This window comes from Lactococcus lactis (assembly GCF_029023865.1).
In the GTDB taxonomy this organism is placed as follows: domain Bacteria; phylum Bacillota; class Bacilli; order Lactobacillales; family Streptococcaceae; genus Lactococcus; species Lactococcus lactis.
In genome coordinates this window covers 864887-922557 of the sequence record NZ_CP118969.1, presented here as the reverse complement: position 1 = coordinate 922557, position 57671 = coordinate 864887, and the positions used below count along the sequence as shown (strand labels likewise).

At 35.9% G+C, this 57671-nt stretch carries 54 protein-coding genes and 1 pseudogene (1 of these 55 cut by a window edge); 7 read left to right on the top strand and 48 right to left on the bottom strand.

The window, feature by feature from the left end; genetic code table 11:
- The 5 genes and pseudogenes from PYW37_RS04720 to xylA all read right to left on the bottom strand — a co-directional run.
- Positions 1–1597, bottom strand: partial view of a glycoside hydrolase family 43 protein gene (locus tag PYW37_RS04720; protein ID WP_025016701.1) — the 5' portion only. 83 nt of this gene lie to the left of the window's left edge; 1597 of the gene's 1680 nt are visible here — the first part of the coding sequence; the start codon lies at positions 1595–1597; the stop codon falls past the left edge of the window.
- 24 nt (positions 1598–1621) lie between these two features.
- A pseudogene (locus PYW37_RS04715) lies at positions 1622–3105 on the bottom strand (MFS transporter).
- Positions 3106–3166: 61 nt separating this feature from the next.
- Positions 3167–4171 (bottom strand): aldose epimerase family protein, encoded by a 1005-nt coding sequence (locus PYW37_RS04710; RefSeq protein WP_023188760.1) that lies wholly within the window; start codon positions 4169–4171, stop codon positions 3167–3169.
- Between the two features lie 2 nt (positions 4172–4173).
- Positions 4174–5679: a xylulokinase gene (xylB, locus tag PYW37_RS04705; RefSeq protein ID WP_025016700.1), complete on the bottom strand. Its 1506-nt coding sequence runs from the start codon at positions 5677–5679 to the stop codon at positions 4174–4176.
- Between the two features lie 66 nt (positions 5680–5745).
- Positions 5746–7065, bottom strand: a complete 1320-nt coding sequence (gene xylA / locus PYW37_RS04700) for a xylose isomerase (RefSeq protein ID WP_025016699.1) — start codon at positions 7063–7065, stop codon at positions 5746–5748.
- A 110-nt stretch (positions 7066–7175) separates the two neighbouring features.
- Here xylA and PYW37_RS04695 point away from each other — a divergent pair, with 110 nt between their 5' ends.
- A complete protein-coding gene (locus PYW37_RS04695) occupies positions 7176–8129 on the top strand; it encodes an AraC family transcriptional regulator (protein ID WP_023188757.1) in 954 nt (317 codons plus the stop codon).
- 144 nt (positions 8130–8273) lie between these two features.
- Here the strand turns inward: PYW37_RS04695 and purK are convergent, their stop codons facing one another.
- From purK to purD, 3 genes are read right to left on the bottom strand one after another with little or no spacing between them, the layout of a single operon-like run.
- On the bottom strand, positions 8274–9380 hold the full coding sequence (gene purK, locus PYW37_RS04690) for a 5-(carboxyamino)imidazole ribonucleotide synthase (protein WP_023188756.1): 1107 nt from the start codon (positions 9378–9380) through the stop codon (positions 8274–8276).
- A 50-nt stretch (positions 9381–9430) separates the two neighbouring features.
- A complete protein-coding gene (gene purE, locus PYW37_RS04685) occupies positions 9431–9916 on the bottom strand; it encodes a 5-(carboxyamino)imidazole ribonucleotide mutase (RefSeq protein WP_012898130.1) in 486 nt (161 codons plus the stop codon).
- A 32-nt stretch (positions 9917–9948) separates the two neighbouring features.
- A complete protein-coding gene (gene purD / locus PYW37_RS04680; protein WP_014570649.1) occupies positions 9949–11187 on the bottom strand; it encodes a phosphoribosylamine--glycine ligase in 1239 nt (412 codons plus the stop codon).
- Positions 11188–11542: 355 nt separating this feature from the next.
- On the opposite strand from purD, the gene PYW37_RS04675 reads away from it, so the two are divergent.
- Together PYW37_RS04675 and PYW37_RS04670 are read left to right on the top strand one after the other, a co-directional pair.
- Positions 11543–12169 carry a TetR/AcrR family transcriptional regulator gene (locus PYW37_RS04675; protein WP_017864721.1) on the top strand — a complete coding sequence of 209 codons (627 nt, stop codon included), beginning with the start codon at positions 11543–11545 and terminating at the stop codon, positions 12167–12169.
- Positions 12170–12272: 103 nt separating this feature from the next.
- The gene (locus tag PYW37_RS04670; protein ID WP_023188754.1) at positions 12273–13670 is read left to right on the top strand and encodes an MDR family MFS transporter; all 1398 of its coding nucleotides are present in this window, start codon (positions 12273–12275) and stop codon (positions 13668–13670) included.
- A gap of 35 nt (positions 13671–13705) precedes the next feature.
- Here the strand turns inward: PYW37_RS04670 and PYW37_RS04665 are convergent, their stop codons facing one another.
- The 4 genes from PYW37_RS04665 to PYW37_RS04650 all read right to left on the bottom strand — a co-directional run bounded on the left by PYW37_RS04665 (position 13706) and on the right by PYW37_RS04650 (position 18023).
- The gene (locus tag PYW37_RS04665; RefSeq protein ID WP_012898134.1) at positions 13706–14398 is read right to left on the bottom strand and encodes a YjjG family noncanonical pyrimidine nucleotidase; all 693 of its coding nucleotides are present in this window, start codon (positions 14396–14398) and stop codon (positions 13706–13708) included.
- A gap of 176 nt (positions 14399–14574) precedes the next feature.
- Positions 14575–16131 carry a bifunctional phosphoribosylaminoimidazolecarboxamide formyltransferase/IMP cyclohydrolase gene (gene purH / locus PYW37_RS04660; protein ID WP_023188753.1) on the bottom strand — a complete coding sequence of 519 codons (1557 nt, stop codon included), beginning with the start codon at positions 16129–16131 and terminating at the stop codon, positions 14575–14577.
- 175 nt (positions 16132–16306) lie between these two features.
- Positions 16307–16849, bottom strand: a complete 543-nt coding sequence (hpt, locus tag PYW37_RS04655; RefSeq protein WP_003130055.1) for a hypoxanthine phosphoribosyltransferase — start codon at positions 16847–16849, stop codon at positions 16307–16309.
- A 136-nt stretch (positions 16850–16985) separates the two neighbouring features.
- On the bottom strand, positions 16986–18023 hold the full coding sequence (locus PYW37_RS04650; RefSeq protein ID WP_023188751.1) for an NAD-dependent epimerase/dehydratase family protein: 1038 nt from the start codon (positions 18021–18023) through the stop codon (positions 16986–16988).
- Between the two features lie 130 nt (positions 18024–18153).
- Between PYW37_RS04650 and PYW37_RS04645 the strand changes: the two genes are divergently transcribed.
- A complete protein-coding gene (locus PYW37_RS04645) occupies positions 18154–18684 on the top strand; it encodes a TetR/AcrR family transcriptional regulator (protein WP_023188750.1) in 531 nt (176 codons plus the stop codon).
- Positions 18685–18734: 50 nt separating this feature from the next.
- On the opposite strand, the gene PYW37_RS04640 is transcribed toward PYW37_RS04645, so the two are convergent.
- The 5 genes from PYW37_RS04640 to PYW37_RS04620 form a co-directional block, all read right to left on the bottom strand.
- A complete protein-coding gene (locus PYW37_RS04640; protein WP_023164306.1) occupies positions 18735–20324 on the bottom strand; it encodes an ATP-binding cassette domain-containing protein in 1590 nt (529 codons plus the stop codon).
- A 166-nt stretch (positions 20325–20490) separates the two neighbouring features.
- On the bottom strand, positions 20491–21039 hold the full coding sequence (purN, locus tag PYW37_RS04635; RefSeq protein WP_023188749.1) for a phosphoribosylglycinamide formyltransferase: 549 nt from the start codon (positions 21037–21039) through the stop codon (positions 20491–20493).
- Between the two features lie 28 nt (positions 21040–21067).
- The gene (gene purM, locus PYW37_RS04630) at positions 21068–22090 is read right to left on the bottom strand and encodes a phosphoribosylformylglycinamidine cyclo-ligase (RefSeq protein WP_161934620.1); all 1023 of its coding nucleotides are present in this window, start codon (positions 22088–22090) and stop codon (positions 21068–21070) included.
- A 181-nt stretch (positions 22091–22271) separates the two neighbouring features.
- Complete coding sequence (gene clpB / locus PYW37_RS04625) at positions 22272–24875, bottom strand: ATP-dependent chaperone ClpB (RefSeq protein ID WP_023188747.1); 2604 nt, start codon at positions 24873–24875, stop codon at positions 22272–22274.
- A gap of 187 nt (positions 24876–25062) precedes the next feature.
- Positions 25063–25869 carry a hypothetical protein gene (locus PYW37_RS04620; protein ID WP_023188746.1) on the bottom strand — a complete coding sequence of 269 codons (807 nt, stop codon included), beginning with the start codon at positions 25867–25869 and terminating at the stop codon, positions 25063–25065.
- Between the two features lie 206 nt (positions 25870–26075).
- Between PYW37_RS04620 and PYW37_RS04615 the strand changes: the two genes are divergently transcribed.
- Together PYW37_RS04615 and PYW37_RS04610 are read left to right on the top strand one after the other, a co-directional pair.
- A complete protein-coding gene (locus PYW37_RS04615; RefSeq protein ID WP_232238901.1) occupies positions 26076–26642 on the top strand; it encodes a hypothetical protein in 567 nt (188 codons plus the stop codon).
- Between the two features lie 187 nt (positions 26643–26829).
- Positions 26830–27417, top strand: a complete 588-nt coding sequence (locus tag PYW37_RS04610; protein WP_231722502.1) for a hypothetical protein — start codon at positions 26830–26832, stop codon at positions 27415–27417.
- A 32-nt stretch (positions 27418–27449) separates the two neighbouring features.
- Here PYW37_RS04610 and PYW37_RS04605 read toward each other — a convergent pair whose 3' ends face one another.
- From PYW37_RS04605 to PYW37_RS04500, 22 genes are all read right to left on the bottom strand, one after another.
- Complete coding sequence (locus PYW37_RS04605; protein WP_003130037.1) at positions 27450–28073, bottom strand: Rossmann-fold NAD(P)-binding domain-containing protein; 624 nt, start codon at positions 28071–28073, stop codon at positions 27450–27452.
- 109 nt (positions 28074–28182) lie between these two features.
- Positions 28183–29682: an amidophosphoribosyltransferase gene (gene purF, locus PYW37_RS04600; protein WP_023188744.1), complete on the bottom strand. Its 1500-nt coding sequence runs from the start codon at positions 29680–29682 to the stop codon at positions 28183–28185.
- A gap of 114 nt (positions 29683–29796) precedes the next feature.
- Positions 29797–30642 (bottom strand): oxidoreductase, encoded by an 846-nt coding sequence (locus PYW37_RS04595; RefSeq protein WP_023188743.1) that lies wholly within the window; start codon positions 30640–30642, stop codon positions 29797–29799.
- A gap of 111 nt (positions 30643–30753) precedes the next feature.
- Positions 30754–32973, bottom strand: coding sequence for a phosphoribosylformylglycinamidine synthase subunit PurL (purL, locus tag PYW37_RS04590; protein WP_025016697.1), 2220 nt, complete (start codon positions 32971–32973; stop codon positions 30754–30756).
- A gap of 216 nt (positions 32974–33189) precedes the next feature.
- A complete protein-coding gene (gene purQ / locus PYW37_RS04585; RefSeq protein WP_023188741.1) occupies positions 33190–33861 on the bottom strand; it encodes a phosphoribosylformylglycinamidine synthase subunit PurQ in 672 nt (223 codons plus the stop codon).
- The gene (purS, locus tag PYW37_RS04580) at positions 33861–34124 is read right to left on the bottom strand and encodes a phosphoribosylformylglycinamidine synthase subunit PurS (RefSeq protein WP_025016696.1); all 264 of its coding nucleotides are present in this window, start codon (positions 34122–34124) and stop codon (positions 33861–33863) included. The genes purQ and purS overlap by 1 nt, the downstream gene beginning before the upstream one ends.
- A gap of 222 nt (positions 34125–34346) precedes the next feature.
- Positions 34347–35057: a phosphoribosylaminoimidazolesuccinocarboxamide synthase gene (gene purC / locus PYW37_RS04575; protein ID WP_010906022.1), complete on the bottom strand. Its 711-nt coding sequence runs from the start codon at positions 35055–35057 to the stop codon at positions 34347–34349.
- A 143-nt stretch (positions 35058–35200) separates the two neighbouring features.
- Complete coding sequence (locus PYW37_RS04570; RefSeq protein WP_010906023.1) at positions 35201–35602, bottom strand: cupin domain-containing protein; 402 nt, start codon at positions 35600–35602, stop codon at positions 35201–35203.
- A 15-nt stretch (positions 35603–35617) separates the two neighbouring features.
- Positions 35618–35911: an antibiotic biosynthesis monooxygenase family protein gene (locus PYW37_RS04565; protein ID WP_023188740.1), complete on the bottom strand. Its 294-nt coding sequence runs from the start codon at positions 35909–35911 to the stop codon at positions 35618–35620.
- Positions 35912–35923: 12 nt separating this feature from the next.
- The gene (locus tag PYW37_RS04560) at positions 35924–36238 is read right to left on the bottom strand and encodes a carboxymuconolactone decarboxylase family protein (RefSeq protein WP_021469567.1); all 315 of its coding nucleotides are present in this window, start codon (positions 36236–36238) and stop codon (positions 35924–35926) included.
- 26 nt (positions 36239–36264) lie between these two features.
- Complete coding sequence (locus PYW37_RS04555) at positions 36265–36633, bottom strand: DUF2255 family protein (RefSeq protein ID WP_023188739.1); 369 nt, start codon at positions 36631–36633, stop codon at positions 36265–36267.
- A gap of 14 nt (positions 36634–36647) precedes the next feature.
- Positions 36648–37400: an SDR family oxidoreductase gene (locus PYW37_RS04550; protein ID WP_023188738.1), complete on the bottom strand. Its 753-nt coding sequence runs from the start codon at positions 37398–37400 to the stop codon at positions 36648–36650.
- 222 nt (positions 37401–37622) lie between these two features.
- Positions 37623–38996 carry an MFS transporter gene (locus PYW37_RS04545; RefSeq protein ID WP_025016695.1) on the bottom strand — a complete coding sequence of 458 codons (1374 nt, stop codon included), beginning with the start codon at positions 38994–38996 and terminating at the stop codon, positions 37623–37625.
- Positions 38993–39439 (bottom strand): MarR family winged helix-turn-helix transcriptional regulator, encoded by a 447-nt coding sequence (locus PYW37_RS04540; RefSeq protein WP_003130017.1) that lies wholly within the window; start codon positions 39437–39439, stop codon positions 38993–38995. The genes PYW37_RS04545 and PYW37_RS04540 overlap by 4 nt, the downstream gene beginning before the upstream one ends.
- A 106-nt stretch (positions 39440–39545) precedes the next feature.
- Positions 39546–40385: a thymidylate synthase gene (locus PYW37_RS04535; protein WP_023188736.1), complete on the bottom strand. Its 840-nt coding sequence runs from the start codon at positions 40383–40385 to the stop codon at positions 39546–39548.
- Positions 40386–40480: 95 nt separating this feature from the next.
- Positions 40481–40933, bottom strand: coding sequence for a hypothetical protein (locus PYW37_RS04530; protein WP_003130012.1), 453 nt, complete (start codon positions 40931–40933; stop codon positions 40481–40483).
- Positions 40917–41543, bottom strand: a complete 627-nt coding sequence (locus tag PYW37_RS04525; RefSeq protein WP_023188734.1) for a hypothetical protein — start codon at positions 41541–41543, stop codon at positions 40917–40919. Before PYW37_RS04525 ends, PYW37_RS04530 begins: the two co-directional genes overlap by 17 nt.
- 1 nt (position 41544) lies before the next feature.
- Positions 41545–43974 carry a hypothetical protein gene (locus PYW37_RS04520; RefSeq protein WP_025016694.1) on the bottom strand — a complete coding sequence of 810 codons (2430 nt, stop codon included), beginning with the start codon at positions 43972–43974 and terminating at the stop codon, positions 41545–41547.
- Between the two features lie 179 nt (positions 43975–44153).
- Positions 44154–45200, bottom strand: coding sequence for a zinc-dependent alcohol dehydrogenase family protein (locus PYW37_RS04515; protein WP_023188732.1), 1047 nt, complete (start codon positions 45198–45200; stop codon positions 44154–44156).
- A gap of 111 nt (positions 45201–45311) precedes the next feature.
- Positions 45312–45581, bottom strand: a complete 270-nt coding sequence (locus tag PYW37_RS04510) for a bacteriocin immunity family protein (RefSeq protein WP_003130676.1) — start codon at positions 45579–45581, stop codon at positions 45312–45314.
- Between the two features lie 59 nt (positions 45582–45640).
- Positions 45641–46348: a putative ABC transporter permease gene (locus tag PYW37_RS04505; protein ID WP_023188731.1), complete on the bottom strand. Its 708-nt coding sequence runs from the start codon at positions 46346–46348 to the stop codon at positions 45641–45643.
- A gap of 116 nt (positions 46349–46464) precedes the next feature.
- Positions 46465–47400, bottom strand: coding sequence for a dihydroorotate oxidase (locus PYW37_RS04500; protein ID WP_023188730.1), 936 nt, complete (start codon positions 47398–47400; stop codon positions 46465–46467).
- A gap of 140 nt (positions 47401–47540) precedes the next feature.
- Here PYW37_RS04500 and msrA point away from each other — a divergent pair, with 140 nt between their 5' ends.
- A complete protein-coding gene (gene msrA, locus PYW37_RS04495; RefSeq protein WP_023188729.1) occupies positions 47541–48092 on the top strand; it encodes a peptide-methionine (S)-S-oxide reductase MsrA in 552 nt (183 codons plus the stop codon).
- A gap of 9 nt (positions 48093–48101) precedes the next feature.
- Here the strand turns inward: msrA and PYW37_RS04490 are convergent, their stop codons facing one another.
- From PYW37_RS04490 to PYW37_RS04450, 9 genes are all read right to left on the bottom strand, one after another.
- Positions 48102–49076 (bottom strand): Gfo/Idh/MocA family protein, encoded by a 975-nt coding sequence (locus tag PYW37_RS04490; protein ID WP_003130682.1) that lies wholly within the window; start codon positions 49074–49076, stop codon positions 48102–48104.
- 25 nt (positions 49077–49101) lie between these two features.
- Positions 49102–49284 carry a hypothetical protein gene (locus PYW37_RS04485; RefSeq protein WP_012898161.1) on the bottom strand — a complete coding sequence of 61 codons (183 nt, stop codon included), beginning with the start codon at positions 49282–49284 and terminating at the stop codon, positions 49102–49104.
- A gap of 6 nt (positions 49285–49290) precedes the next feature.
- On the bottom strand, positions 49291–51162 hold the full coding sequence (locus tag PYW37_RS04480; RefSeq protein ID WP_017864747.1) for an ABC-F family ATP-binding cassette domain-containing protein: 1872 nt from the start codon (positions 51160–51162) through the stop codon (positions 49291–49293).
- A 127-nt stretch (positions 51163–51289) separates the two neighbouring features.
- Entirely contained in the window at positions 51290–52264 is a 975-nt protein-coding gene (locus PYW37_RS04475; RefSeq protein WP_023188728.1) for a LysR family transcriptional regulator, read from the bottom strand.
- A gap of 97 nt (positions 52265–52361) precedes the next feature.
- The gene (locus PYW37_RS04470; protein WP_025016693.1) at positions 52362–53438 is read right to left on the bottom strand and encodes an iron-containing alcohol dehydrogenase family protein; all 1077 of its coding nucleotides are present in this window, start codon (positions 53436–53438) and stop codon (positions 52362–52364) included.
- Positions 53439–53540: 102 nt separating this feature from the next.
- Positions 53541–54035 (bottom strand): hypothetical protein, encoded by a 495-nt coding sequence (locus tag PYW37_RS04465; RefSeq protein ID WP_023188726.1) that lies wholly within the window; start codon positions 54033–54035, stop codon positions 53541–53543.
- Between the two features lie 138 nt (positions 54036–54173).
- Positions 54174–55598: a C69 family dipeptidase gene (locus PYW37_RS04460; RefSeq protein ID WP_023188725.1), complete on the bottom strand. Its 1425-nt coding sequence runs from the start codon at positions 55596–55598 to the stop codon at positions 54174–54176.
- Positions 55599–55713: 115 nt separating this feature from the next.
- Complete coding sequence (locus PYW37_RS04455; protein ID WP_025016691.1) at positions 55714–56910, bottom strand: CCA tRNA nucleotidyltransferase; 1197 nt, start codon at positions 56908–56910, stop codon at positions 55714–55716.
- Positions 56911–57129: 219 nt separating this feature from the next.
- Complete coding sequence (locus PYW37_RS04450) at positions 57130–57666, bottom strand: GNAT family N-acetyltransferase (protein ID WP_023188723.1); 537 nt, start codon at positions 57664–57666, stop codon at positions 57130–57132.
- Positions 57667–57671 lie beyond the last annotated feature (5 nt).

The window sequence follows — 57671 nt, the reverse complement described above, 5'->3', positions numbered from 1 at the left end:
TATAAAATTCTGCAACTCTATCATATCCAGAATAATCAACGGCAGCAAGCCCAACAAATGCTCCAGTGAAGAATCCGCCATAAGTTTGTAAAACATAATCATCTGAAAGGACAGCCGCATCTAAGACTACAGGAATTTCTATGAATTTTTTGCCGTCAAAACTATATTCATAAGAATATGATTCTTTACGGACTTTAGTGCGGAACCAAACATATTCAGTTCTGTCAGGAATTTTAATGGCATTATCTTTTAAATAAGAAGTATAGTTTCCTCTGTTATTTTCAGCAACTTCAATGACAGCTCCATTGATTTCATTCCATGTGATAAAAGCGAAGGACCAATGACGGTCATTGTAATAGTTGGTTAATCCAGCCATTTGTTGGTAAGAAAATGGGTCAAATTTTACTTTGACTTCTGCGTCAAAATAGAAAGCTTGCCAACGTCTAGCAATCAAAGATAAATCAAAATTATTTGCCAAAGAGCCCTGACCAATTAATGTTAACTTGCCATTTCCAACTGAACCCATTTTCTCAGTAAATGGGACACGCAATGTATTCCAGTTAATATCCAAAGTAGAACTTGCAAAATCGTCTTTTTGACTGTGGTCAGCAGGTGCATTAGTTTGAATTGCATCTTTTGGTACTTCAACAAAAGTTGTCCCACCATGACCACCAACAATACGTGGCCAACCTTCTTCGTCCCATTCCACTTTTTGGATAGAAGTTTCACGACCTAAAGAGCTCCAGCCACGAGGGTCTGTGCTTGATTCATTTTTATGATTCCATGGTCGAGCGCATAAGGAAGCATAATACCACTCACCTTTGGGTGTAGATACAAGACCTCCGTGTCCTTGCTTTTGAATATAATTATCAGGAGTATCGAAGTTTGTAATAAATGGATCGCCGGGTTCAGTTTCAAAAGATAAAGTATCCAATGTTTTAGAGCGAGCCACGACTTCTTGGTGTGTAAAGACTGTTCCACCTTGAGCCGCAAAAAGATAATAATAATCATTAATTTGGTAGAGGTGTGGACCTTCAACCAATTTAACATTTGTACCATTGTAAATCGTTTTAGCTGTTTTAGGTTGTAGTTTCATTGTTGTCACATCAAACTCAGTCAATGTGATTCCGTCAAATGGATGCTTGTATTCACGATGATCCCATGTTTGTTGAACTAAGTATTTCCGTCCGTCTTTATCATGGAAAAGTGAAGCGTCAAAGCCAAGACCATTGAGCTTGATTGGGTCTGTCCATGGTCCTTTGATGTCTGTAGCTGTTGTTAAATAATTGGTCATATCTTTGAAAGCACCATTGACAACCTTAACATCTGTATAAACAAGCCAAAATTTACCATCCGCATAAGATAAATCAGGGGCCCAGATCCCACCTGAAGCTGAGTTTCCTCTCATATCCAACAAAGTGATTGTTGACAATGGACTTGGAAGTAGGTTCCAATGTTCTAAATCTTTTGATTCATGTAAACGAACACCGGGGAACCATTCAAAAGTGGAGTTCGCGATGTAATAAGTATCTTCTACGCGAATAATGCTTGGGTCTGCATTAAAGCCGGTAAGAATTGGGTTTTGAATAAGTGACATGATTTTGTCTCCTTTTAATATAAATTATTCCGCTTCCTTAAGTTGAGCACGTTTTTCATCAAGCTGTTGATTAATCTCTGCTACATCCTTATCAGAAATTGGATAGAGTTGCATAATAATCATTGATACAAGAGCAAGAACGGCTGGAATCCAAATTGCTGTGAGATTTATACCAGCTAAGGCATTAGCATGTTGATGTGCTGCTGTCTCATTGAAACCATAAGCTGCTAAGAACCAAAGTGGAATCGCTCCACCTAATGTAAAACCAATTTTGAAGAAAAGTCCCATGATTGCGTTAATAATCGCAGCATTTCTTTTACCCGATTTGAGTTCTCCATAAGCGACAACTTCAGGAACTAATGCCCACATGAATCCTGTTGCTGAAGTTAAGCCCCATTGTTTAATAAAGGTTGCAACATAAGCTAACCAGAGGGCATCATGCATTCCATTAAGGGACCAAATATATGTCAAAATTTCTCCAACAATGAACATTCCGATAAAAAGATGAAAGAAACCTTTTTTACCGAAAATTTTCTTTAAACGAGGCCAAAAGATTGGGAAAACAATTCCTGGAATTGAAGCAATGAGGCCAATGGCTCCCATCCATTCTGAATGTCCAACAACAAATTGATTAAAGAAACCATTTACAGTATTCATAAAAACATGAAAGTAAAAGCTAACATGAAGAAAATCCCTAGAATCACAAGTGGACGATTGTTCTTTAATTCAAGGAAGAGGTCAGTTGTTTTAACTTCTGCCGATTGTTCTGCTGTTGCAACCACACGTTCTTTGGTCAATTTATAACATAGGAATAAAGCTATTGCACCAATAATCATATAAACTGAGTAAACTCCAAACCAAGCATGTCCCACTGAAGGGTCAGTATAATTCCCCATATGAAGTTTAAGGCCAAATAATCCAGTATCTTTAAGACTTCTTCCTTTCGGTGCTGCCATTTGGACAAACATTGGAAAGAGGGTATAGACTAGGAGATTGGCTCCATTTGCCAACATCATCCGTGTACTTGTCAGCTTATCAACGGATTCCGGATTACGAGTTAATGATGCATTAAGTGAACCATAAGGAATATTAACAACTGAATATACTAAGTCTAAGGCAAAATAAACGATAAAAGCAAAGGGAACAGACCCTTTAACACCTGGTAGAGGTGCAAAAAGTAAGGCAGCTAAAATCACTAGAGGAATACCTGCTCTTAAAAGCCAAGGACGATATTTTCCTGCTTTTGATGTTCTTTTATCAATAAAAGTCCCAACCATTGGGTCCCAAAATACATTAATAATTCGGACAAACAGAAAAATAAAACCGGCTGTTGCAGTACCAATCGCATTGACTGTCGTCATATAAAGTGCTAAAAAGCCACCAACAGTCCCAAAGACAAGGTTTTGTGCAAAATCCCCCATTCCATAACCAATACGTTCTCCAAGCGTTAATTCATGATATTCATCATGTTGAACTTGTTTGATTTCATTACTCATTTTCGAATACATTCCTCCTATTATTTTATTAAAATTATTTTTACTGATTTACTGATGAGTCTGTCAGTAAATTTTAATTCGTTGTAAATAGATATTCTGTTATAAAAGTCTTTTTTTGACCTGCTTTAAGCTCAATCGTTCCCCATTCAGGATGATGAACAAGGTCAGGTATTTCTTGAAATTCAATAGCAATTCCGCGATTTTTGGACATTGGTCTGCCATTAATCATTGACTCTATTTCTGGATTTGTGGCTGTGTAAATCACGACCGCTTGTCTATCAGTTTGAGCTACTAGTTTCCGACCAGATAAAGGGTCATAAAGCATTAAACTTTTATCTCCTTTGGGATTAAAAACAAAGCAATCATCTAGTCCTTCGGGATTATCTTTTAAAAGCTTTTTGATTGAAACGCTTTCTTTAATTGAATAAGAACTGTCGTCAACAGTTAGAAGACGACCAGTTGGTATATTCTCTTGATTGGTTTCAACTAGAAAGTCAACATTTGCTTGAATGAAATGCTCATGAGTCGTTGATAATTCTGCTGACAGATTAAAATAAGGATGCCAAGCCGGATTAAAGACTGTGTCAGTTACTGACAGACCTGATATTGTCACTTCTAACTTATTGTCAGTTAATTTATAAGTGACTTCTGCTTGGATTTGACCTGGAAAACTGGACTCCTCATCTCTTAAACTTAGTTTAATGCCAAGAGATGATGCTGTTTCAAAAGTTTCATAAGACCAAAATTGTCTTTCCCAGCCATGGCTTCCTGAATGTAAATTATTTTTTCCTTCATTTGCCTCTAAACTGACAGAATCATAAGTAGCACCTGAAATACGCCCGGCAACTGGACCGCAAATTACACCATAATATCCTCCATCATTTGCATAGGTTTCGGAATTGTTTTTGGATAAAAGAATATTTTCAAATGTTCCATTTTTGTCAGGAGTGAGGAGTTGATGGACTCTTGCTCCATAATCATGGACAACGATGGTGAGTCGTTCATTTGATAATGTAATCTGACTAATTGATTTGTCAGCTCTAAAAGGCAAAGATTCTTTGGAAATGGTAAATGTCATAATTAACCTTCGTCATTGAATTCTACTAATTGATGAGAAATTTCAGAGGTATTTTTATAAACTTGTTTCCAAATTTGATAAATTTGCTCATAACGTGCTACATTTTTTGGATTTGGTATGAAACTGGCTTCCTTGTAATGAACAAAAGCTTTAGTGACCGCTTCTAAGCTATCAAAAAGTCCGCAACCAAAAGCAGCAATCATACAAGCACCAAGTCCCGGTCCCTGCTCAACCGTTAAGCGAATCATTTCAGAATTAAAAATATCTGCTTGCATTTGCATAATGTCGGGATTTTGCGCACCCCCACCTACGGAAATCAAACGTTTAAACTTCTTGTTTTTCGTTTTTTCCATGATATCTTTAGAATCACGCAATGAAAAGGTAATTCCTTCAAGCACTGCTCTTGAAAAATGTTTTTGTTCATGATGAGCAGAAATTCCTATAAAACTTCCGCGAATTTTTGAATCAAAATGTGGTGTTCTTTCACCTACAATATATGGCGTAAAGAGCAATCCTTCTGAACCAGGAGAAACTGTGTAAACTTCTGACAAAAGTTCATTGAAACTCAAGCCTTTTCCAAAAGTTTCCTTATACCAGTTTAAAGAATTTCCGGCAGCCAAGGTTACTCCCATTGAGTAATAAGCACCCGGAACCGTGTGATTAAAGAAATGAAGTTTTCCTTTATAATCTGCAATTTTAGGTTCATAAGCGGAAACGACTCCGGAGGTTCCCATTGAAATCAAGCCCACTTCTTCATTGATTAAACCAACACCCAGAGCGGCGGCAGCATTATCGGCTCCACCAGCAAATACTTTTACTTCATTTGTCAGTTTATAGCGTTCAGCTATTTCTGCTTTGACAAATCCTGTTCGGTCAGTGGATTCAATCAATTCAGGTAGAATTCCCCTATCAATATTGAATGCGTCAGTAATTTCCTCTGACCATTGTTTTTTCTCAATATCTAAAAGTAAAGTTCCTGCTGCGTCAGAAAATTCGGTATAAATATTTCCTGTCAGCCAAAGGCTCAAGTAATCTTTTGGCAACATTATTTTTTTTACTCTTGACCAAACCTCTGGTTCATTTTCTTGGAGCCAAAGAATTTTTGGTAAGGTAAATCCTTCAAGAGCAATATTTTTTGTAATCTCTAAAAGTCGCTGACCAAGTCTGTCAGTAATTTCTTGACATTGTTTGCTTGTTCTCACATCATTCCAAAGAATTGCTGGATAAACTGGTTTATTATTGTCATCTAAAACGACTAATGAATGCATTTGCCCCGAAAAACTAATGCCTGCAAGTTGCTGACCAAAATCTGAAATTTCTACTGACAAATCGGTCAGTACTGATTCAAGTGCCACAATCCAATATTCTGGACGTTGTTCAGAATAGCCTTGTTTGGGCGTATCAATTTGGTATTCAGCAGATTTTGTTGTAATTAAATTACCAACTTCATCCATCAAAATTCCTTTAAGACTTGATGTTCCTAAGTCAATTCCTAACACGTAAGTCATTATTATTCCTCATAATAAAAGAGAAGGACGAGGAGGAATTCCTCGCCCTCTTTTAAGTTCTAAATTTTAAACAAGATAGTCATTCAATACTGATTTGATGTATTCCAAGTGATTAGAATCAAGTTCAATATCGTCACCATGTTCAAGTGCAAATGCGGCAAGACTTTCAAAAGTTGCTGTTCCATTTTCAATGGATTGACCAACTTCTGTATTTTTGTATGAACTATAACGTTCGTCAACAATATCAGACAAGAATTTATCTTCAATGATTGCTGCTGCACCTTTCAAAGCACGCGCATAAGTATCCATCCCTGCAATATGAGCAAGAATTAAATCCTCTGCTTTGAAACTTGTACGACGTACTTTCGCATCAAAGTTAATTCCACCTTTGCCAAGTCCACCGTTCAAAAGAATTTGGTGCATCGCAAGTGTGATATCAATAACAAGTGTTGGGAATTCATCTGTATCCCAACCAAGCAAGTAATTTCCTTGATTGGCATCAATAGAACCCAAAGCATTGAAAGTACGTGCAGTATTTAATTCGTGTTCAAAAGTGTGCCCAGCCAGCCAAGCATGATTTGTTTCAAGATTGAGTTTGAAGTATTTGTCCAAGTCATATTTTTGCAAGAAAGCAAGAGCTGTTGCTGCGTCAAAATCATATTGGTGAGTCATTGGTTCTTTTGGTTTTGGTTCAATCAAGAAAATAGGCAAGTGGTTGATTGATTTTGCATAATCAATTGCCAAATGGAAGAATTTTGCCATGTGGTCCATTTCAAGACCCATATCTGTGTTCAAAAGTGATTCATAACCTTCACGACCACCCCAGAAGACATAATTTTCGCCACCAAGTTTTTTAGAAAGTTCAAGACCTTTTTTAACTTGTGCAGCACCATAAGCAAAGACTTCAGCACGGTTAGAAGTTGAAACACCATTCATATAGCGGGGATTTGAAAACATGTTTGCTGTATTCCAAAGTAATTTAATCCCTGTTGCTTTTTGTTTTTCAAGAAGGTGGTCAGTAATTTCGTCCAAATTAGCATAAAATTCTTTCAAAGAATTTCCAGTAGGTACAATATCAATATCATGGAAACAATAATATTTAACACCTAATTTTTCAGCAATTTCAAAGAAAGCATCTACTCGACGGTGAGCACGGTCAAGTTCAGAACCACCTTCCAAATCCCAAGGACGTTCCATTGTTGCTCCCCCAAAGGGATCTGACCCATCCATTGTAATTGTATGCCAAAATGCAAGGGCAAAATGAAGTTGTTCTTCCATTGTTTTACCAGCAACTACTTCTTCTGGATTATAATGGCGAAAGGCAAACATATTTTTAGTTTTTGTACCTTCGTATTTGATAGGTGCGATGTCGTTAAAGTAAGCCATTTTTATAGCTCCTCCTCTTTATGATATTAATATTATTTTCAAACTCGTAATTACTACTATACATTTCTTGTAATATATGTCATAATAATAGTGATTAGGAGAGAATGAACATGAAAAACGAATTAGAGAATATTTATCACTCAAAAATAAATAATCTTAATTTTCTACTTGTCGATATTACTTACAGAAAACCTCACCTTCATTTTGACATTGAATTAGCTTTTGTCTTAGAAGGGGCTGGTCAGGTAATAACACAAGAGCAATGCTTTGAAATCAAAGCTGGACAGGCAATTATCTTTAATAGTTGCCAAGTTCACGAACTATCTTCAAGCGACTCTATGAAACTTTTGATTCTACAGTTTTCATCAGAAATTTTTAAAATTATCTTCCCTCAGCTTGATAAAATTTATTTTGAAAGCCATCCTTTCAATCTAAAAAATCAACCTGAAACTTTAAAATTACTCTTACAAGCGGCTTTAAGTTATTTTGCTGATGATAAGAATAATTCCTTGCGTACTCACGGATACACTTCCCTTTTATTAGATCGCTTATTAAGTATTTCTGAATACAGTATTTTAAGCAGTTCTGAACAAAATAAATTAATGGATCTCCAAGAGCGAATGGAAAGAATTTCTTCTTACATTCATGAAAACTACGACCATAAAATTTCTTTAGAAATGATTGCTTCGCATGAAGGACTTTCCAGAACGTATTTTTCCCATTTCTTTAAAAGTAATTTTGGGATTAATTTCAACGAGTATTTAAATAAGATTCGTTCTGAAAAAGCAAGAACATTACTTTCTTCTTCTAAAGATAATTTATTAAATATTGCTTACATGTGTGGTTTCTCAGATATCAGAACGCTCAACACCGCTTTCGTTAAATCTTATGGTGTTCTACCGAAAGAATTTAGAAAAAATAGTGTACTCTTTCCAAATCTCAACTACATGACTTTCAATCAAGATAAAATTGATAATCAAGTTTTTTATTCTGATAGAGGCTCTTTTGATATTCTGCAATATTATTTAGAAAAAAACTTTGAAAAAACAAGTAGTCATTTTTAGACTCTTTATTTTTAACAAGTTAATGATATCGCTTTCTAAGAATCTTATCTTACTGTTTTGTTCTATTTTTCAGGGGAAATGTTGTCATTTTATCATACCTAAATCAAATAAAAAAAATACTTGGCTTTTACCAAGTATTTTTTATTAATCCCAAATTTTAGTTGCTTTAATTTCATTAATCGTTTGGTCAAAATCATTTGTTAAGATTGTCACATGTCCCATTTTTCGGTTATGTTTAGCATCTGCTTTTCCATAATCATGTTGATGCCAATCGGCATGCTCATGATTAAGTTTCTTAACTGCCTCAACGTGTTGCCCTAAAACGTTCAACATAATGGCAGGTTTCAAAAGTTTAGGTTCTGGTAGGTCTTCTCCTAAAATCCCTTTAATATGCAAATCAAATTGGTTGAAATCACAAGCTTCAATTGTAAAGTGGCCACTATTATGTGGTCTTGGAGCTAGTTCATTGACATAGATTTGACCATCTGCTGTTAAGAACATTTCCACACAAAGCACGCCAGATAGCTCTAATTTTTCCGCAATTGAGGTCGCAATTTTATAAGCATTCTCTGTAATTTCAGCAGATATACGAGCCGGAGAAATCGTTTGATGTAAGATGTTTTCTCTATGTTCGTTTTCAGCTAGAGGAAAAACCACATATTCGTGACCATTTCCACTAATAATAACAGAAATTTCACGTTCAAAAGAAATAAAATCTTCTAAAACACATTCTGAAAGTTCTGTCAGTGATTTTGCAGCTGACAAGTCTTTATCAGCATTTAAAACCACTTGTCCATGACCGTCATAGCCTCCAGTTGTTGTTTTTAAAACTTGTTTTCTAGTTACTGTTTCTGGGAGTTTTTCCGCTGAATCTACGAGTTGCCAAGGTGCAACATTAACTTTAGCTTCGTTGGTCAAAAATTCTTTTTCAAAGCGACGGTTTTGCGTAATCTCTAACAGACGTATTCCTTGAGGAATCCTTACACAGCCTTCAATTTCGTGCAAAGCTTTTGCTGATACATTTTCAAACTCATAAGTAATGACGTCACAAGCATAGGCGAGTCTTAATAAATTGTCAACGTCATCATAAGGTGCAACAATCAGTTCATCAGATACTTTTGCCGCAGAACAGTTTGGATTTGGGTCAAGTGTAATGACTTTATGTCCCATGTATTGAGCAGCAATTGCCATCATCTGTCCAAGCTGACCTCCACCAATAATACCAATTGTTTGCTTTGTATTCTTTATCACAAGTCTTCCTACCCTTCATTATTTGAAATCCGACAACTTTTGAACTCTTTTTAAAGTAATGCTTTGTTTGATTCCTCAACCATTTCTTGCGCAGCAGCCCGATAGACCAACAATTTTTGGTATAAATTCTCGTTTGTATTCGCCAAAAGTTGCAAAGCAAATAAAGCAGCATTTTTTGCTCCAGCCTCTCCAATTGCCATTGTCGCTACAGGAACCCCTGCCGGCATTTGAACAATTGAATAAAGTGAATCCAAACCAGATAAAGCGCGTGATTTTATTGGAACGCCAATGACTGGAACGAGAGTCTGAGCAGCTACCATTCCTGGCAAATGAGCAGCTCCACCAGCACCTGCGATGATCACTTTATAACCTGCCTCACGGGCTTGGCTCGAAAATTCAGCCATCAAAGCTGGTGTTCGGTGTGCTGATACGACCTTTTTTTCATAAGCTAAACCAAAGTCATCTAAAATTTTTGCTGTTTCTTTCATTGTCGCCCAATCTGAGCTCGAACCCATGATAATTGCTACTTCTGCCATTTTTCCTCTTCTTTTTTTCTTAACCAAAATTTTTATATTGCTCGTGAACCAATATCATGACGATAAAAGAAACCATCATTTTCCAATTTATCAAGTTTTTCATAAAGCAATTTTTGTGTACTTTTTACATCTTCTCCCGTTTCAGAAACAAGATAAACTCGGCCTCCACTAGAGATTAATTGATTATTTTCATTTTTGGAAACTCCTGCATAATAAACATTTAAACCTTCAGGAATTTCTGGAAGAATAAGTCCTAGTTTTGCTTGACTAGGATAGCCTTCTGCAGCAACAACCACACCCAAAGTCACACCAGACTCAAGCCATTCTAATGTTGGCTCATTTCCAGCTAAAATATCAATAATTGCTTGAGCTAAGTCACTTTTTAAACGGGGGAGAACAACTTGGGTTTCAGGATCCCCAAAGCGTGCATTAAATTCAATTGTTTTGACTCCGTCTTCTGTCAAAATTAAACCTGCATAAAGAACGCCTGTAAATGACTTGCCTTCTTCTATCATTCCAGCTACTGTTGGTTTAACAACTTTTTCCAGAGCCTCATTTACAACCTCCTTAGAAATATGTAGGACCGGTGAGTAAGCCCCCATTCCCCCTGTGTTAGGGCCTTTATCTCCATCAAAAGCTCGTTTGTGGTCTTGAGCAATCGGCATCGGATATATTTTCCCGTCATGGATAAAACTAAATAAAGAAAATTCTTCACCATCAAGAAATTCCTCAATCACAACTTTTCCTTGACTACCAGAAAAAATATCGGCCAGAGCTGACTTAGCGGTCTCAATATCAAAGGCAACCGTCACACCCTTTCCAGCAGCGAGCCCATCAGCTTTAATCACAAGAGGAACTCCTTTTTCATCTAGATATGCAAGAGCAGGCTCTAAGCTATCAAAAGTAGCATAATCAGCCGTCGGAACCCCATATTTTTTCATAATTGATTTTGCAAAATCTTTAGAACCTTCTAGCTCTGCGGCCATTTTATTTGGCCCAAAAATTGGTAATTCTGCTTTTATAAAAGCATCGACGACGCCATTCATCAAAGCTGTTTCTGGGCCAACAAATGTTAGTCCAATGTTTTGATTTTGAGCAAATTTAACTAATTTATCATTAGATAGTTCGGAAATATCAACTATTTGAATTCCATCTTTTTCCATTCCTGAATTGCCTGGAGCTACAAAGACTTCTTCAACTTGAGGACTTTCCATAAATTTTTTTGCTAAGGCATGTTCGCGGCCGCCAGAACCAATTACCAAAATTTTCATCATTTCTCCGATATTCCCAAACGTTTTTTATATACACAAACTTGTGTATTCAGCTATTTTATTTATTATTCAACAAATCTTGAACGAATAATAAAAGTCAAAGTGACGATAGCTCATCTATCTTTTCTTGCATTATAAATCTTATAATTCTATCTTAAAAGATTTGTGATAAAAGAAAAAGCCTGAACAAAAGTTTCAAGAAATAAGAAGAGAGATTGTTCGGTATTTACTCAATTATAGCTAGAGTTTTCCCCTTACAATATTTAAATGACAAATTTGTTTATCAGCTTTTCTATCGCAATTTTCATTAAAAACATGTAAAATAAATCTAAGTAGAAAAAGAAAGCGAAAACTTATGGCGACTCAACCAACCAAAGATAAAATTATTAGTAGCAGCTGGGAACTTTTAGAAGAACTTCCTCTCACAGAATTTTCAATGCGTAAGTTAGCTAGTCGGCTAGGAATGACAGTGTCTTCTCTTTACTACCATTTTTCAAGTAAAGAAGCACTTTTTGCAGAACTTATTGATAAAGCAAGCCTTGAAATTATTTTTCCAGCAAATGAGAAAACGTGGCAAGACCGCCTTTTCGTCTATGGTAAAAATATTTATGCTGTTTTAGAATCTTATCCAAACCTCGCACAATTGATGATGGATTATCCACCAGAATCTGAGAACTATCTTCGGCTCTTTGATAAACTTTTAATGATTGTAGATGATCTCAAGCTTTCTGATGATCATAAATTTTACACCATTAACCTTTTTCTAAATTTTATTTACACCAGTAAAATAGATAGTGATCGTTTAGTAGAGCAACCCGAAAAACCTCTTTCTACTGTCAAAATTCCTCTGGTACAACTGGCTCCTTTTCTCGATAAATATTGGCGAACTGAAAGCCTCACCAGTCTTGGCTCTTCTGAAAGTTTTGAGTTTGGTTTACAGCTTATTATTTCAGGAATTGAAAAAATGCTTAAAATTAATTAATTTATAAAAAACTTCCTGAGGAAGTTTTTTTCTTGACTTTATTTCAGAACAATGGTATTATTTTTACCGAACAGTGTTCTAAAAATATAAAAGAAGGTTCTTTATGAATAATACTAATGATTTTAATTTAAAAAAAGTCTTACCTGCGGTTCTAACAATTGCAATTGGAATGCTTTTAGTAATGATGGATACAACCATTATGAATGTCACTCTTCCGCATATTCAGTCTGCTTTCCATCAAAATCTCTCAAATAGTCAGTGGGTCATTACTGCTTATACTTTAGCTATGGCCACAGTTATTCCATTTGCTGGATTTTTGGGAGACCGCTTTTCAGATAAAAAAGTTTTTGCTTTAGCAATCATTTTTTTCACTATCGCTTCATTTCTTGCAGCTAACGCTCACTCACTGCAAAGTCTTATTATTTGGCGAATTGCTCAAGGCTTAACTGGTGGCGTTGTTGCTCCAATCGGAATTGGGATGTCTTTTAAAATTATTCCAATGGAAAAACGAGGTTCAATGATGGGCCTTCTAGGGTTACCAATGTTGCTCGCTCCAACAATAGGACCTGCACTTTCAGGTTTCTTAGTTAAACACTTCAATTGGTCAACTGTCTTTTTGATTAATCTTCCGGTTGGAGTTCTAGCCCTAATCTTTGTTCTCCTCTTTCTCCCCAATTTTCCTGCAAATAAAGCAAGTAAAATTGATTTAAAAGGGGCTCTTCTTTCTCCATTTGCCTTTCCAATTTTAATTTATGGTGTACACGTTGGGACAGATAAAGGCTGGTCAAATCCTACTGCCCTCTCTTTTGTAGTCCTTGGTATAATCATGTTGCTTTTATTCATTATTGTTGAACTACGTGTTGAGAATCCTCTTTTACACCTTCGAGCTTTTGCAATTTCTGAATTTACAAAAGGAATTTCGCTCATGTGGCTCAATCAAATCGTTGTTTTTGGGGCCATGCTTCTTGTCCCACTTTACTTACAAAATGTCGTTGGACTTTCTTCTGAAAATACAGGGCTAATCATGGTTCCGCAGGCAATTGCTAGTTTTTTAGGAATGACAATCGGTGGGCGTATTTTTGATAAATTTGGGACGAAAGCCGCAGTTCTGCCGGGTTTTACTCTGGGAGCTCTAAGTCTTAGTCTTTTTAGTCAAATTAAACCTAGTTCTTCTTTAGCTTTCACACTTTGTGCTATTGTTTTACTTGGTTTAAGTCAAGGTTTAGTCAATATGCAAGTTAATAATCACGCCCTTCAATCTGTTCCAATGAAAAATATCAGTCGAGTTACTCCACTAACAAATGAAATGATGCAAGTAGTCAACTCATTTGCCATTGCCTTTTTGACAGCATTTTTAAGTGGTCAAATCAAAAAACAGACTGGACTTTCTCCTTTACAAGCGAATTTAACTGCCTTCCATCATACTTTCTACTTACTTCTTATTTTTGTAAGCTTCGGTTTCATTTTAAGTCTATTTTTGAGAAAAAAAGTGAAGGCATAATAAAAAAACACTGTTAAAATAAACAGTGTTTTTTATTACCAATTTTTAACCAAAGCTGGAATTTCTAATAGGTCTTGGATTTGCACATCTGGTTGTGCTTCTCCACTAACTTCCAATTGTTTTGGATTATACCAAATTGTCTTTATTCCAGCTCTATTCCCTCCTAAAATATCAGTTGCTAGGGAGTCCCCAACGATTGTAAATTCCTTTTGATTGGCCGCTTCAATGTGGTCAAAGACATAATCGAAGAAAGCAAGCGAAGGCTTATGATGACCCACTTCTTCACTAATAAAGATTTCTCTAAAGTGATCAGAAATTCCAGACTCAAATATTCGCGGACGAGAAACACGTGAAGTTCCATTACTAACCACATACATTTCTGCCTCTTTTGCTGACAGCTCTGTCAGTAATTCTTTGGCATGATTAATCAGTTCATGCCCTTGTGATAAGTAAAGTTGATATTCATCATCAACAGCAACTGGATTATAATTTACTGACACATTTAAAGCTCTAAAAGCATGGTCAAATCGAGTAGATAGAAGTTCTTCACGTGAAAGTTTTTCTGATTCGTGTAAACGCCAAAGCGCTTTGTTTTCACGAGAGTAAGTCGCACGATTTTCCTGATTATCTTCAATTTGATAGTGGGTAAAAATTTTTCCCAAAGCATCATATTCTGCTTTATCAAAATCAAGTAAGGTGTTATCAATATCAAAAAGTAGTACAGTCATTTCTTTTCCTTTGCTAAATGTATTCTTTGCATTCCCTACATTATATCAGAAAAGGAGATAAAGATGAATGTTCTGAAACTTGAAAATTTTTTCAATGACAATATACAGATGATTTTACAATAGAAATTTTAATATTAAATTAGTGAAAAAAATCTACCCTAAAGGTAGACTTTTTATTAATGTCTAAAATGACGAAGTCCTGTGAAAACCATCGCAATTCCATATTTATCACAGGCATCAATCACTTCTTGGTCACGTACAGAGCCACCTGGTTGAACGATTGCTTTAATTCCTGCCTTAGCAATTTCATCAATATTGTCAGCAAACGGGAAGAAGGCATCCGAACCAAGAACCGCATTTTCTTGAAGTTCTAATGATTTATCAGCGGTTGCCTCTAAGGCAATTTTTACTGAGCCCACACGGTTAGTTTGGCCAGGACCAACACCAAGCGTCTGGTGGTCATTGGTCACAATAATCCCATTTGATTTGACAAACTTAACTGCTTTCCAAGCAAACTCCATGGCCTCCATTTGTCTGTCAGTTGGTTGAACTTTAGTCGCCACTGTCCATTCTTTTGGATTTTCAACAATGACATCTTGATTTTGAACAAGTAGTCCTCCAAGAACCCCTGTTACATGCACTTCTTTTTCTGAGGCTTCTTTTTTAGAAAAATCAACGGTTAAAAGTCGAATATTTTTCTTTTTACTTAAAACTTCCAAGGCTTCTTTGCTATAAGAGGGTGCGATAATAATTTCAAGGAAAATCTTACTCATTTTTTGCGCAGTTGCCAAAGTTACTTCTCGATTTAAAACAATAATTCCACCGAAAATTGAAACTGGGTCTGCTTCATAGGCATAATCCCAAGCTTTTTCGATATCCGTTGCTCTTCCAATCCCACATGGATTCATATGTTTGAGGGCTACAACTGTTGGTTCTTCAAAATCTCTTGCAATCTGTAAAGCAGCATCTGCATCACGAACATTGTTATAGCTTAGTTCTTTACCATGAATTTGCTTACTTTGGGCAATTGAATAAGTCGTAGGTATTCCTGACTCATAAAAATCTGCATTTTGTTGCGGATTTTCACCATAACGCATTCCTTGTTTAAGGTCGTAAGTCAAGGTTAATTTTTCTGGTTTTACATTTTCTACCGGAAATTCTTCTGTCAAATATTGTGCAATTAAAGCATCATAACTTGCAGTGTGGCGAAATACTTTTGCTGCAAGTTGCTGACGAAAACTTAAACTTGTTTCACCTTTTACTGACAGCTCTGTCAGTACTTTTTCATAATCATTTGGGTCACAAACGACTGTGACTGACGCATGATTTTTAGCTGCTGAACGCAACATTGAAGGACCACCAATATCAATCTTCTCAATCATTTCTGCTTGACTGCCCCCAGCAAGCAAAGTTTCTTTGAAGGGATATAAGTTCACAACAACCAAATCAATTGGAGAAATATGATGTTCTGTCATTGATTCCATGTGACTTTCCAAATCTCTACGTCCAAGAAGGGCTCCATGAATTAGTGGATGCAATGTTTTAAGGCGCCCATCCATCATTTCTGGAAATCCTGTTACTTCATCGATTGCAATATTCGGAATTTCTTCTTGGTCCAAAACGGCTTTCGTTCCACCCGTTGAGATAATTTCCCAACCAAATTCTCGAATTTTCTTAGCAAATTCTACAATACCTTCTTTGTCTGAAACACTGATAAGTGCACGTTTTGACATGATTTCCTCCAAGTTTTCTGCTGACAATTCTGTCAGTAATATTTTTCTTATAAAAGAACTGACAGAACTGTCAGTAAATATTTATCATGTCTTTATTTTACATTTATCGTTTGGAAATAAAAAGCACCAGTTTTAAAACTGGGCTTTTTTTATTATAATTGTTCGGAAATTACTTTTAGTCTTTAATTAAAAACTCTTCATTGAAAATTCCAATATATGGCAACTGACGGTAACGTTCGGCATAATCAATTCCATAGCCCACAATAAAGGCATCCGGTACTTCAAAGCCAACATAATCAGCGTCAATATCAACTTTACGACCACTTGGTTTATCTAATAAAGAGATAATTTTTACTGAATGTGCTTGACGTCCTGTCAGCAATTTTTTAAGATAGAGCAAAGTATTTCCAGTGTCAATGATATCTTCAACAATCAAAATATCACGTCCATGAGCCACGGTTGATAAATCTTTCAAAATTCTAACTTCTCCAGAAGATGAAATCCCATAACCATAACTGGTAACATCCATAAAATCAACTTCAGCATCAATTGATAATTCTTTAAGCAAATCAACCGTAAACATGATTGACCCTTTTAATATTCCAACAACAAGTGGATTTTTTCCTTCATAATCGCGTGAAACAACTTCCGCAAGCTCTTTGACACGTTCGGCAATTTGTTCTCTGGTAAATAAAACTTCTTTTAAATGTGGATGCATTTTTCTCTCCAATTTTTTTCACAATATGTTTCTATTTTAGACTTTTTTAGAGAGAAGAAAAAGATCAGAAGTCTGACTTTGGTCTTTTTTAGCTTACAACGTTCGGAAATAGAAAATTTTCAAAACTATAATTTTCTTAATCAACTTTAATAACTCCCAAATCCAACATCGTTTGTGCCGTTTGAATAATCGCTGCTTCACCTGAACGTGGTTTCCAGCCTAAAAGTTTAACTGATTTTTCATTTGAACAAGCTGTGTTTTGCCCCAAAAATGTAGCTGGCATCGCCAAACTTTTATCAAATCGAGCTAAAATTTTGACTAAAAAGTCGGGAATTACCTGAGTAGATACTTTTTTAGCTTTTGTACCAAATTCCTTTTTCAAAAACTCAGCTTGCTTTTTGTAAGTAATATTTTGGCCTGAAGTTGCAATGAAACGCTGACCAATCGCTTCATTTTTTTCAAGAGCTAGCAAATGTAAATCAGCAACATCACGAACGTCAACATAATCAAATGCTAAATTTAAAAGTCTGGGCATTTTACCTTCAAACATATTTTTTATAGCCGCACTAGAATGTGAAAAATCATTTCCAAGAATTGGACCCATAACAGCTGTAGGTAAAACCGATGCTCCTTCAATACCATAAGCTTCTGCAAGTTTCCAAAACTCCATTTCCGCCATCGTTTTAGAACGTTGGTAGGCATTAATTGGAGCATCAAGATTTGTCCAACCTTTCTCTGTGAAGATTTCTGGATGATCCTTATGCCCCGCTAAAACTGCTCCCGATGCTGAGGTCAAAACCACTCGTTTAACTCCTGCTTTCTTGGCTGCTTTCATCACAAACTTCACTCCATCCACAGCCATTTTCACCATTAAATCATCAGCGTCAGGACGTTGCAAAGGTGTTGGTGAAGCCACATGAATCACAGAATCAACACCAGTCATGGCTTGACTCCATCCTTCTTCTTTTGTCAAATCAGTTTGGACAAAATCTAAATCTGTAAAATCTGAAATTCCGCCTTGTGCCATCATTTTTTTCACTTCTTCTTGTCGAGACATCGTCCGCAATGTCGCCCGTACTCGATAGCCTTTTTTCAATAAAGCAATCATGATAAACATAGCAATATATCCAGAACCACCTGTAACAACAATTGTTTTTTTATTTGTATTTGTCATTTAATTTTTTCCTCTATTTTTCTTAATTCACATCTGTTACACTTGAAACTTATGTAAAATTATTGTACGATAGAAGTGTAAAAAATACAAGCCTTTGAAAAGCTTGTGTGACACAATCAGGAGAAGTGTAATGGCAGCGACAAACTATTCCCAAACTATCAAAAACGATACAAAAGATTTTATTACTACAGCAATTTTGCAACTATTAGGAATTCAAAAAACATTTGAAAAACCGAAAAATCTTGCTCAACTCACCGTTTCAAACGTTTGTAAGAGAGCCGGAGTTAGCAGAATGGCTTTTTATCGTAACTTTGAGTCCATTGACCAGGTCATTTATCAATACTATCAGCCTCAAATTTCTCAAAGTTTTGAAATCATTCGTCAGGATGTTTCTGCCAGTTCAAAAATTGAAAACCAATTAAAATTCTTTGAAGAATTCAAAAGTGACCTCTTTCTTTCTGAAAGTCAAGGTTACGAACCAATTATTCGTCAAATTTATATTGAAGAAATTGAGAAATTTTATGAAAAAACAAATGACGAATATTTCATTACTTTTGTCGCAAATGGAGTTTATGCTCTTTGGCGCAAATGGTTAATGAACGGTCAAGATAAGCCAATTGAAGAAATACATGAACTCATTAGAAGAATTGTTACAATTTAAGTAAAAATAAAAAGACACTTGCACGTGTCTTTTTAATATAAATTTATTTTTTAAGCAATTTCCTGTCCTAAATGAATCACCTCATCCAAATAACTTTGAGTTTCATCATATAGATGGTGTGTAATCATAATCACCGTCAAATCAGGATTTTCTAAAATATTTTTTTCTACAGCTAGAGCTGTTTTTTTGTCAACACTCGCCGTACTTTCATCCATCACTAAAATTGGCTTACTGCCCATTAGTTCTCTAGCAACAGATAATCTTTCTTGCTGACCTCCTGATAAATTTTTATCATAAACCGTATCAAGTTTATTAAATACAAAGTCATCCGCACAAGCAATTCTAATCGATTTATCAAAGATATCTGGCGAAATTTTGCGCCCTAAAGTCAAATTTTCTTCTACTGTTTCCTTAAAAAGATAGGGAAATTGCATAATCACACTCATCACATGAGGTAAAGATTTTCGATTAATTCCTTTGTAATCTTTCCCGTCTAATAAAATTTCTCCTTCATAGTCTTGCTTATTCCCAACCAACAAATTAATCAAGGTTGATTTTCCACTTCCACTATCGCCAATAATCGCGTATTTTTTTCCTTTTTCAATGACAATTTCTGGATACTCAATTTTTTGCCCATCAGGAAATGCAACTGCCAGATTTTTTAATTCTAATTTACTTTCAAAAGCTGTCACTTCTTCTCCGTCAGTAACTTTTGATTCGTCAGTAATTTTTCCATATTTCTCTAGCAGCTTTCCAGTTGCATTGAGCAATATTAAACTATTTGCTACACTTTTTGAGTAATTAGTTACTGTCCCTGACAAATTTCCGACACTCATGACAACACCAATGCCAATTTGCCCATTCATGATAAGAAAACCAGCAACAGCTAAAATCAAAAACTGCCCTAACATACTTGTCCCTAATAAAGAATACTGCATCCAAGCACGAGTAAAAATTAATTTCACATTCGCCGTAGCTAATTGATTAAATTTCCCCATGGTTCGCTCTTGCATAAGACCCAATTGTTTATTATGATAAAGCACTTCATAACCACGCAAGTAATCCGTAGATGTCGCTAAGGCATCATTTGCAAGCTCCGACACTTGTTCCGTATCTCGTTCCACTGATTGTTTAAACATTTTTGGAAAATAGAACAAAAGTGCTCCAACCAAAAGGGTTGTCAAAAGCAATACCCAGTGGAAAAAGATAATAGCAATTCCTGAGAATAGCATCGCAACAATTCCCGTATAAACAAAATAAATCTGGTGGAAACCATTATCATAAAGTAGTTTTGTATCATTATTTAACCACGAATTATAATCTTCCTTACTATTTTTTTCAAAATCAGAATAAGAAATTTCCGTCAGAGGCTCAATGATATCCCGGCGTACGGCATTAAGCTGTTTTTGTATGGCAATTTCTTTCCAAACATCACGCGCTCCTTGAACAAAACTATCGACCATCCAAAGGATAATATCAATAGCTAACCATAAGAAAAATTGATTCATCTCTTTTGCAATCAAAGAATTGAGCACATTTGCTAAAAAGACCGAACTCAAGACCGCAAGAGCAATATCAATCGTGATAAGTAAGAAAACCATAAAATTTTCAAATTTGAATTCTTTAAGATACTTTACCATTTTTCCTTCTCTTATTTTACTTAAGATTATGTTACCACTACATTTTAGCATTTAAATTTCAAAAGTAAATAGCGCTTACAAAAGTATTTTAGATGTTTTATTTTCTTAAAAGAACTGAAAATTTTCTCTTATTTTTATTAAGCTAAAACGTAAGAAAAAAACTTCATCATTGCTGATGAAGTATAATTTGGCGAACGACTTCTGGATAGAGCTTGTGCTCTGCTTCATGAACAGAACGCTCATAGACTTCTAAATCTTCGTGATAAGCGAGCGGGATTTGAGCAATCAATTCCCCAGTATCAACACCCTCATCAACATAATGAATACTGATTCCCAACCCCTTTTTTGCCTCATGTGATTCTTCAATCGCATGAGGTGAACCAGCAAAATCTGGAAGATAAGAAGGGTGAACATTGATTATCTTTCCTTTATATTTTGATAACATCGTCGCACCAATGATTTTCATGTAGCCCGCCAAGAGAATTAAATTAATTTCTTGGTCTTCTAAAATTTCCACCAAAGCCTTCTCATAATCCACTTTTGAAGAAAATTCTTTTAACTCCAAACTTGCCTTTGCCACCCCTAATCGCTCAGCACGTTCAAGTACATAAGCATCATGATGGTCTGAAAAAACAAATTTCACTTGGTCTGGAAATTGTTCAGCTAGTGTTTGAAAGTTTGAGCCATTTCCTGATGCAAATACTGCAATTTTCACGCTATCCCCTATTCTCAATGAAAAAAATTTATTTTTTAATCACTACTGCTGAATCTTGTCTTTTGACCATTTTACCAATTTCAAATGCATTCAACTCTTTTTTGAGAGCTTCAGCATTTTCAGGAGCAACAGCGATTACCATTCCAATTCCCATATTGAAAATTTCATACATTTCTTCATGTTTGATATCCCCATATTTTTCAAGAGCATTGAAAATTGGTAAAACATTCCAAGAACCTTCAACAATTTCAGCTGACAAGCTATTTCCGAACATTCTTGGTAAATTCTCATGGAATCCTCCGCCTGTAATATGAGCAATCCCTTTTATTTTATTTTGTTTAATCAAGGGTAAAAGCTCTTTGACATAGATTTTTGTCGGAGTTAAAAGAGAATCAATCAAAGATTGGTCAAGTTCAGGCAACGATTCATTCAAATCAAAGTCAGCAAAAACTTTCCGAACCAAAGAGTATCCGTTAGAATGAATCCCAGATGAGGCAAGACCAAGCAAAACATCGCCCGTTTCCACATCTTTTTCGCCATCAATTAATTGTGATTTTTCAGCCACACCCACAGCAAAACCAGCTAAATCATAATCATCTTCATCATACATTCCGGGCATTTCAGCTGTTTCTCCACCAATCAGAGCTGCTCCTGCTTGCAAGCAACCTTCGGCCACTCCAGCCACAACTTGCTCCAATTTTTCAGGAATATTTTTCCCTGTAGCAATATAATCCAAAAAATACAATGGCTCAGCCCCAGCAGCAATAATATCATTGACGCACATGGCTACGCAATCAATCCCAATCGTGTCATGTTTGTCTGCTTGAATGGCTAACATCAATTTAGTTCCCACACCATCTGTCCCCGAAATCAATACAGGCTCTTTCACATCAAGCACAGATAAATCAAAACTTCCACCAAAACCACCCAGTGCCCCAAGCACACCCAAACGTTCGGTTTTAGCCACATGCTTCTTAATACGAGAAACCACCTCATACCCTGCTTCTACATCTACCCCAGATTTTGCATACGCATTCTCAGACACTGTCATTCTCCATTTTCTGATTTATTTTATTCTACTTCCATGTTAAATGATTTTCAAACATAAAAAAAGTTCCAGCGGGTAGTACTGAAACTTTTCGATTGAATCGTTCGGAAATAACAAATCATTTCAACTGTAATTGTCTATCAAATATAAAAAACCGCCAGCATCAGCTAACGGTTTTTTCTATTTATTCAGCAATCGTTTGAATATCAAAGTCAATCTTGTTATCTACAAGCGTTACAATAACTTTTGATTTTGGTGGAATTTTTCCGCCGATAATCAGCTTAGCTAATGGATTTTCGATGACTTTTGTCAAATAACGTTTGAGTGGACGTGCACCATAAGCTGGTTCATAAGCATTTTCGGCAATCCAAACTTTTACTTCTTCACTCAACTCAAGTTGAACATCCATTTCTTCAAGACGATGTGAAAGTTGGCTAGTCATTTTAACGATAATATTCTTAATATCCTCAAGTGCCAATGTTTTGAAAAGAATGGTATCATCAATTCGATTTAGAAATTCTGGTTTGAAATGTGCCCGAAGTTGAGCCATCACGTTTTCAGTTGTTTCTTCCGAAATTTCACCATTTTCTCCAACATTATCAAGCAAATATTGAGAACCGACATTTGAAGTCATAATCAACACTGTGTTCTTAAAGTCAACGAGAACACCTTTAGAGTCCGTCAAACGGCCGTCATCCAAAACTTGCAACAAGATATTGAAGACATCTGGATGTGCTTTTTCGATTTCATCAAGCAAGATGATTGTATAAGGATTACGACGAACGGCTTCAGTCAATTGGCCTCCTTCATCGTAACCGACATATCCTGGAGGTGCTCCGACTAACCGAGAGACAGAGTGTTTTTCCATATATTCACTCATGTCAATCCGAACCATATGTTCTTCTGAATCAAAGAGATTTTCAGCCAAAGCTTTCGCGAGTTCGGTCTTACCTACCCCAGTTGGACCGAGGAAGAGGAATGAGCCAAGTGGACGATTAGGGTCTTGAATTCCTGCACGCGCACGGATAATGGCATCAGATACGGCTTCAACAGCTTCATCTTGTCCAACGACCCTTTGATGCAGTGTTTCTGGCAAGTGAAGTAATTTTTCACGTTCACCTTCAACCAATTTGGTAATTGGAATACCTGTCATGCGTCCAACCACTTCAGCGATTTGTTCTTCAGTGACTGATTCTTGAACTAAAAATAAATCATCTGATTTTGCTTTTTCTTCAATAGCTTTGAGTTCTTTTTCAATTTCAGGAATTTTACCATAACGAAGGGCTGCTGCTTTTTCTAAGTTTCCTTCATTTTGAGCTTCTTCCAATTCGTGGCGAGCATGTTCTAATTCATTTCGTTTTTCAGAAATATTGCCCACTTCTTTTTTCTCAGCTTCCCATTGAGCTTTGAGTTGATTATTTTCTTCTCGAAGTTCAGCAATTTCACCACGTATAATTTCAAGACGTTTCTTAGAAGCATCATCTCGTTCTTTTTTGAGGGCCGCTTCTTCAATTTCTAATTGCATCAAGCGACGATTAGCTTGGTCAAGTTCAGTTGGGAGTGAATTCATTTCTACACGAATTGTTGCACTGGCTTCATCAACCAAGTCAATGGCTTTATCTGGTAAAAATCGGTCAGTAATATAACGATTTGAAAGGGTTGCTGCTGCGACTAAAGCATTATCATGAATGGTCACTCCATGGTGAATTTCAAAACGTTCTTTTAGACCACGCAAGATTGAAATTGTATCTTCAACAGTAGGTTCAGTAACCAATACCTTTTGGAAACGACGTTCAAGTGCTTTATCTGTTTCCATGTATTTACGATATTCATCCAAGGTAGTTGCCCCAATCAAATGGAGTTCACCACGTGCAAGCATTGGTTTTAAAAGGTTCCCAGCGTCCATTGAACCTTCTGTTTTACCTGCACCAACAATCGTATGAAGTTCATCAATAAAGAGGATAATTTGTCCATCTGATTTTTTCACTTCATTAAGGACTGCTTTCAAACGTTCTTCAAATTCACCACGATATTTCGCTCCTGCAATCAGGGCACCCATATCAAGTGAAAAGATTGTTTTATCTTTCAGATTTTCAGGAACGTCTTTTCTGACAATCCTTTGTGCCAATCCTTCAACAATGGCTGTTTTACCAACCCCAGGTTCACCAATAAGAACGGGGTTATTTTTTGTTTTACGAGAAAGCACTCGAATGACATCACGAATTTCTTCATCACGTCCAATGACAGGATCTTGTTTACCTGATTTAACTTGAGCAACGAGATCTACCCCATATTTTTCAAGTGCTTTGTATGTTTCTTCTGCATTTTGACTGGTCACTTTATCACCTCCGCGTAATTTTTCAATTGCAGCTTGCGCTTTTGCTTTTGTTAGTCCATGGCTAACCAAATAACTGGTCAATGGATTTTGTTTTAATTCAAAGAGGGCAAGGAGAATAATCTCAGTTGATAAGTATTCATCGCCCATTTTTTGCGCAATTTTGTCTGCTTCAGTAAATATTTGGAACAAATCTGGACTTAGGTTTTGACCATAAGTAATATTTGAACCTTCTACTGAATTAATTTTGTCAATTTCTTTTTCAATTAAATTTGTAAAGTCATCTAGGTCAATCCCTAAATCTTTATAAAAGTTCGCCCCAAAACTATTAGGTTGAACAAAAATTCGCCATAAATGTGGAACTTCAATCACTTGGTGATGACGAACTTGCGCAATTTGTTGCGCTGAACCAAGTGCTTCTTGCATCGTTGTTGTCATTTTTTCGATGTCCATAAAAACACCTCATTTCGATTTCATAGTTAGTAGTGATTATTATCTTTTTCTCACTACATTCTAATTATAATACTTTGGTCAGTAATGGTCAAACTTTTTGATTCGTTTTTTTGACTTTTATTATATACAAAAACTACTGACAATTTTTTGTCAGTAGTTTTAATATTTATAAGTAAAATCAGTTATTTCATGGATAAGCAATGCTTGCTGCTAAGCTTCCGTCAGGATTTTTAAAATTATATCTAACTGAAAGGTTGGCAATACCTATACTTTTAAAAATAGATTCGTTTTCATTAAATAGGGATGCTAAATTATTTTTCATTCCTACTATTTCATCAGGACTGACCACTCCCATATTTTGAGAAAGTGTAAAAGTAATAACGAGTGTATTACCACTGACAGTAACGATTGCCTTAGTAAAAATTCCTCCACTTTCAGAAATAATGTTTGAACTTTCTGCATTCATCCCATCAGCGAGTTCTTGCAAAGAATTATTTGAAGGATTTACTGACAAACTGACAGCATTCCAAGCGACTGCTTTATATTTCCAACCAATATTAATCAAGTTATTTTCTTCATTTGAATTACCAGTGTAGTTATGGGCACCAGATTGGGCATTGGGATTATAAGCAACGTATATCGGCAAATTTCCGCCTGAATAAAAAACTGCTTTTCCTTGATTATCCCACTTCCAGCCTTTATTTACCAAAGACTGCGCTTCATACTTACTTTTTGTGTAATAATGATCACCACCCACAGCATTGGGATTATAAATCCGATAAACCGTTGTCCCTTTATCTGGCGCTACCCAACCTAATCCTTCATCAGTCCAACCAACCTTAATATCAAAATCTCGTTCAGTTGCACTTGTAGTATAAAAATGCTCTCCGGTATTATGATTATATAGACGATAAACCAGGCTATCGGCACTCACTCGAAATCCCACAGCGATGGTGGTTCCAACTATTAATATAGCCAATAATATTTTTTTCATAATTTACTTCCTCCTTTGAAAGCGTTATTATTATGTTGCTAATATTATATTCTTTTGTTAATTTTTTGTCAATTTAATATTTTAGTTTTACAAAAAAACGGAAGAAGTCTCTTATTAGATTTTTATCAAAAAAAGTGAAGCTGTCTTTTTAATACACTTTGCCTTATAATGGATTTAGATGTCAAAATAGAAAAGATAGGAGAAAAATGACTCAACATCTAAATTCTTTGGGAAAGTCTGCCCTCTTAATATTAAGTAATACAATTATTGTCCTTCCATTCATGATTTTTATTCAAATTGCAAAAGGAACCTCGCTTCTTGCCCTCCTTCCTTTTTTGCTCTTTTATACTTTCAGAATGACTGGCGTATTCTTTATAAGGGGAATAAAAACAAGAATTAACAGCTATAGTCTTTTAAAAATTTCATTGTATGCCGGTTTACTTGGTTGCTTACTTGGTTTTATTGGTTCTTTCTACTTTCCTTTCTATACTTTATCCGGTATTCTTTTAGGAGTGAGTGCAGCTTGGTTGCCGATGTCAAACACTTCGGTAAATTATTATCTAAAAAATACTAACCAGCTTATCAAAGGAAAAACCTTAGTTAGCTTACTTTTATTTTTAGCCCTTGGCTTTTCTTTTGTCTTATCCCCTTCTCTAAAATATCCCCTGTTCTTTGTCTTCTATGGAATAGTTTATCTTATCTCCTTCCAATTAGTTGGAAATTTGGACAATTACAAAGTTGATCCAAATGATTTAGAAAAAAGCTTCATATAAATATCTTATTTTATTTGCTTTATTTTTTGTTTGCCTCTTTCTATTACGTTCAAGTCGATTACTTGCCAATAGTTTAGAATTTGATTATTTCATTTTCGGATTTTTCTTTTTGGTCACTCTCTATATTGTCGCTACGAATTTTTTCAAAAATAAAATTCAAAGAAATATCCCTCGTAAATTATCATATTTGACAGCTATTAATGGGGCAGTGGGAAATTATTTATTTCTTTTTTGTTCTTTGTATGTCGCTGGTTTTTATGGTCATCAGCATTTATTTTTACAGTTTTATCTTCCTTATGTTTTAGGAATTGTCTTTGCCTCTAAGGTCAAAAATTTACTTGGAAATAATGTCAAAACCTACTCTTTAATCGGCATTTTTCTAGGTTTACTTTTGATTGTTTTTAGTCCTCTATTTGCTCTAGGTTTATTCCTTACTAGCTTATTCAAAGGAAGTTTAAATTCAAGCTTAACTCAAGACTATGAAAGTACTATTAATATCGTTGAAGATAAACGGATCTGGGTAAAATATACCATTCAAAATATCGGAAGTATTCTTCACCAATTTTTGTTGATGCTTTTAGGTTCACTCATCATCATGAAAAACGGCTTATCAATCAAGACCCTGTTCGTTATTACTTCAACCCCTATTCCTACAGCTCGAAGTATTGAACTAATGAAATCATGGAATCTTATTGCTACGTCATTGATTATCTTAATTATCATCGCCTATCTTATTTATCCAAAAATAGTTCCACTTCTTAAAAAATCAAAGTAAATTAGAAAAACTCATGTCTAAACATGAGTTTTTTATTTAATACGAGAGGTCAGTGAACTTTCTTTTCCTTCGATAATTTTATGAATCTCTTTAGCAAATTGACTTCGTTTAATTGGACGATAACTTTTTAAGAAAGAAAAAATTGGAATTTTTATGAGTGGTTCCAATAGGCGTGCTGGAAAATAACTGCTTTTTCGTGAAGCATCATAGACAATTCCTGGAAAAACAGAAACAAATCTTGATTTCAAACGTTTTTGACCATAAGCCTCCACTTCTTTTTTAGCTCTCATATAGTCATTCATAAAAAAAGGACCATCATTTGCCGAAATAAAAAGACATTGATTTTCTGAGTTAACTATTGTATCAATAATTATTTTTGCTGGTTGAATACTATTTTTTTCATAAGTTGTTCCCTTTGATTTACTTGGAAATAGAATTCCTACCGCATCAATCACCCAATCTGATTTTTGTAAAAGTTCTTGCCAATCACCGGTTTCATTTAGATTAGCGGAATGATAGAGGACTGGCTCAACTAGATTATCTTTAGATTTACCATTTCTTGATAAACTGTGTAATTCATAATCCACAACTTGAGCAAGCTCTTTGAAAATACCTTGGCCAACTAGTCCTGTTCCTCCAACTATTGTAATAATCATTTGCTCACCTCACTTGCTATTATTTCTTATCCTAACATATTAAAAGGAGTAATCTAAAATAATCGCTTTAGAATTTAGCTAAAAAAACTAGAGTGAATCCTCTAGTTTTCTATTTCACGCTATTTTTCGCTAACGATTCCAAATAGTCAGCTTCATAATCATAAAGCGGCGTTGGATATTCGCCATCAAAATATGACAAGCAAAGTTTATCATGACCAATCGCTTTGACAAGTCCTGTCTGGCTGAGATAGGTCAGACTATCTGCTCCGATAGCTTCTTTGATTTCATCAGTCGTGTGTGTAGCTGCGATGAGTTCATCACGATCTTGAATATCAATGCCATAAAAACATGGATATTTGAGAGCGGGACTGGCGATTGCCACATGAACTTCAGCGGCGCCTGCGTCTTTGAGGAGTTTGACAATGCGACGGCTGGTTGTCCCACGCACAATACTATCATCAACCATAATGACGCGTTTTCCTTCTACAACACCTCGAACAGCACTCAATTTCATGCGAACGCCTTGTTCACGAAGTTCTTGAGTTGGTTGAATGAAGGTTCTTGCCACATACTGATTTTTAATCAGGCCCATTTCGTAAGGCAAGCCAGATTCTTCAGCGTAGCCTGAAGCAGCACTGAGTGATGAATTAGGAACACCGATGACAATATCAGCATCAATTTGGGCTTCTTGGGCTAAAATTTTTCCTGAACGTTTTCTGGCAGTATGAACATTAACTCCAGCGATATTACTGTCAGGACGGGCAAAATAGATGTATTCCATTGAACAAATGGTCATGTTGATGCTGTCAGTAAATTGGTCCACATGAATGCCGTCATCATTAATTTCAATGATTTCACCGGGTTGAACATCTTGAATCCAAGTGGCGCCAACGACATCAAAAGCACAGGTTTCTGAGGCCACAACGAGCGCACCATTGCTCATTTTTCCGATTGAGAGTGGTCGAAATCCATTAGGGTCAAGGGCTGCGACAATTGAGTTTTCAGTCATAATGAGATAGGCAAAGCCACCTTTGACCGTATTGAGCGCTTCTTTGACTCTGCCCATAAATTCTGGATGATGACTACGGCGAATCAAATGCATGAGGATTTCTGTGTCTGAATTACTGGAGAAGATTGCCCCTGATTTTTCAAGTTCACAGCGCAATGATTGGGCGTTGGTTAAATTTCCATTGTGGGCAAGCCCAAGTGCTCCGTCATGAAATTCAAACTGGAAAGGTTGAATATTATTGATATTCGCTGAACCAGCCGTGGCATAACGGACGTGACCGATGGCTGCTGAGCCTGTCAGCTCTTCCAAATCTTTTTCATCACGGAAAACTTCTGTGACCAGACCCAGACCACGATGACGATTGAGTTTGCCATTATTATTGACCAAAATCCCTGCACCTTCTTGCCCACGATGTTGGAGAGCATGAAGTCCAAAATAGGTCAGGCGAGCGGCATCAGGATGTCCCCAAACACCGAAAAGTCCACATTCTTCATTTAAATGAGATCGTTCGTCATCTGGATGTTGTTGCCACCAACTATTTTCATTGGACGAATTCTTCCTCAACACTATTAAATCAAGCGTCTGTTCTTTGCCAAACATAATTTTTTCCCTCTATCGATTCTTTTATTATATTTTAATTCTATCTATATTGTTTGGAAATAAAAAGTCCTAATAGGACTTTTTTAATTTTTTCAAGTTAATTGTTCGGAAAAATCATTTCCAATAATCTTCATCTCCAAAATCAAGATGCTTGGCATCTTCTTTATATTTTTTAAATTCGGCAAGAGCTTCTTCAAAAACTTGTTTAGAAAGTTGGTAAGCATCTTTGCCCATAAGATAGTGCATTGGTGGATTTTCAAGTTTGGAAACTTTGATAAATGCTTTGGCTGCCGATGCTGGATTCCCTACCTGAGTGCCAGAATATGAATTTAGATGTTCAAGCAGTTTATGCGCCTTTTCATAATCTGAAAACTTATCTGGCGCACTCTCTTTAGAACGCCCTGCCCAATCTGTCCGAAAAGAACCAGGTTCAATATTTGTCACAAAAATTCCTAAAGGTTCAACTTCTTTTCGGAGCGTTTGAAAAAGTCCCTCCATAGCAAATTTTGTAGCATGATAATAAGAAAGGTTTTCGGTTGTTGTCAGTCCACCACGGGATACCGTATTTAGAATACGCCCCGATTTTTGTTTACGCATATATGGTAGAACCGCTAAGGTCATATCATTCGCTCCCCAGAAGTTTGTGTCCATCATCTTACGCACTGCTGATTGATCAGATTCTTCCATGACACCAAAATAGCCAAATCCTGCATTGTTAACCAGAACATCGATTCGTCCAAACTTAGCGATTGTTTCAGCAACAGCTTTTTGAATAGAATCTCCTTTCGTCACATCAAGACTTATTTTTAAAATATTTTCTTTGTCAGGAAGCTCTGACAAAGTTGATAATTGGCGAGCAGTAGCAACTACTTTATAGTCTTGAGCAATTAATTCTTCAACCAAAGCTCTACCAAAACCCGTTGAACTTCCAGTAACAAGCCATACTTCATCTTTTTGCATTTTGAAACCTTCTTTCGATTAAATATAACAAAATTATACTTCTTTGTTTCTTTAGTGTAAAGTAAATGATTTTTATTAATTTTAAGTAAAAAAAGACATCTATATCAACTTTTATTTCATCAGAGCTGGCAACGCTCCTTCATAAATGCTGACAGCTTCATCAGTAGAAATAGAAAGTTCATTCATTTCCAAAATTCCGCTGTCAGTAACTTTTCCGATTACTTCGCCACTGACAGAACTTTCTGTCAGTAATTTTTCAAAAGTAGCTTGATTTTCTGGTGAAATTGAGAGTATAAAGCGACCTTGCGTTTCTGAGAATAATTGGGCATTGGTTAAATCAACTTTCACATCAACGCCTAAGCCATTTGCAAAAGCAGATTCAGCTAGAGCAATCGCCAATCCTCCTTCTGCCAAGTCATGTGCTGAGCTGACCAATCCGTCAGTAATTGCTTTTAAAACAAAATCTTGATTGATTTTTTCAGTTTCTAAATCAAAATCAATTCTGCCAGAAATTTCTCCTGTCAGCATTTTTTGAAGTTCAGAACCTGAAAAATCATCAAAGGTTTGACCAACCAAAACAATCAAATCACCTGCTTTTTTAAATTCTTGAGTCGTAATATTTTTTACATTCTCAATCAAACCAACCATTCCAATCATCGGCGTAGGTAAAATAGCTGAACCGTTTGTTTCATTGTAAAGACTAACATTTCCTGAAATAACCGGTGTATCAAGAGCCAAACAAGAACTTGAAATTCCGTCAGCCGCCGTTGTTAATTCCCAAAATTGTTCTGGTTTTTCCGGATTTCCAAAGTTCAAACAGTCAGTAATCGCAAGCGGTTTTCCACCAGAGGCCACGATATTACGAGCCGCTTCAGCAACTGCGATTGCTCCTCCTTTTTCTGGATCAAGATAGAGATAGCGAGCATTACAGTCTGTTGTCATCGCAAGTGCCTTGTTAGTGCCACGCACTCGTAAAACTGCGCTATCTGAGCCTGGTGCAACAACAGTGTTGGTCATCACGCGCGAATCATAAGTTTCATAAATTGATTTCTTGCTAGCAATTGTCGGTTGAGCCAAAAGTTTTTTGAAAATTTCAATGACAGAGCTGTCAGTAATTTCTGGAAGATATTTTTCGCTGTCAGTAAATTTTTGAATTCGCTCAGGAACTTTTGCCTCACGGTAATAAGTTGGAGCATCTTCCGCCAATGAATCAACTGGAACATGAGCCACCATTTCCCCTTTATGATAAAGCGTATAAAAGCCATCATCAGTCACTTGCCCAATATTCACAGCATCAAGGTCGTATTTTTTAAATAAATCAATAATTTCTTGTTCATGTCCTTTTTTGACACAAAGCACCATACGCTCTTGAGACTCAGACAGCATCATTTCATAAGGAATCATTTCTGTTTCACGCTGAGGCACATTATCCAAGTTAAGACGCAGACCTGACCCAGCTTTTGAAGCCATTTCTGATGTAGATGAAACCAATCCAGCTGCTCCCATATCTTGAATTCCGACTAAAATATCGCCATGATTTTGAATGACTTCAATACAAGCTTCAAGCAATAATTTTTCCATAAATGGATCACCGACTTGAACCGCTGAACGTTGTGTTTCTGAACCAGAACCAAATTCTTTAGAAGCAAAAGACGCCCCATGAATGCCGTCACGTCCTGTTTTCGCTCCGACATAAAAAATAGAATTCCCTACACCTTTAGCTTGTCCTTTTTGTATGCGTTTATGTTCAATCAAACCCACACACATGACATTCACCAAAGGGTTTCCAGCGTAAGATTCATCAAAGGCTACTTCGCCACCAACCGTCGGAATTCCAATACAGTTTCCATATCCCGCAATCCCGGCTGTCACTTGGTCCACAATATGACGTGTTTTACCATTGTCAATTGGCCCAAAACGTAAACTATCCAAAATTGCAATTGGACGAGCTCCCATTGAAAAAATATCACGAATAATACCACCAGAACCAGTTGCTGCACCTTCATAAGGTTCAACGTAAGATGGATGATTATGAGATTCAGCTTTGAAAACAACCGCTAAATCATCACCAATATCCACAACCCCAGCTCCTTCACCAGGCCCCATCAAGACTTGTGGCCCAGTCGTCGGAAATTTTTTTAAGACAGGTTTTGAATTTTTGTAGCAGCAATGTTCTGACCACATCACGGCATACATCCCAGTTTCCGTAAAGTTTGGCAAACGGCCATCAAGAATCTCATCCTTGATTTTCAAATATTCTTCATCCGTCAGTCCCCACTCACGGTATATTTTGCTTTCTTGAATCTGTTCTGGTGACATCTCCAAAGTCATGTTATTCTCCTATATGATATGAGAAACGCTTGCTTAAAAACGTAGAAAACTACACAATTTACTGCATTAGTAGTCTAAAGAATATACGTTCCAATAGAAATGCAACTTGTATATTCTCTACTTTAAAAGCTTTCAGCGCTCTGAATTCAATTATTTCAAATTACAAATTTACTGACAGATTCGTTTTTTAAAATCTAAATTCTGTCAGTAATTTTTTTATTTTCCAACAAAGTTTTTCAAGACAGAAGCAAACAAATGTACTCCATCAGCCCCACCAAGCAGTTCTTCCATAGCCCGCTCAGGGTGAGGCATCATCCCAAGCACATTTCCTTCTTTATTGACAATTCCAGCAATATTTTCAACTGACCCATTTGGATTTTCGTCAGCATAAGTGAAAATAATTTGCCCATTTGCTTTAAGTTCAGCAAGCTGAGCTTCGTCAGCAACATATTGACCCTCACCGTGAGCAATTGGTAAATTAATCAAAGCGTCTTTGGCATATTCAGTCGTAAAATTACTTTGATTATTTTCAACTTTAAGAGCTTGCCATTTGGAAACAAATTTCAAACCCTCATTGCGAATCAATACACCCGGTAAAAGCCCAGATTCAACCAAAATTTGAAATCCATTGCAAGTGCCAAAAACCGGTTTTCCTTCTTTAGCCAAACGTTTGATTTCCGGCATAATATTGGCAAATGACGCAATCGCACCACAGCGTAAATAATCACCATAAGAAAAGCCCCCTGGAATCAACACTCCGTCAAAACCTGCAAGCGACTTCTCATCATGCCAGACAAATTCTGCCCCAGCTCCCATAACATCACGAATTGCCCAAAGTAAATCAAAATCACAATTTGACCCTGGAAATTGAATGACTGCAAATTTCATTAATTAGCTCCTTCGCTTTGTTCATTCAAAATTTCAACTTTATAAGTTTCCATATTTGGATTTGCCAACAATTCATTGGCAATTTCAATTGCTTTTGCGCGAGCAATCTCAGCTTCTGCATCAAATTCAAAATCGAAAAATTTTCCAACATTTAATTCTGTAACTTCTTGATAACCCATTTTATGAGTTGCCGCTTTAATCGCTTGGGCTTGAGGGTCAAGAATTGAGGCTTTGTAAGCCACGTAAACACGTACTCTAGTCATTTTAAAATTCTTTCTATATAAGATATGAGGGACGCTAGTTCAAAAGTGACGAAAATTAGGAAAATCTTGTTCTGCGCTTACGCCGGTTCCAGTTGCTATTCGCCTTGCGACTTTAGTCGCGTAGCAAGAATGGACAGCGTAGCTACCTATTTTTAGAACTTTTAGCGGCCCGAACTCAGTTAATATAAGATGTGAGGAACTGTCCTAAAAACTAGAACTCATTTATTTCGCATTTTCTAACAAATTCAAAACTTCAGTATAAGTTTCAACTAAATCGCCAATATTACGTCTGAAAACATCTTTATCCATATGCTGACCATTCGCATCCCAGAGACGTGAAGTATCAGGTGAAATTTCATCAGCAAGAATAATTCTTCCGTCAGCAAGACGGCCAAATTCAAGTTTGAAATCAACCAAAGTTAAGCCAATTTCAGCCCAGATTTTTTTAAGAATCTCGTTGATTTTACGCGTTTCACTCTTTAAAAATTCAATCTCTGAATAAGTTGCAATGTTCAGGAATCTAACATGTTCATCATTAATAAATGGGTCATCTAAAGCATCATCCTTATAGTAAAACTCAACAATTGGTTCTTGTAAAACAATTCCTTCTTCAAGACCAAATCGTTTGGCAAAAGAACCAGCAACAACATTTCTTAAAACAACTTCTAAAGGAATTATTGAAACTTTTCTATTCAATTGTTCGGTTTTTGATAACTTTTCTATGAAATGCGTTTCTAAACCTTCAGCATTTAATTTTTCAAAAATTAATGAAGTAATTTGATTATTTAGAGCACCTTTTCCCGTAATCTGTTCTTTACGAGCACCATTTAATGCAGTCGCTTGGTCACAATATTCCACCCAGAGTACCTCTGAATCATCAGTAAAATACAGTTTCTTAGCTTTTCCTTCATAGAGCAACTTTTCTTTTTCCACAATATCCTCCATCCATTTAAGGAATTCTTTATGCTTCTTATTCTATTCTAATGAGCCAAATAAAAAAAGCTCTAGCGGATAAAACTAGAACTTTTTCAATTTATTGTTCGGTTTTGCTGAATGTTCGGAAATACTCTTTTATTTTATAAGTTTTCATATTGTTCATCAGAAACTTCTTCTAACCAAACTGCTTCTCCTGCGGTAATGGCCACATGACTGAACCAGCTATCTTTTGTCGCTCCATGCCAATGTTTAACTCCTGCATGAGTAACAATTGTATCGCCCGCATGTAAAAGTTGGGCCTCCTTACCCTCTTCTTGATACCATCCCTCACCGGCTGTAACCAATAAAACTTGATAACCATCTTTATGAATATGCCAATGATTACGACAGCCCGGCTCAAAAGTCACATTTCCCACACCAAAGGGCAAGTCCTTATCCGCAATCATTCCTTCTAAATAAGATTGGCCAGTAAAATAAGCGCCATAAGGATTTTTTTCACCTTGAGGAAAAATAAGTGCATTCTCTAATTCTTTTTTATTCATTTCGTTCTCTCTTTTCTAATCAATCTGTTGATAACGCGTTACCTTTAGGCGCAGTTGATATTTTTCTCTCAATTCAGCAATTTTTGTCATCATCGGACTTTTATGATGAATGTCAATTGCTTCTTGGTTTTCCCATTCATCAATCAATAGAATTGCTTGTTGATTATCCAAAGGAACAAAATATTCATAACGTAAATTTCCACTTTGTTGACGTATTTTATAGACAAGACCAGAACTGACCATTTCGTCAGCAAAAAGACGGGCATTCTCCCCCTCACCTTGGTACAAAATGTTGACCGTAATTGTCATAGCTTTCTCCTCTTATTCCCAAATTTTTTTTGCAATATTAAAAGCCGACCAAGCCTTTGGCCACCCCACATAAAAACTCAGATGAGTAATTATTTCTGAAATTTCTTCCTGACTTATTCCGTTTTCTTTTCCTTTTGCCATATGAAAATTTAATTGTTCAAAATTTCCACCAGCAATCAAAGCAGTAATCGTAATGACACTACGTTCATGTGCTGAAAGTTCTTTTTCACGACTCCAGACTTCTCCAAAAAGAATATCATCATTTAATTCAGCAAATTTTGGAGCAAATTCTCCAAGTTGTTCATGTCCTGCGGTTTGTTTTTCCATTTAAACCTCCAATTTTTTTAATTATTTTATCTTGTGCTTTTTCCAAGTTCCTTCAAAAATTTTAGGCGCATCACTGTCGGTCTAAAATTTTTCTCCCAAGCAGGGTCCCAGCTATAACCTGAACGTTGTCGATAAGAATCAATAAATTTATCAATATTTTCTTTATCTGTCACAGGTTCAAATTCCACTTGATAGACTTTCCCGTCAATGTGAATTTGACCCTTACGTGAAATCATTGCCGAATTCCACCAACTTGATGCCCTTCCGCGACCTGCTGCTACCGCTAAATCATCATCAATATAAGCAAACCAAATCCAAGCAGGACGATGTTGTTGCGGGTCTGGGCTAATATAAATATCTTGTATCTTAGAAAACTTTTTGACATCAATTTTCATTTTTTCTCCTTTTCTTACCAAGGTTGTGTTGTAGGTCCAACAGTAAACTCGCTGACGTTAACGTCTTCAGGTTGTTCAAGAGCAAAAGCAACAATGCGAGCAATTGCCTCTGGACTAATCCCATATTGTTCATACAGAGCTGTCATTCCTTCTGCTGCATCTTTGTCAGTGATTGTATTCAGTAACTCAGTATTTATAGCAGCCGGATAAATAGTAGCTGTCCGAATATGAGTTCCTTCTTGAGCAGATTCCATTCGGAGTACCTCCATTAATTCACGAACCGCCCATTTTGTTGCCCCATAAACACCACCATTGGGATATGCTTTTAGGCCAGCAACTGAACTCGTTGTGATAACATGTCCTGATTTTTGAGCTGTAAATTCAGGCAGTACAGCAGCAAGCCCATTAAGTACACCTTTTAAATTAATATCAACCATATTTTCCCATTCTTCAACATGAAGAGCTGATAAAGGGGAACTTGGCATGATTCCTGCATTCAAGAAAATAGCATCAATTTTGCCAAAATTTTCTTTCGCATATTGTACCAACTTTTTACTATCTTCTGGATTAGTTACATCTGTCACTTGATAGATTGCTTGTCCACCAGCCTTTTTAATTTTATCAGCCAGCTCCTGCAAACGATTTTCACGCCTTGCTGCTAGTACAATTTTGGCTCCTTTTTTAGCAAGTAATTCAGCAGTTGCTTGGCCAATACCGCTTGAGGCTCCTGTGATTAAGACGACTTTGTTTTCAATATTGTTTAACATTTTTTCTCCATTCATTTTTAACTTCTGTTTTCATTATATTCCTTGAAGTTCACTTCATGTCAACTCAAAAGCTTCACATTGCTTTATCTTTTCGATGATTTTATTATAAAATATTTTTACCTGCCGTGAAATGCTTTTTATATCAATAATTATGCTTTTTAAGTATACTATATTAAATTATAAAAAAAGCTTCGTATCATTACGAAACTTTTTTAATCAGATTTATTTTATCTTCTTGTTCAAAATCAAAGTATAGAAGACAAAATTAAGCAAAGCAAGACAAAGGAAAAACATAAATACATGTTGAGTTCCTGTTGTTAAATTACTTGATTTTGTTGCAATAAGACTAGCTGTAGCCGTTCCTGCTGACGCTGCAAATTGAGAAGTTGTAGTAAACCAAGCATTACCAGAGGCAGCTTTATCATGAGGAAGTTGAGCTAAACTATTGGTCATGGTTGTTGCAAAACTTGAAGAACGACCAATTGTGAATACAACATAAAGTCCCATTACACCCAGTAAAGTCAGATTCTTAGTAAAAATCGTTAATAAAACAAGAGCGATAAAGAATACAGTATTTCCACTATATAAAATCTTCTTGGCCCCTTTGCGGTCATAGAGCGCACCAATTGGACCTTGTGCTGCTGAACCAATTAATGAACCAGGCAATAAAGAAAAACCTGCTAATGTACTTGTAGCTCCTAACGAAACTTGTAAGAAGTTAGGAATGATAAAGTTAATTCCCAAATTGACAAATTGTAAAATACAATAAACTAGGACAGACAAAGTAAAAGTTGGGCTCTTAAAAACATTGATATCAATAAAATTCAATGTACTTGTTTTTGAACGCCAAATAAAAGCAATCAACCCCAAGATAAAGACCACTAACCAGATCCATGAAAAATGAGCACTTGAAAGTGAATCTAAAGCTAAAAGAGCGCTGGTCATTGCTAATGACAAAAATATAAAAGCAATAAAATCAAATTTACCTGGACGTTTTTTTTCACTTTTCTCAATAGCCCAAGCTCCTAAAGGAAAGAGACAGATTGGGATAATCAAAATAATTGCAAAAATCATTCGCCAACCTAAAGTCCCTGTTAAAAGTCCACCATAAGTTGGTCCAAGTGCTGGGGCAATACTCAAAATCATCCCAGCAAATCCCATCCAAAGTCCTACTCTCTCACGCGGAATTTTAGTTAAGACAAGATTAAACATCAATGGAATGGCAATACCAGTCCCGATTCCTTGAATTAAGCGTCCCGCCATTAAAATAGTAAAATTCGGAGAAATTAAACTCAGTAAATCTCCAAGGGTAAAAAAGATTAGTCCTGAAAAAAATAAAGTCCTATTTTGAAAGCGTTGACTAATATATGAACTCGTTGGCATAACAATCGCAACAACTAATAAATAAGCGGTCGTTACCCACTGAACCGTACTCAGTGGAAGTCCGAAGGTCTTTTCAAGCGTTGGAAACGTGACATTCAAACTTGTTTCTGCTAATATCCCCATAAAAGCCACAAGGGCCACGGCGACAATTGAAAAGCGCGTTTTCGCGCTAATTTTATGATTGGCTGTATTTGTTTCTAATTCTGTGTTCATTCTTTTCCTTTCTGCATGCTAAAATTATTAAGAAATTTTTCAACTGCAGCAATCTCCTCTGCTGACAAACCCGCCAAAGCTTTTTGATTATGACCTTGGATATATGTTCTAATTTCAGGTAGATATTGTTTACCTTCTTCAGTTAATTCAACTGATTTTTGACGAGCATCTGTTGGGCTCGCTTTTCTCTTAATCAACTGCCGTTTTTCCATACGTTGCAAAATTTCCGTTGTTGTAGAACGTCGGATATTAAATTCTAATTCAATCATCGTCTGACTGATTTCTTTTCCTGAGTCTTCTTCACTCTGGTTTCCAAGAAAATCTAATATTGACATTTGCTGACCCGTCAAATCAAGCTGAGCTGCAAAATTATCAAACTCTCGTGACATTTGATTGCTGGCAACTTTTAAAAGTCGTCCAATTGCTTCTTTTTTAGTTCGCATACGAATTATTATAACACAATCTTTTTTGTTCGTCAACGAACAATATTTAAATTTTTATCAATAAAAAAGTTACTGACAGTGTTCTGTCAGTAACTTTTTGGTTAATCTAAATTGCCAAAACAAATTTTAATTGAGGTTTTACCGGTTCATAGTCCACAAGCTCAAAATCTTCTGGTTTAATATCGAAAAAGTTTGTTCCGTCAGGAACATTAAGCACCAAACGGGGCTCCTTGTCAGAAGCTGTTCGCTTAACTAACTCATTTGCCTGTTCAAACTGATTATCATAAATATGCAAATTATTTACGAAATAGAAAAATTTTCCAACTTTCCAAGAAAAATGTTTTGCAATCATCATTTGTAAAGCAACATATTGCATGGCATTGATATGATGCGCAACAAGCATATCATTTGAACGTTGAATAAGAGTCGCATCCAAGTAAATCTGACCATCTTGTTCACGGCGAACATCAAACATTGTTTGGAAAGCACAAGGCAAAAGTCCTTCAGTTTCCTCAAAATCTTCATATTGCCAAAGATTAATGATATTACGGCGATTCCAAGGATTTTTTGCTAAACCATCCAATAATTTTCCAATAATATTATATTTTTTGACTGTTGCCCCATAGCGTTGTCCAATCGTACCGTCGCCAATTCCCCATTCGCCCCAGTATTTGACTCCATATTTTTCTTCAAGAATAGCAAGTTCACTTGTTTGATCTTGATAAATCCACATCAATTCTTTAATTGCCGATTTAATTGGAATTGGACGCAAAGTGGTAATTGGAAACTCACCTTTTTGCAAATCATAAGTAACGAAAGAGCCTGTTACATACTTACTATTTGCGGTTTGACCATCCTTATACTTGGGACGTGCATTTTCTGAAAAAACACCGTTATCAAGGATATTTTGGATATTTTGTTTAAAAATCTTGTCTGCGTAAGTCATGAATCTTCCTATCTTTTTATTCCTTTCATTATAACACAGTCTGCTATTTTGATTCAATAGCATTTATCAAATATTTACTTGTAAAAAATAAGATACTAATTTGTATTCTTTCTTCTATTATCAAGAATATCAGGATAGAGTTTTCGCAATTTTCTCGCTGACAATAGTGCAAAAATAGCAGCTGAAACTTGTAAGATAAGCGTCACCAATCCCAATAAGACCCCTACCGCTAACTCCAAAAGATTATGCGCCTGATTTGCTAAAATAATCAAAACAACACCAATAACACTCAAGATATTAAGGCCATATACTAAAATCGAAGCAATACTTTTTATTTTTAATTTATGATTTTGGGTATGAAGAGCAATCGCATAAATTAAAATAATTAAACCAAAACCTAAAGTTAAATATTGGTCTGTAATAATTTTTGTTATTTGTAGCAAAAAAATGATGAATACAGCGATAATCCAGATTCCAAGAAAGATATTATATTTATATGCTTTTTGAATCACTTCTTTTTCTTTATTTTCGTCAATCTCTTCTTTCATCCTTTACATCCTTTACATTCCTAGATAATTGTACTAGTCCTTTTAATATTCCAATTGTCTGGAAAGTTCTTTTTGTAATTGGAAAAAGGATTAGAATTAACAGTGCAAAACAGACAGTCAAAACAAGTATGGTCAACTGAGAGGTCATAATAAAACTGATGGCTAATCCCAAAAATATAAATGGAACTACAAAAAGTAAAACTCTTGTAAAATACCACATCTTAATTCCCGTAGAAAGTATTTCTTGTTTCATAGCTAGTGAAATCTCTTCTTTTTGATAATTTATTCGTTTGACATAATGAGTGTACAATTTTTCAAAAAAGAAAATCTCTAATACAATTACTGATAGTGTGACCAATAAAATCAAAAATATTATTAAAATATTATATTTAAAGTTAGTATGGATAAAAAAGTTTCTAGAACTCTTTTCAGCCCAAGAAGAAAGAAAAGTAGGAAAAACAATTATCGCAAACATTATAATACTTATTGATTTTTGAGTAGGTTCCTCGGCTACATAAATTTCTTTTGTATTCTGATTGATATAGTATCGTTTCTTTCTACTTTTATCTACAAATCCTAAAGGAGTCATGTTATTAACTATTTTTGACATATTAACGTTTCCTCCTTAATTTATCATATAAAAAGTCAAATCCTGTATTGAGAATAAACCCGAATGCAAACCCAGCTACAACATCCAAACCCGGAACTGGTATAGCCATACCGGCTGCCATTCCAGCCTCCCCCAATACAAAGTGTGCTCCTGTTTTAGTGAGAGCATCAGCCGTATCTTCTCCCTCGGCTTTTTGCATTCCATAATCTATAATGACTCCATATCCGGTGTCATCTTCAGCGTAAAGAGCCCATTTACTAAACTCACTCATGCCTTTGCCAAGAACAGCATCTCTTGTTTCTTCTCCTAAATTGAAACCTCCCTCATCGGCTTTTTCTGCTCTTTCCCCTTCTTCTGCTACAAGCTGAGCTTCTTTAGAGTAATAAGCAGATTGTGGAACATAAAGAGAATAACCTCCTCTTGAAGCTACACTTGTAGAGCTATATCCAGCTCCTGATGAGTAACCATTCCCACCAGAATAAGGAGTACCTCCGTCATAACCATATCCCCCACCAGAATTATATTCATTATAAGTAGGTGCATAATAAACCACAGGCGCAATGTAATTCGGTACATATTCATAACCATTGGCATAATAAGTCGTCGCATAGGGATTGCTCGTGTTGTAATAAACAATCGGTGGAACATATTTGTAGTAAACATCTAACGTTTCATCAGTTTTCGGATAAAGTCCTGACTCTGTGGTGCTTCCTTCGATGTAGTAATTACCAAAGTTATAAGGGACATTGACCGAATATGGCTTGTTATAAAGCCCCGTGATTGATTGTTGTCCTAGATAAATACCGTACGTACCATAATAATCATAAGTTACGGTACTTTGGATGTGATAATAATCACCAACTATTATTGTGTTCCCATTTCTGTGCTGACTTTCTTGTCCATAAGCATAATGTGGGAATTTACTGGCTGGAACATTCCAAGAAACATTTGGAAACCAGATAAATTGATGTTGGGGAACGATAAGCTGATTGTTTTCGTCCGCATCATAATAGTTAAGATAAACAATATCTCTGACTTGGGTCGTCAAATGTGCTTGAAGCGCTGAACCAAAGAGGTCATAGCGAACCCCTTGCGAATATTGATAAGAATCTCCACTACGTACTGGTGCTGGACTATAAAAATCATAGTCAAAATTTGACAGAAAACCAACACCCAGATAACCGCCATAAGGTAGACTAGCTTGACCATTCAAGTCGGTATCAGGGCTTGTCGTATCATAAATAATACTAGAACTATCTGTCGCAAGGTTAGTTGTCTTTGGAATGACCGTTAAGAGATTGGCAAGGTTAGTCTTGACTCCTTGAGCCATATCAATATCGGTCGTGATAAACGAAGCAAGGACTGGCACTTGAAAATTCGTGTTATGTGCGACGATTTGGTAGTTAATTTTGACATTGTTTACCCCAAAATAAAGGGCGACAATCGAGTTTCCGTCAGAGTTGGCGATATTTTGCTCACCCGTAAAAGCAAGGCCAATCGGACAATCTGTCGAACTTTCTGAGGGGTTTTGCCAACTTGCCGCGTCTGTCGAGATGACCTGATAAATCATATCAAGCGTCGCTCCAGCTAGGGTTGTTCCGACATTGGTAATTCGTCCAGAATCTCCTGCATTCATAGTATAAGTGGTCGCAGGTATGGTCGGGCCATCCGTTTGTCCAAAGTTTTCAGTACTGATTTGACCTGTTACCTGACCTGTGATTGGAATAACCTGCGTATTGTCAGACCAATGGAGTCCGTCTGGGGTCAGAAAGTTATTTGGCACAAGGTTGTTAGCCTTGATTGTAATATTGACATCATCTAGCGTGGCTGGTCCTGTAATGTCATTGGCGACTGAACCGGTCGCAGAAATCGAGCTTATTGCAGGGTCTTGACCATCGGCTTGACTGGCAATTGAACCATTTGTGAGAGCAGGACTTATGATTGTTCCGCTCGCCGATAGGCTTGAAGCAATTGTGACATTTGCTTTTGATGAATCAAGAGGAACACTTGGGGCTTTTGAAGTTGAGGCATTTATTTCCGAGCCTGAACTGGTCGAACTTGCAGTTTCTAACGAATTATAGCTTATTTCTACACTTGAAGCCTGAGCCGAACTGGTTGAAGATGATGAAACTGAACTGGCGCTTAGGGTTGTGCTTGCCTGCGAAGTTAGTGAGTTTGCCTCTTTAGTTTGCATTTCTGCCTGTAAACTTTCTGTATTTCCTTCGGTTGTCGAATCAGACGCGGCAAGAGAAGAATTTACAGTTGGATTGGTGACAGCTTCAGTTTGACTTGGTGGGGTAACAGCCGAATTTTTATCAGCCTTTACTGCTAAAGGGTGACTAGTCACTAACAAACTTAAAAGAATTCCAGTGCTAAGTAACCAAAATTTACTTGATGACTTCATCTGAAAGTGCTTTTTCTGATTTTCCAATGCAAAACCTCCTTTTAGTGAATGTTTTTTGTTTTCTGATTATTTAACATTATACGCCTAATTAGAAACTTTGGTAAAAATAAAGTAATCATTTTAACTTAATTTAAAAACAAGACTTTTAGAATACAAAAAAGCCTACCAACTTTGGTAGACTTTTGATTTATTTACTATTTTCTTATTTATCCCTCTGAAATTCTCAATAGAGATTTAATTGCTGTACGTTGATCCATTGCTTCATATGCTTTTTGAATTTCATCTAAGCTAAATTCTGCTGTAAAGACACGGCCTGGATTAATCTCCCCACTTAAAACTGCTTCAAGTAAGATTTCCTTATCCCAGCGTGCGACAGAGGCTACTCCACCTCCAAGTTGAATATTTTTCCAAAAAAGAGAATCAATCCATTCATTGTAATCAACATCATGAGGAACTCCCACACGACCTACTCGCCCTCCTGCTCTTACCGCTTGAAAAGCAGATTCAATTGCTTGTTTTGTTCCGACACATTCTAAGGCAGCATCTGCACCATAACCATTGGTTAAGAACATTATTTTTTGAATCGCTTCTTCACCACGTTCAGCAATAATATCTGTTGCACCAAAGTCACGCGCAAGTGCTGCACGGTCTTCATGGCGACTCATGGCAATAATCCGTTTTGCTCCTAAAAGTTTAGCTGAAATCACTGCACAAAGTCCAACCGCTCCATCACCAAAGACAACCACTGTATCACCTTCATGGACATCTGCTGCTTTAGCTGCATGAAAACCTGTAGGCATGACATCAGCTAAAGTCGTCAATGAAGCCAACTGATCATCAGAATAATCACTTGGTTGGCCCGGGATTTTGACAAGTGCACCATCAGCATTAATCGACCGATAGAATTCTCCTTGATAGCCGCCATTCACACCGTCTTTTGCATTTGGACAATTGGCTTCAAAGCCAGCCAAACAAATTGGACAGTGTCCACAACCGTGCGTAAAGGGAACAATGACAAAATCTCCTACTTTAAAGTTTTTAACTCCGGTGCCTACTTCTTCAATCAGACCAATAGCTTCATGCCCTACCGGTCCAGGTTGACGTTCAGAAATCCCACGGAACCACCATAAATCGGAACCACATACGCAGGCACGAACAATTTTTATGATAGCATCTGTTTCTTTTACAAGTTGCGCTTTGGGAAATTCTCTAACTTCCATTTTATTTTTTTCGACAAAATAAGCTGATTTCATTTTTGTACTTCCTTTTCTTTTATTGAATTCATTATAAAATGAATTTTACTTTTTTTAAAATACTTTTTTAAAAACTCCTTATGCTTTTAAAGCATAAGGAGAACTAAGGGCTTATATAATGCCACCAACTCCTCGACCAAAGAGTTTGCTGTTGGAAATTTTTTGATAAAATTCAGCGACCTTTGGTGTAAGATTATAGCGTAATGCCAGTGGTCTTAAGGTCACTTCTAATTTTGCTAACTCATCTGCAAGTTGACCTTGATTTTCTAATTGAACTTTCGTATGAAGTAAACACTGGCGTTCCCAGTCACGAATATTTCGGTCTAATATAAGATTATAGAGTTCATTTAAAATTTCTTCTTTTTCAAATGTTTTATTCATGACCTCATTATGCCACGAATTTATTTCTAAGGCTACTAAAAACGCTTACGATTTTTAAATTATCGTTTTTTGGTCAAATTCATATTTGGATAGTTTTTGAGAATTCTGCGCAAATTATAATGTTTTAATTTTAGAGGTTTATTTTTAAGTAATTCTAATACTTTTATCCGATTTGCTGCTGTTTCATGGTTTGCAAAGAGATGTTTAAGACGAAATTCTTTGATTGCTGCATTTTCTTTGTCAGAATCATCAATCATAGCCAAGACTTCTTTTTTGGTTGAAATCGTAAAAATAAATGTTGAAACAAGGTCAGCCAGAAAGATAATTAATATCAAAATCACACCCCAACTGTGGGTTAATTCATTAAAATCATGAATCCAATTTTGAACAGGTGGATTAACTAATTTAATTAAGATAATACAACCTACACCCCAAAATAATGAAACGGGAACAGCCACTCTTCCTTCAATATTGAAAGGGAGGGTTGAGTAGTCCCATAACTTCATATTAAAGAATTTCTCTAAAATCCAACTTCCAATGAATTCAACGACTGTCACAATCACAATCGTATTAAGATAAAGGCTGAATAAATTTCCGGTATCTGGAACTAAAAGTAAGACGGCAGAGACGCCAAAACCATAAACAGGGCAATAAGGGCCTAATAAAAAACCTCTAAAAACAAAATGCCGGTCTTTAAATGAGCAATAAAAGGTCTCCCATATCCAACCAACAAAAGAATAAACGATAAAAGTCATAAAAATTTCCATATATTTCTCCTTGTTTGTTTAATCTTTTACATTATATCATCTCTTTTAGTAATTTTTAAATTTCATTTATAAGATAAGAAAAAAGCTGTTTAAATTCAGCTTTTTATGATAATTTTTTATAATGATTTTAATTTTCCATGGAAATCAGCAATTGATTGATAGCCTTTTTTATCCATAATTTCTTCTAATTCTTTAATAATTCTATCAAAGATTGCAGGGCCTTCTTTGTGTAAAGCTGTACCAATTTGAAGCATTGTAGCTCCACATAAGAGGTGTTCAAAGGCATCTTGTCCTGTTTCAATACCACCTGTTCCAATGATTTGAATTTCAGGTTTGAGTCGAGTATAGAAAGCCCGAACATTTGCAAGCGCTGTTGGTTTGATGTATGCTCCACCAATTCCACCAAAACCGTCTTTAGGCTTAATAACTACGCTTTCTGCTTCTGAATCAATAAAAAGTCCATTCCCAATACTATTGACTGAGTTAACATAAGTCAACGGAAATTGATTGAGGATTTCTGCCATGATATCAAAATGAACGAGGTCAAAATAAGGAGGAAGTTTTACACCTAAAGGCTTTGTGAAGAAGGTAAAAACTTCTTTTAGGAGTTTTTCAGTGGCTTCAAAATCATAAGCAAGCTGTGGTTTCCCAGGGACATTTGGACAAGAAAGGTTCAATTCTGTAATTCCTGAAAAATTACTTTCTTGAATTTTCTTAAGCATAGCGATATTTTCGGCTGCGCTCATACCAGCAATGGAAAAGAAGATTGGCGCTTCTTGAGCCTTTTCTTTTTGATTTTTTAAAACATAATCTAAGTAGTAATCAAACCCTAGGTTAGGTAGGCCCATAGAATTAATTGAGCCTAATTCTAAGTCAACATAACGTGGGAGTGGATTACCTTCTCTTTTTTCTAATGTGGAACTTTTGGTGATATAGGCCCCTGCTTGAGAGGCTTTTAATTCTTCTAAATCCTCAGTTGTCATACAATGGACTCCTGAAGCGTTCATGAATGGATTAGCGAATTCCGCATTTGCAAAAGTTGTTTTTAGCATTAAAAAATCGTTCCCCTTTTCTATTTTTAACTATTCTATCACAAAAAAGGCAAATTCAAAATTTTTAAAGTTCGAGTCAAATGATGAGGTGGCATTTTTTTCACATGATATAATTAAATTAGAGCAAATGGAGGTGTAAAATGAGTACAGAACGAGCTATTTTTGCTGGTGGTTGTTTTTGGTGTATGGTTGAACCTTTTGAAGAACGTCCAGGTATTTTGGCTGTAACTAGTGGTTATACTGGTGGACATATCGAATACCCTACTTATGACCAAGTCCTCTCAAAAGCTTCTGGCCATACGGAAGCAGTTGAAATTTTATTTGATAATGAATTGATTTCTTATGATAAACTATTAGATATTTATTGGTCATTGATTGACCCCACTGATGCTGACGGACAAATTTATGACCGAGGTGCAAATTATCGTCCAGTGATTTTTGTTGAAAGTGAAGAACAAAGAATTGCTGCTCAAAAAAGTAAAATTGCCTTAGAGAAATCTGGAATTTGGGATAAACCAATTGTTGTTCCGATTGAAGAGGCAAAAACTTTTTGGCCAGCTGAAGAATATCATCAACAATACTATAAAAAAGATCCTAAACGTTACCAAGCGATGCACAAAGCACGTGAACGTTATTTAGCCTTACAACGTTTTAAAGGGAAATTTAAATTTTTAAGAAAAAACACTAGATAACTAGTGTTTTTATTTTATATTTGGCCACTCTTTACCAAACCATTCTTGGTATAGGTCTTCCACAATTTTGACTGTCGTCATTGTCATTTCTGGGGAAAGTTTTTCACTTTTTTTCTTGCCCTTATTGATTAGTTCAGCAATTTCATCAATCTCATAGCTGAATTCACTTGGCATTGGATGAGAAAATTCTTCAACCGTTCCATCATTTTTAATAAGACTGGCTTGGTTTGATTTCCAATAATTTGGAACTGAAATTTCTCCTTTTTCACCATAAATGATAAATGTATTTGGTTTATCTAAGCGCGTGCTAAGTGAAATATTAATCATAATTTCTGCTTTTTTTAAGAGAATTTCGTAATCTAAATCTGCTTTATTTTCTTCAGAAGACCAATAAATTCCTTTTGCTGCATCAAAACCTGTTCCAAATAAGAATTGTAAGACAGAGAGTGGATAGCTGGCATGCATGATAAAAGCGCCACCGCCTTCTTTTATGTCTAAGGCCCAGCTCTCCCGGTTGGTATGGGGTCTGAAATCATTTATTGCAAGACGAGATATTTTACCAATTTCATTGGCATCAAGCCATTTTTTGATTTGGGCCATCACAGGTAGGAAAACAGATTTTTGAGCTTCCATCAAAAAAAGATTTTTTTCATTTGCTATCTTGAATAATTCCTGACTTTCTTCAAGAGTCAAGGTAAATGGTTTTTCTAGAAGTACATTTTTACCTGCTTCTAAAGCCATTTTTGCTTGAGGATAATGTTGTTTATTGATGAGTGGAATATAGATTAAATCAATTTCTGCTGCATTTACTAAGCTTGCATAATCATCATAAACTTGTGGAATTTCTAATTCCAAAGCGGCTTTTTGTGCTTTTTCCTTATTTCTGGCGGCAATCCCAGTAACTTCAGCTTGACCACTCTCTTTTACACCTGCTACAAATCTTGGAACAATTTTAGCGGCACCCATAATTCCGATTTTTAACATTTGACTTCCTCTTTCGTCTCTGGGTTTAAATACCAATAATCACGGTATCTACGGTTTCAACTCCTGCAGTGGTAACACGGACTCTGGCCAGATTTTCTACTGTATTAACATCAAAAAATCGGTCACCACTGATATCGTTTTGAATGATTTTTACAGTTGCTTCTGCCGGAAATTTTTGTAAGGTTTCAATAAGTTCTTGCGTTGTCATAATGTTTTAGTCAGCCCTTTCTGATAGATATTCCCAACGTTCATATTTTTCTTCAAGTTCTTTTGTTTTGTTGTCTAGTTCTTTTTGTAAATCCAGTAGGAGTTCTGTATTTGAACCATTTTCATTCATTTCTGTGTCAATCTCAGAAATTCGCTCTTCGATTTCAGCAATTTGACTTTCAATGGTTTCCCATTCTTTCTTTTCCATATAGGTCAGTTTCGTTTTGTCAGTATTTTCAGTTTTGTCAGTACTTATTGGACTTTCGATTTTACTGACAGCTTTGTCAGCAGATTTTTCTTCCGTTTTGACAGCTAAATAGTCACTGTAAGCACCAAAATAATGATTAATTTGCCCATCTTCAAAGGCAAGTAATTCGTTGCTCACTTTATCTTGGAAATAGCGGTCATGAGAAACTGTCAAAACAGCACCCGGAAAAGAGCCTAGGAAATTTTCAAGCACGGTTAAGGTTGCAATATCCAAGTCATTGGTTGGTTCGTCAAGCAAAAGCACATTGGGTTGTAATAATAAAATTTTAAGTAAATAGAGTCGTTTTTTCTCACCACCTGAAAGTTTAGAAATCAGTGTTCCATGACTACTTCTTGGGAATAGAAACTGCTCTAATAAATTAACAATTGAAATATTTTCACCGCTGCTGTTATGTGCAGCAGATGCAACTTCTTCAAGAAAGTTAATCATGCGTTTATTTTCATCAAGTCCACGAATTTCTTGACTGAAATAACCAATTTTGACTGTTTCACCAATTTCCAAAATCCCGTCAGTTAATGCTAGCTCACCATCAATGATATTGAGTAAGGTCGATTTTCCGACGCCATTATCACCAACAATCCCCAAGCGCGAATGCCCTTGAACGATTAATTCAAAATCTTTAAAAATTGGTCGGTCAGGATAAGAAAAAGCGGCATTTTTAAAATTAATTACTTTTTTCCCTAAGCGACTGCTCGCAATGTTGAGTTCTAAATCTCCTAGATTTTTACTAGTTTTCATAGAATCTTTAAGGTCTTCAAAGCGGTCAATCCGTGCTTGTTGTTTTGTAGCACGTGCTTGAGGTGATTTACGAATCCAAGTTAATTCAGATTGATAAAGTTGTTTTGCCTTGTGACTTGCTGCGGCTTCTCTTTCTTCATCTTCAGCTTTTTTTGCAAGATAATCTTGATAATTTCCTTGGTATTCTTTAAGACCCGCATCTTCAAGTTCAAAAATTCGTGTTGCAACATTATCTAAGAAATAGCGGTCGTGCGTGACAAAAAGAACAGTTCTTCGAGAATTTTTTAGATAATTTTGCAACCAAGCAATGGTTTCAACATCGAGGTGGTTGGTTGGTTCATCAAGTAATAATAAATCGGAATCATTGACTAAAGCTTGAGCCAATTGAACCCGTCTTTTTTGTCCACCTGAAAGGCTTTCGATTAGAGTGGCAGAGTCAGGAAGTTGAAGTTTAGTCAAAATTGTTTTGACATCTGCTTCTACTTGCCAAGCATTCAGAGCATCCATTTCTGATTGGGCACGTTCTAACTTAGCTAAATTTTCATAATCTAAAAGGGCTGCTTCGTAATTTTTAATTGCTCGCATTTGCGGAAGCGAATCATCTAAGACGGTGTCTAAAATTGTAGCTTTTGGATTAAAATCAGGTTCCTGAGTAAGGTATGTAATTTTATAATTTTGTGGATGATCAAAGGGCGTGCGGTCTCCATCAAATCCTGAAAGTCCTGAAATAACATTTAGGAGCGTTGTTTTACCCGTACCATTAACTCCCAAAAGACCAATTCGGTCAAGATCATGAATGATAAAATTGATTTTGTTGAAAACCGTTTTTTCTCCAACTGATTTACTTAAATTTTGTGCGATGAAGTCTGCCATTTTTCGTCCTAATTTCTCTTATATTACCTTTGATTATACCACAAAAAAGCCTGTCAGTAATGACGGCTTTAATTTTTTACTGATAAAAAAGCTGGATAGTAAACTACTTATTTCTGTCAGTATTTTTTTACTGACAGATTTCATTTGATGAGCTGTCAGTATTTTTTTTACCTTCACGAACATCAAAAGGATGTACAATTTTTTCCAGTTCTTTTAAATAAAGTTCAGCCTGATTGGTCAATTGAAGTTCACTTAGTGAGATCCAACCAATCTCAATATTATCTTCCACTGCTAAGGGAATGGCTACAATATTGTCACCATTCAAGTCTTGACTGACAATTCCAGTTGAAATTGTATATCCATTTAATCCAATCATCAAATTGAAAATGGTGGCTCGGTCTCCTACTTTAATGTCTTTTTTAGCATAAACCGTAGATAAAATTTCTTCTGAAAAATAGAAAGAATTGTGTTCTCCTTGTTCATAGGAGAGGCGGGGAAATTCTTCTAAATCTTCTAATGTTACAAATTTTTTATGAGCTAAAGGATTTGTTGAACTGACAAAGATATGCGGCTCCGCCAAGAAAAGTGGATGAAAAGTTAATCGATTTTCTTTTAAAATCTTATCCATAACATTTGCATTGTATGAATTTTTATAAAGAATTCCTAACTCACTGCGCAGTGACTTTACATCTTCAATAATTTCATAAGTTCTAGCTTCTCGCAGAGTATATTCGTATTCTCCAATCCCCTGACTTTCTGTTTTTTTGACCATATTGACAAAGGCATTCACTGCAAAAGCATAATGCTGGGTCGAAATCGCACAAAGTTTTCGAGAGGGCTTTCGGTCCAACCACCGTGTTTCCAATAAATCAGATTGTTCTACAACTTGTCGTGCATATCCCAAAAACTCTGCACCATCTGCTGTCAGCGAAATTCCTTTACTTGACCGTTGAAAAAGCGACAAATCAACTTCCACTTCAATATCTTTAATCGCCTTTGACAATGAAGGTTGTGTAATAAAAAGAATTTCAGCAGCTTGATTAATTGAACCCACTCTGGCTACTTCAATAAAATATTTGAGTTGTTGTAAACTTATCGTCATTCCTTTTTCCTTATTTCATTTTTGACCTTGAAACTTTGATTCTATTTTTCAAAATTTCTGTCAGTAACTTTTAGATTCAATGACAGAATGTCAAACCTTATTTTTTGCTGACAAGAGCTTCTAAGGCTTTGATGGCACTTATGATTTTTTCGTCAGTAACTTTTGAATCAATCAAACGATAAGATTCTACAGGACTGGCTGCAAATTTTGCTACTGCTTGCAATTTTTCCAAATCAAATGGCAAATTAATTTCTGCTAGAGAAGCAGGTAAATGATTTTCCTTATAAAATGGCAAGAGTTTTTCAATTTCTGAAGTATCTCCCGTATAAGCCAATTGTACCAAGACTCCATAAGCGACTTTTGAGCCATGTAAAATAGGATGTGTCTCTGAGCAAAGTGATAGGCCATTATGAAGCGCATGAGCCCCTGACATCCTTCCATAAGTCCCAGCAAAACCTCCAACTGTTCCTGAAAGTTCAATGATTGTATCAACAACTCGCCCAAAAGCTGGCGTCACTTTCTGTTCAGCCAAATCATTAAGTGCTGCTTTAGAATCAGCAAATAATATTTTAAAAATTTCCTTTGCACTCGCAAATCCCAAACGAACTGAGGCTGAAAGTTCTTCCTGTGAAACCTGACGAACGATTCCTTCCATTTCATACCATTTGGCGAGTGTATCCCCGATTCCAGCAACAAAATAATCATGAGGTGTTGCCAATAAAAAATCATAATCAACTAAAGTTAAATAGCTCACTTTATTTAAATAACCCACTTTATCAAAAGTATGGTCAGGGTGATAAAGAGCTGCAACCGGTGTGTAAGGAGCACAATTAGAAACCAAGGTCGGAATAATAATTAACTCACAGTTTAGCTCCTGGGCTACAACTTTACAAGTATCAATCAAACGCCCTCCGCCAATTGCAAGAAGGCCATCGGATTGACCAATTTCTTTGGCCAGTTTTTTTCCATTTTCGATAGAGGCCGAGCCATCATAATGAAAAACAGGATAACTTAAGTCTTTAGGATAAAAATCTTGAAAAACCTGAAAAGATTTTTCCCCAGTAATTATTGCAAGTTTATTAAAAGACGCAAGATAGCTTTCTAAATCTTGCAAAATTCCTTGACCACTCACATATCTATTGGCTCCGGGACGTACTTCTTCTGAGATATTCATAATTTTCCTCCTAATTAAGTAATTATTAGAATATTCTATCACTTAAGATTCAAAAAAACAACATTTAACTGAATAAATGTTGTTTTTTTGTAAAATCCAATTTTAAGCACTATAATTCAACGTTTTGATAACATTCCCCTTATCATCAGTCAAATCAACTTGCAATTTAGGTTGAGCAACCCCAGCTTTTTTCATTGAATCTAACACTTTATCCGCTACTTCTTCAACTTGGTCACCACTTGCTAATAAAAGGGCGCCAACGGTTGTTTTATTGAGTTTAGAGGATTCCAAGGTGTAAGTCACTTTAGAGCCAGTGCTCGTTGCTTTTGCTGAACTTATCATTCCTTGCGATTGACTCTTAATTACATCTGCATTTTCATTTAATTTTGTGGCAATAGCTGATGGTGTTGCTGTCATTATTTGACTTACTCCATTAGTTCCATTTCCTGAATTCGGTAAAAGTTGGGCAACAATATTATCCGTTTGACTTGAAATGACTTGGCGTCCAATCATGACTACTCCAAAAATAATTAAAGCAAAAAATATGACAATGAATAATAAAATCGCAAAAATTTTACCTCCTCGGCCTTTTCTCACTTTTTTACTTTTTCTAGAATTTATTTCTTTCCCTTTTCTATTTTTGAGACTTATTTAGTATTATACCATTTTGTACTTTAAAGAAAACTAAAAAAAGTAGTTTTTCAACTACTTTTTTACAATTATTTTTAAACTAAATTAGTCATTAAAATCAAAACGCAATTTCATATTAGCTGAACCAAGAACGACCATACGTCCCAAAAGTTCCGTTTGTGCTTTAAACGCCGCCTCTGCTAATTTTTCATTTGCTTGAGTCAAATAAGCAATTTTATCTTTAGCTGTTTCAAAATTCTTATCTGTCTCATTTTGAATTTCATGGAATTTTGCCATGGTATTTAATTCAAAAGTATTTCGTAAATCAACAAATAAATCATAATTAGAATCACCAAGAACAGCTGTTGTTGCGCTCAACCAGTACATATTTGTTGGATCATATTCTCCCTTAGCATCACGATAAGAAGCTGGCGTATCATTAATTGCAGTGTAGAATGGTACAACATGATTGAAAGTGTTTGCTCCAAAAGCAAGCCATTGAACTCCTGCTAATTCATCAGGAACATTGTTTCTAACTTGCAAAATATGAACACTATGATTACGATTTATTCCGATTGGACGGAAAAGTTTTCTTTCTTCTGGACTATTTGTGCTGCCGTAAGGATCATATTTTGTATTTTCAAAATGACTTGATAAAACAAATTTAACATCTTCAACAGTAATTTTTCGACTAGCTTCACAAATGAATGGAAGTTCTTGATTTTGTGGATCTTCAGATGGATTCCCCAAGAAGTTTTGACCATACCAAGTTCGCGGGTTATTATAAACAGAATCTTTGATTGAAGATGAGCCAAAGATATGACGTAAATTATAATGACTTTCATAGCCTTCAAAATCAGGATTTAAATGATTTGCGTCAATTAATTGTTTCAAATCACTTGAACACATATAATCATCATTATCAAATTTGAATTCATCAATATTCATTCGATTTGGCGCTACAACATAAGAATCATCAGGAATACGAACTGCTGCCCAATGATGACCACCGATTGTTTCTAACCACCAAACTTCTTCTTTGTCAGCAAAAGCAATCCCGTTTGGCTCATAAGTTCCATAAGTCTTAAGTAATTGTCCCAAACGCTCAACCCCCTCGCGAGCACTTTTAATGTATGGTAAAACAAGTGTTACAAGGTCTTCTTCACCCATCCCATTTTCCACATAAGGGTCAAGACCCAAGATTCTTGGATTAGTAGTAATTGTTTCTGTTGCAGACATCGCAACATTAGCACTATTAATCCCAGCCGCTGGCCAAATCCCTTCTTTTAAAACTGCATTTGGCGTTGAAGTATAACGTAATGGATTTTCAGGTAAATCTAATTCTAAATCAGATAAAACAGCTTTATAATGACGAGGTTGTTCTTCAGGTTGAATCACAATAAAGCGTTGTGGATCCAAAGCTTCGTGTCCATCATCATTACGAGCAATCATGGTTGAACCATCAATTGATGCTTTTCTTCCCACAAGAACTGTTGTACATGAGCCTTTACGGCGATTTTCAATTTTCATTTATTTCTCCTTTATAATCTATAGAATACACTACTTAGAAACCAAGAAATTGTATTTATTATAAATACTAAATTTCAATTGGTTATTTGCCAAAATTTCTGTCAGTAAAATTTAATCAGAGCATTTTTTTAACTTCTGCAAAAATAGCAGCCTGCTCATTTTTCAATTCATTTTTGACAATTTTTTCTTCAATAATTTTTAAAATTTTACCAAGTTCTGGACCAGGTTCAAGCGAAAATTCCTCCATTAAATCTTTTCCAGCAATGACAATCTCTGATTTATCATGAATTTGAAGTTGGTTATTAATAGTGACAGCTTGTTCTCTATCAATCTTCAAACCATAAGCCACTTTCAATTCATCAACCAAAAGCACTTTTTCTAAACCAAAATGATAAAGACTCATCAAATCCCAAGAGTCAAGTTCATAAGCTGATACAAGGTCTGCCACAAATTTTGCAAATTCATTGGACACTTTCCATTTTCGCAAAAATGTTTTAACATCAACATTGGAAAATCTGGTCAGTAAAGCTGCCCATGCTTGCTCAGAATTCTGAAAATGAAAATCTACTGACAAGTCTGTCAGTACTTTTTTCAAGGCCGAATCTTGCAAATCTGGTAAATATTTATAAGCCCCTGATTTAAGCAGTAAGGTCAAACCATTTCGCCAATCCTGACCTAACAACAACTTATCAAATTCAATAAAAATTCGTTCAACTGAGATTTTTTCCAGTAAGTGAGCCGACTCACACATCGCTAAGAAAGTTTTATTTTCAATTTGAAAGTCTAAAGTTGCTGCGAATCGCATGGCCCGCATAATCCGTAAAGCATCTTCATTAAAACGTTCCAAAGCGCTACCAACCGCTGTTAGCCTGCGTTCCTTCAAATCCGTCAGTCCATCAAACAAATCAATAATTTGCCCATTAACATCACAAGCAAAGGCATTGACCGTGAAGTCACGACGTTTTAAATCCTCTCGTAAATCTCTGACAAAATCCACATGATCTGGCCGTCTGTAATCTGTATATTTTGATTCTGTCCGAAAAGTAGTAATTTCATAATGTTCAGCTTCTGATTTTCCAGCTAAAACAAGTACTGTTCCATGTTCGATTCCCACATCAATGGTATAAGGAAAAATATCTTTAATTTCCTCTGGATATGCACTTGTTGCAATATCCACATCGTGAATCTCTCGCCCAAGCAATATATCACGTACAGAACCTCCCACAAAATAAGCTTCAAACCCATGCTCGATTATTTTTTCTAAAACCGGCTTGGCCTGTACAAACTCCTCGGGTAATTTTTCTAATTTCATATCTATTATTTTATCATTTTTTAAACAAAAACGGGGCATAGCCCCATTGTACACCTTAAAATTTTACTGACAGAAAGTTTATACAGACCTGTCAGCACTTTTAGCTCTCATCAATTTCTGTCATAAGCTTGTTCTTAAGCTTTACCCTGTATCATTCACCTGTGAATTCGTCTTGAAGCTCTGCCAGATTAACCCGAGCAATCCATCAGTAATTTTATCCTATTGTTCTTCTAAATTAATCCAGTAACGACAAATTTCATCACCATCAATATCTACAATATTTTCCAAAATGCCCGCATTTGCTTCAATACTTTTACGACTTGCCAAATTTTCTTTGTCAGCAGAAATCATGACCTGAGAAATCTTACGTTTCTGATATTTAGGAAGAGCGAATCTGACCATTTCTTCAGCAAAATGATGTCCTCTAAAATCAGGAGCCACACCATAACCTATATGACCACCCCATTCTAACAAAATTCCTTTTTCGATTTGCCAACGACAAGAAATTTCACCAACGATTTGCCCATTAATAAAAGCAAAATATTTAGTTGCTGTTGACCAATCGGGATTTTCAGCAAAAGTTTCTTCTCTATGAGTTTTTTCCACATAGTCCGAAAAATTTTCCAAAGAAAGCTCCGCATAAGCTTTAACAGCATCAATTTTAAAAGGACTTGTATCTGTTGCCCAATTGGCAATATAAACCATAAAAGCTTCTGCATCACTTAATTCTAATCTACGAATCTCTAATTCACTCATAAAAT

Bases quoted from the DNA above. Each gene is read 5' to 3' on its own strand.
- PYW37_RS04710 (WP_023188760.1), bottom strand. From the start codon at position 4,171: ATGACATTTACCATTTCCAAAGAATCTTTGCCTTTTAGAGCTGACAAA.
- xylB (WP_025016700.1), bottom strand. From the start codon at position 5,679: ATGACTTACGTGTTAGGAATTGACTTAGGAACATCAAGTCTTAAAGGA.
- xylA (WP_025016699.1), bottom strand. From the start codon at position 7,065: ATGGCTTACTTTAACGACATCGCACCTATCAAATACGAAGGTACAAAA.
- PYW37_RS04695 (WP_023188757.1), top strand. From the start codon at position 7,176: ATGAAAAACGAATTAGAGAATATTTATCACTCAAAAATAAATAATCTT.
- purE (WP_012898130.1), bottom strand. From the start codon at position 9,916: ATGGCAGAAGTAGCAATTATCATGGGTTCGAGCTCAGATTGGGCGACA.
- purD (WP_014570649.1), bottom strand. From the start codon at position 11,187: ATGAAAATTTTGGTAATTGGTTCTGGCGGCCGCGAACATGCCTTAGCA.
- PYW37_RS04675 (WP_017864721.1), top strand. From the start codon at position 11,543: ATGGCGACTCAACCAACCAAAGATAAAATTATTAGTAGCAGCTGGGAA.
- PYW37_RS04670 (WP_023188754.1), top strand. From the start codon at position 12,273: ATGAATAATACTAATGATTTTAATTTAAAAAAAGTCTTACCTGCGGTT.
- PYW37_RS04665 (WP_012898134.1), bottom strand. From the start codon at position 14,398: ATGACTGTACTACTTTTTGATATTGATAACACCTTACTTGATTTTGAT.
- purH (WP_023188753.1), bottom strand. From the start codon at position 16,131: ATGTCAAAACGTGCACTTATCAGTGTTTCAGACAAAGAAGGTATTGTA.
- hpt (WP_003130055.1), bottom strand. From the start codon at position 16,849: ATGCATCCACATTTAAAAGAAGTTTTATTTACCAGAGAACAAATTGCC.
- PYW37_RS04650 (WP_023188751.1), bottom strand. From the start codon at position 18,023: ATGACAAATACAAATAAAAAAACAATTGTTGTTACAGGTGGTTCTGGA.
- PYW37_RS04645 (WP_023188750.1), top strand. From the start codon at position 18,154: ATGGCAGCGACAAACTATTCCCAAACTATCAAAAACGATACAAAAGAT.
- PYW37_RS04640 (WP_023164306.1), bottom strand. From the start codon at position 20,324: ATGGTAAAGTATCTTAAAGAATTCAAATTTGAAAATTTTATGGTTTTC.
- purM (WP_161934620.1), bottom strand. From the start codon at position 22,090: ATGACAGTGTCTGAGAATGCGTATGCAAAATCTGGGGTAGATGTAGAA.
- clpB (WP_023188747.1), bottom strand. From the start codon at position 24,875: ATGGACATCGAAAAAATGACAACAACGATGCAAGAAGCACTTGGTTCA.
- PYW37_RS04620 (WP_023188746.1), bottom strand. From the start codon at position 25,869: ATGAAAAAAATATTATTGGCTATATTAATAGTTGGAACCACCATCGCT.
- PYW37_RS04615 (WP_232238901.1), top strand. From the start codon at position 26,076: ATGACTCAACATCTAAATTCTTTGGGAAAGTCTGCCCTCTTAATATTA.
- PYW37_RS04605 (WP_003130037.1), bottom strand. From the start codon at position 28,073: ATGATTATTACAATAGTTGGAGGAACAGGACTAGTTGGCCAAGGTATT.
- purF (WP_023188744.1), bottom strand. From the start codon at position 29,682: ATGTTTGGCAAAGAACAGACGCTTGATTTAATAGTGTTGAGGAAGAAT.
- PYW37_RS04595 (WP_023188743.1), bottom strand. From the start codon at position 30,642: ATGCAAAAAGATGAAGTATGGCTTGTTACTGGAAGTTCAACGGGTTTT.
- purL (WP_025016697.1), bottom strand. From the start codon at position 32,973: ATGACTTTGGAGATGTCACCAGAACAGATTCAAGAAAGCAAAATATAC.
- purQ (WP_023188741.1), bottom strand. From the start codon at position 33,861: ATGAAATTTGCAGTCATTCAATTTCCAGGGTCAAATTGTGATTTTGAT.
- purS (WP_025016696.1), bottom strand. From the start codon at position 34,124: ATGACTAGAGTACGTGTTTACGTGGCTTACAAAGCCTCAATTCTTGAC.
- PYW37_RS04570 (WP_010906023.1), bottom strand. From the start codon at position 35,602: ATGAATAAAAAAGAATTAGAGAATGCACTTATTTTTCCTCAAGGTGAA.
- PYW37_RS04565 (WP_023188740.1), bottom strand. From the start codon at position 35,911: ATGACAATTACGGTCAACATTTTGTACCAAGGTGAGGGGGAGAATGCC.
- PYW37_RS04560 (WP_021469567.1), bottom strand. From the start codon at position 36,238: ATGGAAAAACAAACCGCAGGACATGAACAACTTGGAGAATTTGCTCCA.
- PYW37_RS04555 (WP_023188739.1), bottom strand. From the start codon at position 36,633: ATGAAAATTGATGTCAAAAAGTTTTCTAAGATACAAGATATTTATATT.
- PYW37_RS04550 (WP_023188738.1), bottom strand. From the start codon at position 37,400: ATGTTAAACAATATTGAAAACAAAGTCGTCTTAATCACAGGAGCCTCA.
- PYW37_RS04545 (WP_025016695.1), bottom strand. From the start codon at position 38,996: ATGAACACAGAATTAGAAACAAATACAGCCAATCATAAAATTAGCGCG.
- PYW37_RS04540 (WP_003130017.1), bottom strand. From the start codon at position 39,439: ATGCGAACTAAAAAAGAAGCAATTGGACGACTTTTAAAAGTTGCCAGC.
- PYW37_RS04535 (WP_023188736.1), bottom strand. From the start codon at position 40,385: ATGACTTACGCAGACAAGATTTTTAAACAAAATATCCAAAATATCCTT.
- PYW37_RS04530 (WP_003130012.1), bottom strand. From the start codon at position 40,933: ATGAAAGAAGAGATTGACGAAAATAAAGAAAAAGAAGTGATTCAAAAA.
- PYW37_RS04525 (WP_023188734.1), bottom strand. From the start codon at position 41,543: ATGTCAAAAATAGTTAATAACATGACTCCTTTAGGATTTGTAGATAAA.
- PYW37_RS04515 (WP_023188732.1), bottom strand. From the start codon at position 45,200: ATGAAATCAGCTTATTTTGTCGAAAAAAATAAAATGGAAGTTAGAGAA.
- PYW37_RS04510 (WP_003130676.1), bottom strand. From the start codon at position 45,581: ATGAATAAAACATTTGAAAAAGAAGAAATTTTAAATGAACTCTATAAT.
- PYW37_RS04505 (WP_023188731.1), bottom strand. From the start codon at position 46,348: ATGGAAATTTTTATGACTTTTATCGTTTATTCTTTTGTTGGTTGGATA.
- PYW37_RS04500 (WP_023188730.1), bottom strand. From the start codon at position 47,400: ATGCTAAAAACAACTTTTGCAAATGCGGAATTCGCTAATCCATTCATG.
- msrA (WP_023188729.1), top strand. From the start codon at position 47,541: ATGAGTACAGAACGAGCTATTTTTGCTGGTGGTTGTTTTTGGTGTATG.
- PYW37_RS04490 (WP_003130682.1), bottom strand. From the start codon at position 49,076: ATGTTAAAAATCGGAATTATGGGTGCCGCTAAAATTGTTCCAAGATTT.
- PYW37_RS04485 (WP_012898161.1), bottom strand. From the start codon at position 49,284: ATGACAACGCAAGAACTTATTGAAACCTTACAAAAATTTCCGGCAGAA.
- PYW37_RS04480 (WP_017864747.1), bottom strand. From the start codon at position 51,162: ATGGCAGACTTCATCGCACAAAATTTAAGTAAATCAGTTGGAGAAAAA.
- PYW37_RS04475 (WP_023188728.1), bottom strand. From the start codon at position 52,264: ATGACGATAAGTTTACAACAACTCAAATATTTTATTGAAGTAGCCAGA.
- PYW37_RS04470 (WP_025016693.1), bottom strand. From the start codon at position 53,438: ATGAATATCTCAGAAGAAGTACGTCCCGGAGCCAATAGATATGTGAGT.
- PYW37_RS04460 (WP_023188725.1), bottom strand. From the start codon at position 55,598: ATGAAAATTGAAAATCGCCGTAAAGGCTCATGTACAACAGTTCTTGTG.
- PYW37_RS04455 (WP_025016691.1), bottom strand. From the start codon at position 56,910: ATGAAATTAGAAAAATTACCCGAGGAGTTTGTACAGGCCAAGCCGGTT.
- PYW37_RS04450 (WP_023188723.1), bottom strand. From the start codon at position 57,666: ATGAGTGAATTAGAGATTCGTAGATTAGAATTAAGTGATGCAGAAGCT.